General features: G+C 45.0%; 50 protein-coding genes and 1 pseudogene (1 of these 51 running past the window's edge). 33 read left to right on the top strand and 18 right to left on the bottom strand.

Annotated features, from left to right (window positions below):
- The 3 genes from H8S84_RS19655 to H8S84_RS19665 form a co-directional block, all read left to right on the top strand.
- Positions 1-306 (top strand): YncE family protein (locus tag H8S84_RS19655; protein ID WP_394368008.1); only part of this gene is annotated, 306 nt, incomplete at its 5' end.
- A gap of 38 nt (positions 307-344) precedes the next feature.
- Positions 345-1,055, top strand: coding sequence for a hypothetical protein (locus H8S84_RS19660; protein WP_187069125.1), 711 nt, complete (start codon positions 345-347; stop codon positions 1,053-1,055).
- A 114-nt stretch (positions 1,056-1,169) separates the two neighbouring features.
- Entirely contained in the window at positions 1,170-1,634 is a 465-nt protein-coding gene (locus H8S84_RS19665) for a YybH family protein (RefSeq protein ID WP_187069127.1), read from the top strand.
- A gap of 222 nt (positions 1,635-1,856) precedes the next feature.
- Here the strand turns inward: H8S84_RS19665 and H8S84_RS20030 are convergent, their stop codons facing one another.
- Entirely contained in the window at positions 1,857-2,171 is a 315-nt protein-coding gene (locus tag H8S84_RS20030; protein WP_222621719.1) for a four-helix bundle copper-binding protein, read from the bottom strand.
- Positions 2,172-2,627: 456 nt separating this feature from the next.
- Between H8S84_RS20030 and H8S84_RS19670 the strand changes: the two genes are divergently transcribed.
- The 4 genes from H8S84_RS19670 (at position 2,628) to H8S84_RS19685 (ending at position 7,761) form a co-directional block, all read left to right on the top strand.
- Positions 2,628-3,101, top strand: a complete 474-nt coding sequence (locus H8S84_RS19670) for a DUF2946 family protein (protein WP_187069128.1) — start codon at positions 2,628-2,630, stop codon at positions 3,099-3,101.
- A gap of 191 nt (positions 3,102-3,292) precedes the next feature.
- Positions 3,293-3,889, top strand: a complete 597-nt coding sequence (locus H8S84_RS19675; RefSeq protein WP_187069129.1) for a helix-turn-helix domain-containing protein — start codon at positions 3,293-3,295, stop codon at positions 3,887-3,889.
- Between the two features lie 348 nt (positions 3,890-4,237).
- Positions 4,238-6,337 (top strand): copper-translocating P-type ATPase, encoded by a 2,100-nt coding sequence (locus H8S84_RS19680; RefSeq protein ID WP_187069130.1) that lies wholly within the window; start codon positions 4,238-4,240, stop codon positions 6,335-6,337.
- 59 nt (positions 6,338-6,396) lie between these two features.
- Positions 6,397-7,761, top strand: a complete 1,365-nt coding sequence (locus tag H8S84_RS19685; RefSeq protein WP_187069131.1) for a TonB-dependent receptor — start codon at positions 6,397-6,399, stop codon at positions 7,759-7,761.
- A 108-nt stretch (positions 7,762-7,869) separates the two neighbouring features.
- Here H8S84_RS19685 and H8S84_RS19690 read toward each other — a convergent pair whose 3' ends face one another.
- Both H8S84_RS19690 and H8S84_RS19695 read right to left on the bottom strand, forming a co-directional pair.
- Positions 7,870-8,508: a DUF2911 domain-containing protein gene (locus H8S84_RS19690; RefSeq protein WP_187069132.1), complete on the bottom strand. Its 639-nt coding sequence runs from the start codon at positions 8,506-8,508 to the stop codon at positions 7,870-7,872.
- A 179-nt stretch (positions 8,509-8,687) separates the two neighbouring features.
- Positions 8,688-8,999 carry a four-helix bundle copper-binding protein gene (locus H8S84_RS19695; RefSeq protein ID WP_187069133.1) on the bottom strand — a complete coding sequence of 104 codons (312 nt, stop codon included), beginning with the start codon at positions 8,997-8,999 and terminating at the stop codon, positions 8,688-8,690.
- 460 nt (positions 9,000-9,459) lie between these two features.
- Between H8S84_RS19695 and H8S84_RS19700 the strand changes: the two genes are divergently transcribed.
- Positions 9,460-10,260 (top strand): potassium channel family protein, encoded by an 801-nt coding sequence (locus H8S84_RS19700; protein WP_317175460.1) that lies wholly within the window; start codon positions 9,460-9,462, stop codon positions 10,258-10,260.
- Between the two features lie 23 nt (positions 10,261-10,283).
- Here the strand turns inward: H8S84_RS19700 and H8S84_RS19705 are convergent, their stop codons facing one another.
- The 6 genes from H8S84_RS19705 to H8S84_RS19730 all read right to left on the bottom strand — a co-directional run bounded on the left by H8S84_RS19705 (position 10,284) and on the right by H8S84_RS19730 (position 16,717).
- Positions 10,284-11,612 (bottom strand): amylo-alpha-1,6-glucosidase, encoded by a 1,329-nt coding sequence (locus tag H8S84_RS19705; RefSeq protein ID WP_230407274.1) that lies wholly within the window; start codon positions 11,610-11,612, stop codon positions 10,284-10,286.
- Positions 11,596-13,146 carry a vitamin K epoxide reductase family protein gene (locus H8S84_RS19710; RefSeq protein ID WP_187069135.1) on the bottom strand — a complete coding sequence of 517 codons (1,551 nt, stop codon included), beginning with the start codon at positions 13,144-13,146 and terminating at the stop codon, positions 11,596-11,598. Before H8S84_RS19710 ends, H8S84_RS19705 begins: the two co-directional genes overlap by 17 nt.
- Positions 13,147-13,705: 559 nt before the next feature.
- A complete protein-coding gene (locus H8S84_RS19715; protein WP_187069136.1) occupies positions 13,706-14,032 on the bottom strand; it encodes a GIY-YIG nuclease family protein in 327 nt (108 codons plus the stop codon).
- Positions 14,033-14,317, bottom strand: coding sequence for a hypothetical protein (locus H8S84_RS19720; RefSeq protein ID WP_187069137.1), 285 nt, complete (start codon positions 14,315-14,317; stop codon positions 14,033-14,035). It lies immediately after the preceding gene.
- A gap of 62 nt (positions 14,318-14,379) precedes the next feature.
- A complete protein-coding gene (locus tag H8S84_RS19725) occupies positions 14,380-15,138 on the bottom strand; it encodes a ParA family protein (RefSeq protein WP_187069138.1) in 759 nt (252 codons plus the stop codon).
- A 511-nt stretch (positions 15,139-15,649) separates the two neighbouring features.
- Complete coding sequence (locus H8S84_RS19730) at positions 15,650-16,717, bottom strand: replication initiation protein (protein ID WP_187069139.1); 1,068 nt, start codon at positions 16,715-16,717, stop codon at positions 15,650-15,652.
- A 1,405-nt stretch (positions 16,718-18,122) separates the two neighbouring features.
- On the opposite strand from H8S84_RS19730, the gene H8S84_RS20395 reads away from it, so the two are divergent.
- The 9 genes from H8S84_RS20395 (at position 18,123) to H8S84_RS19770 (ending at position 29,541) form a co-directional block, all read left to right on the top strand.
- Positions 18,123-18,440: a DUF6660 family protein gene (locus H8S84_RS20395; protein ID WP_394368009.1), complete on the top strand. Its 318-nt coding sequence runs from the start codon at positions 18,123-18,125 to the stop codon at positions 18,438-18,440.
- Between the two features lie 110 nt (positions 18,441-18,550).
- Positions 18,551-22,942, top strand: a complete 4,392-nt coding sequence (locus H8S84_RS19735) for a CusA/CzcA family heavy metal efflux RND transporter (RefSeq protein ID WP_187069140.1) — start codon at positions 18,551-18,553, stop codon at positions 22,940-22,942.
- Positions 22,943-22,968: 26 nt separating this feature from the next.
- Entirely contained in the window at positions 22,969-24,159 is a 1,191-nt protein-coding gene (locus tag H8S84_RS19740) for an efflux RND transporter periplasmic adaptor subunit (protein ID WP_187069141.1), read from the top strand.
- The gene (locus H8S84_RS20175) at positions 24,149-24,292 is read left to right on the top strand and encodes a DUF3703 domain-containing protein (RefSeq protein WP_262890251.1); all 144 of its coding nucleotides are present in this window, start codon (positions 24,149-24,151) and stop codon (positions 24,290-24,292) included. Before H8S84_RS19740 ends, H8S84_RS20175 begins: the two co-directional genes overlap by 11 nt.
- Before the next feature lie 17 nt (positions 24,293-24,309).
- Positions 24,310-26,337: a heavy metal translocating P-type ATPase gene (locus tag H8S84_RS19750; protein WP_187069143.1), complete on the top strand. Its 2,028-nt coding sequence runs from the start codon at positions 24,310-24,312 to the stop codon at positions 26,335-26,337.
- A gap of 177 nt (positions 26,338-26,514) precedes the next feature.
- Positions 26,515-27,549, top strand: coding sequence for a sodium:calcium antiporter (locus H8S84_RS19755; protein WP_187069144.1), 1,035 nt, complete (start codon positions 26,515-26,517; stop codon positions 27,547-27,549).
- A 181-nt stretch (positions 27,550-27,730) separates the two neighbouring features.
- A complete protein-coding gene (locus H8S84_RS19760; protein WP_187069145.1) occupies positions 27,731-28,375 on the top strand; it encodes a hypothetical protein in 645 nt (214 codons plus the stop codon).
- 122 nt (positions 28,376-28,497) lie between these two features.
- The gene (locus H8S84_RS19765; protein WP_187069146.1) at positions 28,498-29,286 is read left to right on the top strand and encodes a hypothetical protein; all 789 of its coding nucleotides are present in this window, start codon (positions 28,498-28,500) and stop codon (positions 29,284-29,286) included.
- A 24-nt stretch (positions 29,287-29,310) separates the two neighbouring features.
- A complete protein-coding gene (locus H8S84_RS19770) occupies positions 29,311-29,541 on the top strand; it encodes a hypothetical protein (protein WP_187069147.1) in 231 nt (76 codons plus the stop codon).
- Between the two features lie 71 nt (positions 29,542-29,612).
- Here the strand turns inward: H8S84_RS19770 and H8S84_RS19775 are convergent, their stop codons facing one another.
- On the bottom strand, positions 29,613-29,837 hold the full coding sequence (locus H8S84_RS19775) for a hypothetical protein (protein ID WP_187069148.1): 225 nt from the start codon (positions 29,835-29,837) through the stop codon (positions 29,613-29,615).
- Between the two features lie 570 nt (positions 29,838-30,407).
- Here H8S84_RS19775 and H8S84_RS19780 point away from each other — a divergent pair.
- Positions 30,408-30,836: a hypothetical protein gene (locus H8S84_RS19780; protein WP_187069149.1), complete on the top strand. Its 429-nt coding sequence runs from the start codon at positions 30,408-30,410 to the stop codon at positions 30,834-30,836.
- A 172-nt stretch (positions 30,837-31,008) separates the two neighbouring features.
- Here H8S84_RS19780 and H8S84_RS19785 read toward each other — a convergent pair whose 3' ends face one another.
- Together H8S84_RS19785 and H8S84_RS19790 are read right to left on the bottom strand one after the other, a co-directional pair.
- Positions 31,009-31,395, bottom strand: a complete 387-nt coding sequence (locus H8S84_RS19785) for a hypothetical protein (RefSeq protein ID WP_187069150.1) — start codon at positions 31,393-31,395, stop codon at positions 31,009-31,011.
- Positions 31,396-31,705: 310 nt separating this feature from the next.
- On the bottom strand, positions 31,706-31,951 hold the full coding sequence (locus H8S84_RS19790; protein WP_187069151.1) for a hypothetical protein: 246 nt from the start codon (positions 31,949-31,951) through the stop codon (positions 31,706-31,708).
- 348 nt (positions 31,952-32,299) lie between these two features.
- On the opposite strand from H8S84_RS19790, the gene H8S84_RS19795 reads away from it, so the two are divergent.
- Both H8S84_RS19795 and H8S84_RS19800 read left to right on the top strand, forming a co-directional pair.
- Positions 32,300-32,545 (top strand): type II toxin-antitoxin system HicA family toxin, encoded by a 246-nt coding sequence (locus H8S84_RS19795; RefSeq protein ID WP_187069152.1) that lies wholly within the window; start codon positions 32,300-32,302, stop codon positions 32,543-32,545.
- Positions 32,546-32,599: 54 nt separating this feature from the next.
- Complete coding sequence (locus H8S84_RS19800; RefSeq protein WP_187069153.1) at positions 32,600-32,944, top strand: type II toxin-antitoxin system HicB family antitoxin; 345 nt, start codon at positions 32,600-32,602, stop codon at positions 32,942-32,944.
- A 38-nt stretch (positions 32,945-32,982) separates the two neighbouring features.
- Here the strand turns inward: H8S84_RS19800 and H8S84_RS19805 are convergent.
- Positions 32,983-33,831: pseudogene (locus H8S84_RS19805) on the bottom strand (integrase core domain-containing protein).
- Positions 33,832-34,063: 232 nt separating this feature from the next.
- Here H8S84_RS19805 and H8S84_RS19810 point away from each other — a divergent pair.
- Positions 34,064-34,639 carry a recombinase family protein gene (locus tag H8S84_RS19810; protein WP_187069154.1) on the top strand — a complete coding sequence of 192 codons (576 nt, stop codon included), beginning with the start codon at positions 34,064-34,066 and terminating at the stop codon, positions 34,637-34,639.
- A gap of 221 nt (positions 34,640-34,860) precedes the next feature.
- Complete coding sequence (locus H8S84_RS19815; RefSeq protein ID WP_187069155.1) at positions 34,861-35,232, top strand: hypothetical protein; 372 nt, start codon at positions 34,861-34,863, stop codon at positions 35,230-35,232.
- 174 nt (positions 35,233-35,406) lie between these two features.
- On the opposite strand, the gene H8S84_RS19820 is transcribed toward H8S84_RS19815, so the two are convergent.
- Positions 35,407-35,829, bottom strand: a complete 423-nt coding sequence (locus tag H8S84_RS19820; RefSeq protein ID WP_187069156.1) for a hypothetical protein — start codon at positions 35,827-35,829, stop codon at positions 35,407-35,409.
- 598 nt (positions 35,830-36,427) lie between these two features.
- On the opposite strand from H8S84_RS19820, the gene H8S84_RS20255 reads away from it, so the two are divergent.
- Positions 36,428-36,547: a DUF1016 N-terminal domain-containing protein gene (locus H8S84_RS20255; protein ID WP_317175461.1), complete on the top strand. Its 120-nt coding sequence runs from the start codon at positions 36,428-36,430 to the stop codon at positions 36,545-36,547.
- A gap of 716 nt (positions 36,548-37,263) precedes the next feature.
- On the opposite strand, the gene H8S84_RS19830 is transcribed toward H8S84_RS20255, so the two are convergent.
- The 3 genes from H8S84_RS19830 to H8S84_RS19840 are packed head-to-tail and all read right to left on the bottom strand — an operon-like array spanning position 37,264 to position 44,954.
- Entirely contained in the window at positions 37,264-40,638 is a 3,375-nt protein-coding gene (locus tag H8S84_RS19830) for a DEAD/DEAH box helicase (protein WP_187069157.1), read from the bottom strand.
- On the bottom strand, positions 40,635-41,474 hold the full coding sequence (locus H8S84_RS19835) for a Hachiman antiphage defense system protein HamA (RefSeq protein ID WP_187069158.1): 840 nt from the start codon (positions 41,472-41,474) through the stop codon (positions 40,635-40,637). Before H8S84_RS19835 ends, H8S84_RS19830 begins: the two co-directional genes overlap by 4 nt.
- 9 nt (positions 41,475-41,483) lie before the next feature.
- A complete protein-coding gene (locus H8S84_RS19840; protein WP_187069159.1) occupies positions 41,484-44,954 on the bottom strand; it encodes a class I SAM-dependent DNA methyltransferase in 3,471 nt (1,156 codons plus the stop codon).
- 1,411 nt (positions 44,955-46,365) lie between these two features.
- On the opposite strand from H8S84_RS19840, the gene H8S84_RS19845 reads away from it, so the two are divergent.
- From H8S84_RS19845 to H8S84_RS19855, 3 genes are all read left to right on the top strand, one after another.
- A complete protein-coding gene (locus H8S84_RS19845) occupies positions 46,366-47,994 on the top strand; it encodes an RNA-binding domain-containing protein (RefSeq protein WP_187069160.1) in 1,629 nt (542 codons plus the stop codon).
- A gap of 141 nt (positions 47,995-48,135) precedes the next feature.
- Positions 48,136-50,049: a Piwi domain-containing protein gene (locus H8S84_RS19850; protein WP_187069161.1), complete on the top strand. Its 1,914-nt coding sequence runs from the start codon at positions 48,136-48,138 to the stop codon at positions 50,047-50,049.
- A gap of 11 nt (positions 50,050-50,060) precedes the next feature.
- Complete coding sequence (locus tag H8S84_RS19855) at positions 50,061-51,113, top strand: SIR2 family protein (protein ID WP_187069162.1); 1,053 nt, start codon at positions 50,061-50,063, stop codon at positions 51,111-51,113.
- A 199-nt stretch (positions 51,114-51,312) separates the two neighbouring features.
- Here H8S84_RS19855 and H8S84_RS19860 read toward each other — a convergent pair whose 3' ends face one another.
- Positions 51,313-51,600, bottom strand: coding sequence for a helix-turn-helix domain-containing protein (locus tag H8S84_RS19860; RefSeq protein ID WP_199111660.1), 288 nt, complete (start codon positions 51,598-51,600; stop codon positions 51,313-51,315).
- A 78-nt stretch (positions 51,601-51,678) separates the two neighbouring features.
- Here H8S84_RS19860 and H8S84_RS19865 point away from each other — a divergent pair, with 78 nt between their 5' ends.
- The 7 genes from H8S84_RS19865 to H8S84_RS20265 all read left to right on the top strand — a co-directional run.
- Positions 51,679-52,503 carry a hypothetical protein gene (locus H8S84_RS19865; RefSeq protein ID WP_187069164.1) on the top strand — a complete coding sequence of 275 codons (825 nt, stop codon included), beginning with the start codon at positions 51,679-51,681 and terminating at the stop codon, positions 52,501-52,503.
- Positions 52,504-52,748: 245 nt separating this feature from the next.
- On the top strand, positions 52,749-53,132 hold the full coding sequence (locus H8S84_RS19870) for an ArsR/SmtB family transcription factor (protein ID WP_187069165.1): 384 nt from the start codon (positions 52,749-52,751) through the stop codon (positions 53,130-53,132).
- Entirely contained in the window at positions 53,129-53,767 is a 639-nt protein-coding gene (gene merTP / locus H8S84_RS19875) for a mercuric transport protein MerTP (protein WP_187069166.1), read from the top strand. Before H8S84_RS19870 ends, merTP begins: the two co-directional genes overlap by 4 nt.
- A gap of 1 nt (position 53,768) precedes the next feature.
- A complete protein-coding gene (locus H8S84_RS20180; RefSeq protein WP_230407276.1) occupies positions 53,769-53,981 on the top strand; it encodes a GDCCVxC domain-containing (seleno)protein in 213 nt (70 codons plus the stop codon).
- 270 nt (positions 53,982-54,251) lie between these two features.
- A complete protein-coding gene (locus tag H8S84_RS19880; RefSeq protein WP_187069167.1) occupies positions 54,252-54,680 on the top strand; it encodes an HYC_CC_PP family protein in 429 nt (142 codons plus the stop codon).
- A gap of 154 nt (positions 54,681-54,834) precedes the next feature.
- Positions 54,835-56,121 (top strand): efflux RND transporter permease subunit, encoded by a 1,287-nt coding sequence (locus H8S84_RS20260; protein WP_187069168.1) that lies wholly within the window; start codon positions 54,835-54,837, stop codon positions 56,119-56,121.
- Between the two features lie 23 nt (positions 56,122-56,144).
- Positions 56,145-57,671 carry the 5' portion of an efflux RND transporter permease subunit gene (locus tag H8S84_RS20265; RefSeq protein WP_187069169.1) on the top strand. It continues 372 nt past the right edge of the window, so the window shows 1,527 of its 1,899 coding nt (coding positions 1-1,527); its start codon is at positions 56,145-56,147; its stop codon lies off the right edge, out of view.

Below are 57,671 nucleotides of genomic sequence, written 5' to 3' on the forward strand. Positions count from 1 at the left end.
ACACTTGCCTTAGGCTTTAAGCCAGGGTATGTTGCCTACCAGGACAACACGAAGGAACTCTGGGTAAGCAATGCCACTGATGGTGAAGTAGTGATCTATCAACGGGGAGCTACTGGCTGGCTGAAAAAAGCAGCAGTACCAACCGGTGCTGATGCACATGCTATTGCCTTCAGTGCAGACAAAAGCCTGGCTTATATTACCAACCAGGGTGCCCATACCGTGACAGTTCTGGATGCAACAACCTATGTCAGGATCAAAGAACTTGCCATTGGCCGCATGCCGAATGGAATTATCACCAATCAATAATCTTCTAATTAATTAAACTAATCTATCTTTTTTCACCCATGACACGCAAACATTATATTCTGAAACCCTTTATCGGCGTAGTGGCTTTTTACTTACTTGCCGCCACTCCTGCCCTGGCGCACGGAGGCGAGAAGCACGATAAGAAAAAAGCGGAGGAAGCAAAAGTTGTAACCGTTGACACAGCCCATGCCTCGCACCCGGCCAGTGATACTGTAGTAGCACAGCAGCCAATACCTGCTGCCAGTGTCCACACACAGGCCCATGAGCAAAACCCAAGCTCAGTGCATGCTTCGCTCAGCGATTTCCCGAACACCCATCCGCTAATTGTTCACTTTCCGATCATGTTGCTCATGGTGGCAGCAGCAGTGCTGCTGGCCAATATTGTTTTTCTTCGAAAGGAGCTTAATTGGGTGGCCACGGTAGCCACACTCATTGGGTTTGGCACCGCGTACCTGGCTGCTAATTACAACCACCCGCATACGTCCGGGCTATCCGACCATGCCCAGCTCGTGCTTGACCAGCACGACCTATATGCTGAGTGGACCGTGTATCTGGGTGCTGTAGGCGTTGTCGTACAATTGCTTAGTCAGTTCTTATTCAAGGGCAAGCGCTGGAGTGTGGCTATGGCGGCGCTTATCTTAACGGGTTCGGCATATGCTGTTTCCATGGCCGGTCATTACGGAGCGCAACTCGTGCACATTGAAGGGGTAGGACCTCAAGGAAAATTCCTGGAAGAACATCAACATTAAGTTCACTCCCGAAGAAGGACCTCCGCTGAGCGCGCTTCATTTTAAAAATCAATTTCTTATGACGCGCTTATGCTTATAAAATCATCTTGCTTAGCCTTTACCCTAAATTAATCCATGAAAAAATTTTTAGCTATCCTATTTGCTGTCTGCCTGCTATCCCTGCAACAGCTGTACGCACAACCTACAGTCGAACGTGATATACAGCAGGTAAAATTAGTACTGAGCAACTATAAAGCGGCTGTAGAGGCTTTGGACGCCTCTAAAACGCTGCACCTTTTTGCTCCCGATTCTAAAGTGTTTGAGTCAGGTGGCGAGGAAGGCACCTATGCCAATTACCTTGATCACCACCTGGCACCTGAACTCAAGGCATTTAAATCTTTTAGCTACAGTGACTACAAAGTTGAGGTACAAGTAGATGGCCCTTACGCCTTTGCCACAGAGACCTACACCTACACGATTGTACTAGCTAAGGACGGAAGTGCGATTAAAAAGAAAGGCGTGGCCACTTCCGCCTTAAGGAAGAATAATGGAACATGGCAGATAATGAGCTTGCACAGTTCCTCAAGAAATACAAAATAATTGCATCATAGCTAAACCCGACTGATAGATGACTGCTTGGCTGTGCATCAATCACGGTAACCTTTAGACCCATAGATGAGAAAGCCCAGCTGACGTTATCATTAGCTGGGCTTTCTCATCTATGGGATCTGAATCCAGTATTAGAAGATTAGCAGAATACTACAAAGCATAATACCCTGACCATTCTACTCGAATAATCAGGGTGTTTGCTATTTTACATGATTATCCTTGCTGGCAGGCTTGTTCGCAACGTCGGCATGCCTCAGCACACATCCTGCAATGTTCCATATGCGAATGTTTAGCACACTCTTCGCCACATTCCCGGCATACCCTAGCACATACATCTAGCACTTCTCTTGCTAACGTAGAGTCGCGGGAAACATATTCGGCTGCCATCTTACAAATGGCCGCACAATCTAGATCAAGCCGTATGCAGCGCTCCATCATTTTCACATCATCTTCTTGTAAACAGGAAACGGCACAGAAGTTACAGGCTGCAGCACATTCGGCAAGTGTTCTTATTAAGTCTTTGTTCATAGCTTATGGTTTACAGTTAGGTTTAGTTTATGTTTACCTAGTCTTAAAAGGACTAGTTTTATATATTTAGAAAGCATGTTTATATATTTATTGTTTATAAAATGGGGAGCTTCATCTATGACAGCCTATAGGGTTGCTTCACAGCAATAGTTTAGCAATTCTTTCCGCTTTAAAACTTACACTACCTTCTTTTATTTAATGTAGCGATCCGAGCAGTACCTAATCTAGTCTAACTTTTTGTGTATCCTGTTGCATATATAGCATCTCTTGAGGTAAATCTTAACTTGCAGATTAACGTTACACAGGACGCAACCTTAATAGAAACACATTGGTACGTATCACCGTTAGACCCAAGGCGCTAGATCTTGTGTGCTATAGCTAGGCACAAACAGCTATTTCCATATTTAACATTTTTCTATCTTTACATAAATCCATCCTAGCTAGTGCTTTAGGCTAATGAGCAGCAAAAAAAACGTAAAGCGTAGAGGTATTCCGGGGCTGCTGCTGATTGCAGTTTTCCTAAACCTATTCCTTATCCAGTTAGCGTGCAACCTGCCGCATCTGGTAGAACGCTTGTCGCCTACGTTTGCTGCACAAGGGCACCACCACAGTGCTGCGCCTGATACGCAGGCTTCTGCTCACAAGCATGCAGAGGAGCACGCTCATGCACCCTCAGATCATTCTCACTCAGGCTCCGAAGATGTTGACTGCTGCGAAAAGAAAGCATATGCTCCGTTCGTTAAGGCATCTGCGGCCGCGGACCTTCTTTTGCTTGATAAAGTCCCTGTCGTCTGCTCCAATGTTTTTTACCAAACTATTCTTGGGGGTGCGCTGAGCCGTTTTGCTTTTGAAGTGTCCCCCGCCCCTCCGGACGATCCTGTCCCAAAGATTCCAGACATCAGGATCTTTCTGCACTCTCTTACGATTTGAATGAACATCCAGTCTTGCACCTGCTTCAGGCGATAGCCATGCGCTAATGTCAATGAGGCAGGCGGCTACGTGCGCCTGAGTCTACCCCTTTTATGGGAGTTACTAGGCGGCTGGCCAGTTACTGTATCATTCACTTCTGCACTTCCAGGTCTATTTACTTCTCTAGGAAGCGCAGGCATCATTTACTAACGATGCACGAAGAAAGTTCGCACCAACAGGTGCTTCGCATAAAGAATATGGTATGCCCCCGTTGCATTACAGCCGTACAGCATGAGCTGGAAAAGCTAGGCCTGCGTGTGCTGGAAGTGGTGCTCGGTTCCGCAACAGTGGAAGCATCACAAGACCTAGATATTTCCGCTATAGAAGCAGCCTTGGTAAGTCAGGGATTTGAGCTGATCTTGGACAAGCAAGAAGACTTGGTAGAAAGTATAAAGATTGCCGTGATAGATCTGATCCGATCAGAAAAAATAGCTACGCTAGCCACCAATGTTTCAACCTACTTGGCTTATGCGCTTGGCAAGGATTATTCTACGATCAGTACTGCTTTTAAAGCCTCAGAGGGAGTTGCTTTAAGCAGGTTTGTCGTGCTACAAAAGGTAGAGCGTGCCAAAGAACTTCTCTCCTATGATGAATTATCAAAGGCGGAGATTGCCACGCGTCTTGGCTATAAAAGCCTGCAGCACCTTTCCAGCCAGTTCAAAGAAGTCACTGGATTTACACTCCTGCAATATAAAAAGAACAACAATCCCCAGCGTAATTCCATTGACAACCTGCTTGGGCCTTCCTGATGGTCACATATCTGTAATTTTATTCAATGAATTTATAAAACCTATTTGTTTCCCGTGCTGTAGAGCTAGCAAGGTTTATCAGGTAAATTAAGTTAAGCCACGATTCAGGAGGTAATATTTGTTTAAGGGCGTAGGTGCCGTTCAGGTTCTTCCTAGGCCTATTGTAAAATACAGATGCTGTGTTTGGCTTTCACTGTCGAATCTTTCTATGCACAACACAGACTAGATCTATGGCAGCACCAGCACTTGTTGAGCTAACCTTGTCAAACGGAACAACATCCGTAAAAGTGTAAAGGAAGAAAACATATGGTAGCCTTTCTGAATCATGATATGTAAAGAGAACAGCATATGGACCACGCACACCACCACAAAGGGGCACATCAAACAGCAAAGGATCAGAAAGAACAGCTAACTGAACGGTTAGAAGAGAAGACCCTGCATGGCCACGAACATGCCATGCATAAAGACACGACCGGCCATCCTCCCCATGGCGAGCATGGCCACGATCACCACCGCATGATGATTGATGACTTCAGAAAGCGGTTCTGGGTGTCGCTGATGCTATCTATACCTGTGATCATCCTGAGCCCGATGGTGCAGCACATCCTAGGTTTTTCGTTGGAGATACCCTACAGCATGTACATCGCTTTTATACTCTCTTCTATCATCTATTTTTATGGTGGCTGGCCTTTCCTTACTGGCCTTGTAGAAGAAATTAAAAAAGCCGCACCAGGTATGATGACTTTGATCGGCGTGGCCATCACTGTCGCTTATCTTTATAGTACAGCCATTGTATTTGGGCTGTCAGGTATGGATTTCTTTTGGGAGCTGGCCACCCTGATTGTGATCATGCTGCTCGGGCACTGGATCGAAATGAAATCTGTACTGGGTGCTTCTAAAGCCTTGGAGTTGCTCGTAAGCATGATGCCTGCTGAGGCCATGCTGATCCGGAACGGAGAAACAGTCCGTGTGCCGATTGAAGACTTGAAAAAAGGGGACTTAATCCTGATTAAGCCCGGCGAGAAAGTTCCTGCTGATGGGGAGGTAGAAAATGGCGAAAGCTACCTGAATGAGAGCATGCTGACGGGTGAGAGCAAACCGGTACAGAAAAGAAAAGAAGACAATGTGATCGGAGGATCCATTAACGGAAACGGCTCGCTGCAGGTACGTGTGGTTAGCACTGGCAAAGACAGTTACCTGAACAAGGTGATCAACCTGGTGCAGGAAGCACAAAAAACAAAATCGGACACACAGCGCCTGGCCGATAAAGCTGCCAAATGGCTTACCTACGTGGCGCTGGTAGCAGGCTTTGGCACCTTTGCAGTATGGCTGTTGGTAGGCGCTGAGCTGGACTTTGCCCTAGAGCGGATGGTAACGGTGATGGTGATCTCCTGCCCGCATGCACTGGGTCTGGCCATTCCGTTGGTAGTAGCCATCTCCACAGCGGTTTCTGCCAACAACGGGCTTCTGATACGCAACCGTACTGCTTTTGAGAATTCCCGCCTCATCACCACCATCATCTTTGATAAGACAGGCACCCTGACACAGGGCTCTCATGAAGTGGCGCAGGTTGTTTCCTTCGACCAGCGCTACCCTGAGCAGGAGTTATTGCGCCTGGCTTCGGGTGTGGAACAGAACTCTGAGCACTACATCTCGCAGGGTATTCTGCGCAAAGTAAAAGCGGATGGCATTACCGTTCCTGCATCAGACAACTTTAACTATTTGCCTGGCAAAGGCCTCGAAGGCACTGTAGAAGGCAGAGATGTTAAAGTGGTAGGTCCAAACTATATGAAAGAATATGCCATTCAAGTACCGGAAAGCAAGGCTGAAGAAGGTGTAGAAACGGTAGTTTATGTGATGGTAGACCAGCAGGTGGTTGGTTATATTTCCATGCGCGACCAGATTCGTCCGGAGTCTGCAGGCGCTATAAAAGTATTGAAGGAGAACGGCATCAAAAATCTGCTATTGACCGGCGATAACGAGCGCGTAGCCAAAAGTGTGAGCGATAAACTAGGCATGGATGGCTACCTGGCCAACGTGCTGCCGCACCAGAAACAGGAGAAGATAAAAGAACTGCAGGCACAGGGAGAGTTCGTAGCCATGACAGGCGACGGCGTGAATGATGCCCCTGCTCTGGCACAGGCAGACGTAGGCATCGCTGTGGGCTCTGGCACAGATGTAGCCGCCGAAACAGCCGACATCATCCTGGTGAACAGCAACCCGCAGGACATTGCCTCGCTCATCATGTTTGGCAAGGCTACTTATCGGAAAATGATTCAGAACCTGATCTGGGCCACGGGTTACAACGTGGTGGCCCTGCCACTGGCGGCCGGTGTGCTCTACCAGCAAGGAATTATGGTTTCTCCAGCCATAGGTGCGGCATTGATGAGTTTGAGCACTGTAATAGTCGCCATCAATGCCCAGCTTCTGCGCAGGCAGATAAAGTAGACGAAGGTATGGTATCCGAAAGGATGGCAAAAATAGATTTTAACAATTAACACATAACTATGAAAACTACAGTACCATTATACATGCTTGTGTTATTCCTTGCTGGTATAACGCCTGCCTTAGGCCAACACGAACAGCATCAACAAAAGCAGGATACTACAAAACATAACCAGCACCAGATGCAAGATGGCATGCAGCACGGAAATATGCAGATGCCTATGTCCCATGCCTTCTCACGTAACCTGCCCATGAGCCGCAACGCTTCCGGCACGGGGTGGCTGCCAGATGAGTCGCCTATGTACGGCAACATGTACCACCAGGGAGACTGGATGTTCATGCTCCACTACAACCTGTTTCTGCGCTACAACAAGCAGGATGTGTTTGAACAGGGCAACCGGGGCGACGGCCAGTTTGATGCACCCAACTGGTTGATGTTGATGGGTCAGCGGTTTGTCGGTGAAAGGGGCCTGTTCCGTTTTAGTGCCATGGTCTCGCTCGATCCGCTCACGGTAGGTGGCAGTGGCTATCCCCTGCTTTTCCAGACAGGTGAAACCTATCAAGGCTCACCGCTCATTGACCGCCAGCACCCGCACGACTTGTTCAGTGAGCTCTCTGTTGGGTACACGCACATGTTTTCTGAAGACGCAGACGTGTTCCTGTACCTGGGCTACCCGGGGGAGCCCGCCCTGAGCAATGTGGCTTTTATGCACCGGCCATCTGCCCTCAACAACCCGGACTCTCCATTAGGACACCACTGGCAGGATGCTACCCACATCACCTTCGGAGTAGCTACACTCGGTTTCAGATACCGCAACTTTAAACTGGAAGGATCTTCCTTTACCGGTCGTGAGCCAGACGAGGAACGCTATGACTTTGACAAGCCACGCTTCGATTCACGAGCGGTGCGGCTTACGTATAACCCAACTTCACAATGGAGTTTACAGGCCTCCACTGCTTATGTAAAAAGTCCTGAGTCTAATGAGCCTGATGAAGACGTTTACCGCTCCACTGCCTCAGTGCTTTATGGCAAGGAACTTTCGGGCAATAACCGCTTTCTGACTACCACTCTTAACTGGGGCTATAACTATGTAGACCAGGACCACAAAGAGCATTCTGTTTTGCTGGAATCTACGCTGCAAAGCGATAAGTTTGCTGTTTACGGACGGTATGAGTGGCTGCAGAAATCAGCAGAGGAGTTAGGCTTTGAGCATGACTTTTTCGAACATGACGCTATTTTCGGTATCAACGCCCTAACAGTAGGCGCCAACAGGCAACTGTTTGAGTTTGGTTCGGTGAATACTTCCCTTGGTGCCCAGTTAAGCGTATTTAGGGGGGCAAGTGAGTTGCACCCTTATTACGGCTCCTTACCTGTAAGTGCGCAGGTGTACCTTCGTATCTTCCCGACAGTAATGATGCCTAAGTAAACATTAGTAGCAAGCTGAGCTTTCAAGCAGTTAGAAAGTCTCGATTTTAACAAGCTAGTGTAACTTTGCTCTAAAGTAGTATTCCTGTGTGATATAAGCACCTAAATCTTACCTGCCAACTGCAGCTACAGGTACTGTTACCTTCAGTTTATCCCAGGTTATGACGATGGCACCTTCGCTTCCCTGCCCTGAAACGATCTCGTAACGCAGGCGCTCTTGGTGCTGGTTTGTTTCTTCTGGTTTTACTTTTATGCGCAGTACATCATCTGTCTCCGTATAATCGTCTGCCAGGTGCTGCTCCCAGTTCTTGTTTACAATAATTGTCCATTCGTCCTTGCCCGGTATGGTAAAGAACGCATACTTTCCTGCAGGCAATGGCTTCCCTCCTACAGTGATAGCCTTGTCAGTTGTCAGGCTGGTGGCAGAGTGAGCACCAGTTACCCAAACCTGGTCATAAGCCACAAGTCCTCCCCAGATCATTCTTCCTCGAACTGCAGGCGAGTGATAGTTGAGCATCAGGTGAGCATTCCCGATCTGCCCATGTGCTTCGGCCTTTAAGCTCCCTTTTAGTGTATCTGGCTCCGATTGCGCCTTTACGATCAACGCTCCATCTTCCTTGGCATTGTTGTGTGCCTGATGCTGTTCATTTGTAGCAGGTATCTCTTGCTCCTGGCTTGGCTGAGAGCAGTAAGACAAAGTACCTGATAGAACGAGTACGATAAATGTTACTGATTTGTAAGAAAGCATTTGAATAAGTTAAGGGTTTAGTAAAGTGAAGTGGCGTTTACGAGCTTCCAATCGTGCTCAAAGATACTCAATTTAGCTTTTGGAGAACCATGCCCAGACAGAACAAATCCTGACAAACACACAGTCTGTCAGGATTTGGAGTCTTATAAATATCTTGTAAATAGAACCGTCTGTAAAGTTTACGCCTGCTGGCAAGCCTGCTCGCATCTACGGCAAGCCTCTGCACAAGCCTGGCAGTGGTCATGCTCGTGCTTAGCACATTCGTCTCCACACTCACGGCACACTCTGGCGCACAAGTCGAGCACTTCTTTAGCCATTGTGGAGTCTCTGGCCACATATTCCTGCGCCATTTTACAAATAGCGGCGCAATCCATGTCCAGGCGAATACATCGCTCCATCATTTTAACATTATCTTCCTGTAAACAGGCAACAGCGCAGTGGTTACAGGCAGCTGCGCATTCGGCGAGTATTCTTATTAAGTCTTTGTTCATAGTAATGGTTTGTTTGTTTAACATATGTTTTGTCTATCTTTTTACCCGGTACATGGAAAGTATGTTTTACAGATTTATATATAAGTGTTACATATTTTTGGCCTTCGTTGCTCTACACCAGTGCGTAATCAATTTGTTTTAGAGTAAAACGAATTGGCTCAAAGATGACACAAGTCTGGGTGTTTTAACCTGATTTATTTGGATACGTTTAGCGTATCAGTGAAACGTAACACTCCGCTTTATGAACACACTCTTCCTGGTGCTGGGCCTGCTTGTTTACTTGCTAACGGCCATGGACATCGTCAAAACCACCTTCTCCTCCAACGGCGGCGGCAAGATCACGGACGCCGTTTCCAAGAGCGTGTGGAAATCCTTCTTCACTTTGGCTGGTAAAAACGGAAGGTCAAAGCTTCTTCCCTATGCCGGTCCAGCTGTCTTGGTCACTGCTCTGATGACCTGGGTGGTTGGGCTGTGGGCCGGACTCTTCCTGGTGCTACTTTCTGATGCAGAATCAATCATCAAGAGCAGCGATCAGTCGGTGGCCAGCCCCCTGGAAAAACTATACTATGCCGGCTTCACGCTCTCCACGCTGGGGGTGGGCGACTATGTTGCTTCCAGCAACGTATGGCGCATTGCCACCAGCATCGGCGCCTTCTCGGGTCTGGTGTTCATCACAGCTTCCATCACGTATTTTGTGCCGGTGCTCTCTGCCGTGGGGCTGCAGAGCAAGCTGAGCCTGTACATCAGCGGAATGGGCAAGACGCCTCAGCAAATCCTTACAAAAGGCTGGGACGGGAGGAACTTCTCATCTTTTTTTGACACGACCTCAGATTTGTGCCAGATGCTGATGCAGCACACTCTGAACCACCACTCTTATCCCGTTATCCATTACTTCCACAACAGTCAGCCCAAGCTAGCCATCGCACGTGCCTTTGTGCTGTTGGATGAGACCCAGACTATATTGAGGCGTGGTTTGAAGGAAGAAATAGATTTGGATGAATTGAAACTAGATATGCTGCAAACAGCCCTGGATGCCTACCTGGACATGGTCAAGGGTAGTTACCTGAAAAACCCTTCGCCAAATGAGACCGCCCCTGTGCCTGATCTCGAAAATCTTGAGGCTAAGGGAATTTCCTTGAAGAATTCCAAAGAGCTAAGAGAGATCTTTACCCAGCAACTGCACGAGCGGCGCAAACTTCTGACGGCCTTGTTGGAGATGGACGGGTGGACCTGGCAGGACGTGTACCCTAGAGCAAGTTGAGCAGGAGGAGCGAAGCACCAATCCTAACTGCACGATCCTCTTTCACATTCATTTTGCCTTTTGATCATGTCCACAACCAGCCCCGACCATGTAAAGTCTTCTGCTCCATAGCCTGCTCCTGTCAAGGGATGGTAGTACTCTCTAAAACCACTTCTGCGTATGAGCTGCTTTACACTTTGTAATAGCATTGCGGCTTCTTCTGTATAGTTTTTCTCTAACAGGTGCTCCTGCATAAACCAGTTAAACACAACCCAGGTGGGGCCACGCCAGATGTAGAGCGACTCATGCGGATTAAAAGCCGGCTCATCCACGGCTAGCGAAGGAATGGGGAAATCTACATTAAACCCGTCTCTGCTTAGCAAATGGCGCTCCAGCACACATTGGCATATGCCTTTGGGTACATTTTTAAGCACAACCGGAAAAAAGATGGTACCTGTCCGTACTTTCAGCTTTTGAAAATGGTGGCCGTACAAGTCGTAAAAAGCAGCGTCCTTTTTATCAAACATATAGTGCATAATGCTCTGCTCGGTTCGCGCTGCTTGATCATCAAAGCGCGCGGCAGTAGCATCACCGGCAAGCTTGCACAGTGCCGACATGGCCCGCAGGTTCTGCGCATAAATTGTGTTGAACCCCACATCTTTAACTATAAACTTATTTCCTTTGTAAATGGCAGGCAGGTTATAGTTCTTCAGAAAGTTAAAGGTATCTACCTGCAGCACTTTCCAGAACAGCAGCGGTCCTGCCTTGCCCCTGTCGTAGCCCAGCACCGGGTCATAGCTGGCTTTCCAGTCCATCCCAGACTCAAAGGGCGAGATAATGGATAGCAGCCCTTCCCCTTCAAAATCACGATTCTTAGATAGCCATCGAAATAACTGCTTCAGCTTTGGCAGCATCTCCTTTACGAAAGCCAGGTCTTTATCCGCTTCATAAATGCGTATCACGGCCTGCGCAGCAAGGGGCGGCTGCACCAGCGCCGACATGTGCGGTTTGTACAGCTGCAGCACTTCTTTTGGGCGTAACTGCAGCAGGTCGGTAACACGGCCCGGCCACAGGCGTTTCCAGTAACTCATGTGGCCTACAAATCCGTCGGGTTGCTGCATCTGGAACAGGCTGCGCATGTGCTTTTTGGCCATATCTACTTCGCCAAGAGCCGTTAGCGTAAATACATGAAAACAGGTATCCCAGAAAAACTGAAACGGATATGTATCCGGCGACGGTTTGGTAAAATGATAGGTAAAGCCATCGCGCGTGCCACTGATCATGTTACGATGTAACAGGTCCCGCACCTGCGCTCTCAGCGCTTCATCCGAAATTACATCCTGCTGCTGCATTTGCTTACCTGATGTACGCATCCCAGCCAGCAAAGCGTTGTTTAACAGGACCCAGCGGGAAGGCCAGTGCGGCTACGGCTAAACCTAATACTACGCCTGTAATGTGCAGCTCTGTTGGTCCGCCAAAAAACCATGGCGCCACCGCCACTGCTAGGCCAAGCAATACATTCAGATAACGGCCAATGCGCAAAGGCTCTCCCATACAGATAACAGATACTACCACAACCAACGAACCGGCCAGGTGAAACACGTCTGCTACGGTATCTTTAATGGGTACTTCAAAAACACCCGGCGCAAAAACCATAGCTACACCAACTATAGTTGCCAGGCTTAAGGTCCATGGAAAGCTCATACCCCAGATAGATGCCGCATATACTTTGCCCGGTTCCTGCGGAAACTTCATCAGCTCCGGTGCATGCTCTTCTTTTTCGCCTCCTTCTACGGTGCCGCCTTTCCAGAACACTTTCCAGAAACTTTCTCCCTGGTTTACTTTTTTTTTCATGAACTGCCCCATGGCTATCACTTCGTCAACTTCCAGCGGAATCATAGGCAGCATAATGGCAGCAGCCAGCAGGCAGAACGTGCACCAGGCACCCACCATCACCGGTTGTGAGATTACCAACAGGATATGCACCAGGCCTAAAGGAATTACCAGAATCCCGAAAACGGCAACCATCCAGGGCATGGTGCGCCAGCGAGCAGGGCTGCCCATCCACCCCATCAAAAACTCGAACGTATAAGCAATGGCTCCCAGCCCTGCATCCGATATTGGCAGCGAGTGCGACATATTAGAGTTAAGTACCTGTTGGCTCTGATTTCCGAAAAAGGGGTCCCACACCGAATCAATATAGCCCAGTTGGAAAGCAGCCAGGTAACGCGACACGATCCAGCCCAGAAAGCCCAGCACCATCATGATCCAGCGTTGCGGCCAGGAGCTGGGGTTATAGCTCCAGCCCGGCGGCACCTTCGGCCCCATCTTCATGTACATGATCATGTTAGGCATTCCCGGTATCAGAATGGTAAGGGCAATAATCAGTGCCCCGACCAGCGTATCGTTCAGGTAAGCCACAGCTGAAGGTGACCAGAATAGGATGGGCGCCATAGTTAGCCAGATACCCACAAAACAGCAGATCCAGAGGCTGACAGGGCGATTTGGTGTAAGGCCGCGCCAACCGAAGAAAATAAGCAAAGCGCCACTGATGATGTCACTCCACTTCATAAAAGCAATGCGCTGCTCTAAGGTAAGCCATACGCTCCGGCCTCCTGATGGCTGCACCGTACCAATACCGTAGTCAAAGGTAAAAGGCGATACAAGTACCCACAGGCCAAGTATGACAATCATCCAATAGATCCAGAGTGTTTGCATGTGGTGCATGTGCAGCATCTTCTCGCGCATCTCAGGGTCCATCTTCATATCATGGTCTTTGTCGCTGTCATTGCCTTCGTGCATTTTCTGGTCGTGGTCGCGCATGTTTTTTTCAGCCATTGGCCGGGTTACACCGCGCATGCCCATGCCACCACCCTGTTTCCCCATTTTACTATTGCTATCTGTCATTTCTGTGGAGTTTAAATTTAATTTATTCTCTCTCTTATCAAATAAAGGAAGTGCTAATATCACTTTAAACAGAAAGGGTGCTGGGAGGAAGGAGCAGCAGTTAAGTATGGGTAAGCCCAATACTGCTTACTAGTTATATTTAATAGCAGGTATCACTAGATTGGCTAAACAGTCAAAATTGAAAATCAGGATAAAACATTCCTACCTGTTTTACAAAAATGCTCAGGGTAAGGTTACTATAGGGGAAAAATATATACTACAAATTCTCTCTTTCTGCCGTGATTATAGAGGTGCTGACACTTAAAAATTTCACTTTCGCGGCATCATAGAAGTGTCTGCGAATCTGCCGGGACCCTAAGGCATTTATAAAAGCTGTCTTAACACCTGCTCTGTTAAATGTGCACAAGTCACAGGCTATCTAATTTACATAACCCTACTTATAAGCCAGAATTAAAACAGACTAGGTCCGCTGCCTGGTTCGAAATAGAGAGAAAACAAAAGAGGCGCTATCTTTTCAGTAACGCCTCACAAAGCTATAGATACGGCCTCTCCCCTACCCTTACGCAGCGAAGAGTTCCAATTGCCCTTCCAGGCAATAGCGGTTGTTGAACTTTGGTTTGAGCATCCGGATGAAATGCTTTTCCAAACGTAGCACCTCTTCTTTGCTCTTGTATTCCTGAAGATAGATCAGAGAAGTATCAGTGCATTTAGCTCTATGCTTGGCCATGCGCCAGAAGATGTTACTTGTCTCTCCTACATACATGCAGTCACTTCCTTCAAAGATGAGATAAAGAAAATATGTGTTGTTATCACGAACGTACCGCAGGTGCTTGAATGCCTTTAGCACCTCTTTCCTACTATAGGTTGTGAGGCTTTCTAAAATCATCTATTTTTTTAAATATGGTTTCCCCTTAAAGTATTCCTTTAAGATATATTCAACAAAGTCTGATTTGCTTCTATACATTTCATGCAATGTACCTTTGTCAATATAATCTTCCAATACTTCATCAACAAAAAAAGTAATTCGTTTCCTATTTGATTCCTTCTTTTTTTTCGATGGAATAGTTATAGTTTTTTCTTCTTTTGATGTATCTATAGTTGTCTCAGAAGGCTTTGATCCATGTAGCTTCCCTAAAACATTATCAAATCTCTTCGTCTCTTTATTTGCCATGATTCTTGACTAAACTCTATTTAGTTAATAAAAGTAATAAGTTGTTAATGTTAAATAAAGTATTAACTATTAATAATTTCTTCAGTTAATTCTTTATAATCTTTTGCCCCATTAGAGTCTGGAGCATAAGAGAATACATCTTGGTTCATGACTAAACATTCATGCAGAGCTACATTTGTTCGTATAGCAGTCTTCATCACCTTATCTCCTAACTGTTGCTGTGCTTCCCGTACGATTGTTTTCCCTAGTATAGTTTGTGCATTTTTAGAGTGGTTCGTAAAGAACAAACCTCCAAGCTCTAATTTAGGATTTAGTTCCTCTTCGACTATTATATCAATTGTTTCAAGCATCTTATCTAATCCATTCCAGGCAAAAGGCTCAGCAACCATAGGTATGTAAACCTTATCTGAAGCTATTAAAGCATTTACTGTATAGATACCCAAAGAAGGTGGGCAATCAATGATTACAAAATCATATTTTTCTTTAACCTTTTTCAAAATTGACCTAAGTTTTGCTGCACCAGCTACTGAATGTGCTACGGCATTTTCTCTAGAAATAAGAGAATGTCCTGAATAAGCGATGTCTACTCCATTTACGCATTTGATTACGTCTGTAATTTTACAGTTATCAAGAAGAGCATCAGATATGTTTAGATCTTCCTTGGGCGATATTCCAACTGACGTTGTTAGGTTAGCTTGTGCATCCAGATCTACTAAAAGAACTTTCTTACCCATCTCCTTTAATGCAAATCCTATACTCTGTGTACTTGTAGTTTTGGCTACTCCACCTTTTGCGTTTACTATAGAAAGAACTTTTGCCATGACATTCATGAAGTATTAAAAGTTAATAATTTAAATAATAACGTAATTATATTAACATTATTTAATATTAGCAAATTATTCAAAATTGTTAATTTATTAATTTTATTAACTATTAATAAGCCTGTTCATGTATAGATGATATTAAGCAAAGTAGAGTAGATTAATATTTACTGTATAACCATATCATGCATTTGGCCCATGGAGGATCTTGATATTTACTCAAGATCCTCCATGGGCCAAATTTGCCAACTAGTTTATCATATTTGTTAAGTATAGCAGTATCTAATACTAGAACTATGATGGGTAATACTACTATTCATAAATAGTGGTTAGAAGGAAGTAGAGGAACAACACCCCCCATTATATCTACTGCCAAAAATACATTTTAACTACGGCTAAATTATTAAGGTTATTAACAATATTAACATTACACACTTTATTAAAAATCAAGCCCTTGCAAACAGTTGTTAAATTATTAACAATGAATAAAACACTGCATGATACTTTATAACTAACGCTTATTCTTTTCTATTTTATTTTCTAGATGTTTAGAAAACCATTCACTTTCAGAAGTAAAGCTCAAGGTCCCTTTATTTGTTGAAAACCAATTGTTAGCTTTTGTAATAACAACTGGATCTAAGAGCCGAATATATCTATCAATCAACTCGTCTGAGAAAGAGTATTTCTCCTTCATAATACGAATTGCATTTCTTGTCACTTTATCTATTGCTGGGTTAGTAATAGGGGAGAAGAAAAGCTCTTGTTGAGTTAAAGTAGATTCTAACTTACTTGACCTCCCAGATTCAGGTGAATGTATTCTAATAGTTTTAATTAATGAAAAAGTAATAGAATCTGCATTCCGACCTCTTTTGTTAATCTTGTAATCAAAAGCCATGTCTGTATCCTTTAGATCTTCTTTGGCAGCATCTAAAATCCTACGCTTAAATTCAGCAAAAAGAGGATACTTTATAACTTGTACATTCTCTCCCTCAGGTAAGCCTTGTTTTCTAGCTTCCTCATCATTCAATTCTATATCAAGACCTAACATCAAGCGAAGCTCTCTATAAGCAATAGTAGTAGGCTTTTCTTTAAATTGACCTTGCTTTATTAGCATGTAGATCCTATAAGCTTGAATTGTTTTAAGGCCCAGAAGCTGTTCAAGTTCTGCTTGGGTATAATTCCCCTTTAAATCAAGCAAGTAAGGAGCAAGGTCATTGTTAATTTTAGTTACAATGTATTTACTATCTTGAGTGTAAGTAACAGTCGGGAATATAACCATGCTGGCAAAAGTTCTATTCTTATCAGCATCCAAACTCTCAATTTTGAATTTTATCTCCTGTAAATCAGACGCTAACTTAGCTACTTGTTTAAAGTTCTTACCGCCTTTAGATGTATAAAGAGCAGCAATAGGTATTTTTACATGAGTGAGTTCTTTATCATCCTTATGAATATGGCTTAATGCATAAATAAATGCTCGTAGCTGAACAGTTGGAATGTCAAAATGACTATTAATTAAATTGTTATGTTGCGTAACTATCTTGTTCGGCTGCTTAACATGTGTATTTAATAATTCGCTCATGAGTTTTCATATCTTTTCTTAAATATATGTATAAAATATTCTTCTTGTACATATAATTTCAAAGATTTTAAACCACTAAATATCTATTTGGTGGGATTTTGTACACACAATGGGAATCTGTACATGTAAAAGTGGGAAAGTGTACATACAAAAGTGGGAAAGTGTACATGTAAAAGTGGGAAAGTGTACATGTAAAAGTGGGAATCTGTACATGTAAAAGTGGGAATCTGTACATGTATTAACTCGCAACAGCCTTGTAATTAAGCATATATGCCATTCTTAATAATTAATAAGTAAAAGAATAAAGAATAAAAAAAATAGATTTTTTATTCTTTATAAGGTTAAAAACATTTAAAAAAAGCCCTTAAGGACGTTATTTTGATGCTTTCCAAAAAATAAAGAGATCGCCTTTTGTGGGATTCTGTACATATATACATCTATAGACTTAGTCATTTGATGTCTCAACCATTTAGAATAGTGGGATTTTGTACATTAATGATGTCATGTTAGAGAAACTTTTGATTTTATGACGTGTGGTTAAAGTCTTGATAATCAAACAATTGCAATTTACAGTGAATAATGGAAAAAGGCCTGTGGGGTATCAAATAAAACCTGTACATATATCCAAAATGCCTTCTATATAAAGGGTGGGATTTTGTACACATATAGTTGATTTTACCCCATTTTTACTAAATAATGGTAATATTTAGTAAAAATGTATCTTTTTTAGATTTTCAAATGTAATTATTCTGATATTCCTAAAATCATTGATCTATAATGTTTACAGGTATCAAATAAAACATATGTTTTATTTGATACCGTTAGGTAAATAAATCCTGCTTTATAAATAGCACTTTGCCTTGAAAGTTCAACAATTAGCTTACTTCATGATTTCACTTATCATAACACCTGTTATAGGCTGATCTCTCTATAACCCTTGTTATACAGAGTATTTAAGGATAATGAGTTTAATTCACCAACAAAACTAAGTACACGTAAAGCCAGATGACTTATTTGCTGGATTACCAAAGTGAGAAGACTGCAGCTGCTGTGCCTCAGCTGGCCCTACACCTAAATACTCAAATCAAAATTCAACAACTACTTAGGATGATTAGCTTAACGTTTTGCTGTCTAAAAGCAGTAATAGGAGAGGAGCGCCAATGGGAAATAATTTTTAGGTTTATTTAAAATCTAAGCCAATGCAATAAGGTTATAAATACAACTTATAGCCAACGGCAACAGGTTATCAATTCCTTAATCATTCTTATCTTAAACTATAACGTTCGAAAGTTGCTTTATCTAGCCCTGTGCCGAATAATTTATAAAGCACCATATCACAGGTTAAAGTAACAGCAGCACGTTAAATAGAGTACACCTATAAAAATTGTTTTATACCTTTGCAGTAATGAAGTACCCGATCATCATTTGGGGGATAATTATTTTTCTACTGGCCTGCCTGCCTTGCACGGACAGCGGGACTGTTTATGCCCAAGGTACTGATACAGAATTAAAAGCTGATATAAGCCACTCAGACGCTGATCAGGAAGCGGACTTATGTTCCCCTTTATGTGAATGCAACTGCTGCGGAGGCATTACCTTAGCAATTCAATTTCAAAAAGTAACACAACCGCTAGTGCTTCCGCAAAGCACATATCACCCAACCTATGTAGTCCGTGGCCCTGTGGCTCCGGTCATACCCTTCTGGCACCCGCCTAAAGCTTAACCGATTTCTTCTTAGAGTAAGAAAACACGCTTTGTTGCATCTATATGCAACTTGGAAGGCGTGCGCATACAGGTATTGTATGTGGTTGTTTAAGTTTAATCAACACACAAGTGCTAGACAGAATCATTCATTTTTCTATCTATAACAAGCTAATTATCGGCCTTTTTACGCTGGTGCTTGTTGTATGGGGCAGCTATTCCCTCACGCAGCTGCCTATTGATGCCGTACCTGACATCACTAATAACCAGGTTCAGGTTATTACCACCAGCCCTTCGCTGGCAGCCCAAGAAGTAGAACGGTTGATCAGCTTCCCGGTAGAGCAAACGATGTCTACGATTCCAAACATCGAAGAAGTACGCTCTATTTCCCGCTTTGGCCTCTCTGTAGTAACTATTGTCTTCAAAGAACGGGTAGATGTGTACTGGGCCAGGCAACAGGTAGCAGAACGCTTGGTAGAAGCTGCCGAAAACATTCCCCCGGGTGTAGGCAGTCCCGAAATGTCTCCTATTTCAACAGGTCTTGGGGAGATTTATCAGTATGTAGTACATGCCAAGCCTGGCTATGAAAAACAATACAGCCCCGTCGAGCTGCGTACCATTCAGGACTGGATTGTGCGGCGGCAGTTGCTCGGCACGCCTGGAGTGGCAGAAGTAAACAGCTTTGGCGGCTACCTAAAACAATATGAAATCGCAGTAGACCCTGACCGGCTAAAAGCGCACAACCTGAGTATATCGGATGTGCTGGAAGCACTCGAACGCAACAACGGTAACACTGGTGGAGCCTATGTTGACAAGAAACCGAATGCATACTTTGTCCGCAGCGAAGGCCTGATCGAGAGTCTGGAAGAAGTAGGTAAAGTAGTCGTTCAAAATACATCCGATGGCACGCCCGTTCTGATCTCGGATATAGCGCAGGTGCAGTTTGGTACGGCTAACCGGTATGGCGCTTTAACGGACGCAAAAGGCGAAGCTGTGGGTGGTATTGTAATGCTGCTCAAAGGCGAGAATACCAACCAGGTAGTTGAACGTGTGAAGCAAAAGATGGCCCAGATCACCAAGTCACTGCCGGAAGGGATAGCAGTAGAAGCCTTTCTGGATCGAAGTGAGCTGATAGGCCGTGCGATTGGCACGGTAGAACGAAACCTGATCGAAGGGGCGCTGATCGTGATCTTTGTGCTGGTACTCTTCCTGGGTAACTTCCGCGCAGGGCTAGTCGTGGCCTCTGTCATCCCGCTTTCAATGCTCTTTGCCATTATTATGATGAACCTGTTTGGAGTAACAGGTAACCTGATGAGCCTGGGAGCTATTGACTTTGGGATCATCGTAGACGGAGCCGTGATCATTGTAGAAGCTACCATGCACCATCTGGGTTTAAGAGGTGGGCAGAAGCTGAACCAGGCCCAGATGGATGAGGAAGTATACGAATCCGCCCGTAAGATCCGCACCTCCGCTGCCTTTGGGGAAATCATCATTCTAATCGTTTATTTACCCATCCTTGTGCTGGTGGGCATTGAAGGCAAGATGTTCCGCCCGATGGCCCTGACCGTGTCGTTTGCTATTCTCGGTGCGTTTATACTTTCGCTGACCTATATACCAATGATGTCTGCCTTGGTACTCAGCAAAAACACAGCACATAAGCGCAACATCTCAGATAAGATGATGGACTTTTTCCAGCGGATGTATAATCCGGTCATTCGGGGAGCGCTTAAGTTTAAAGCATTGGTATTACTGCTAGCGGTGGGGTTGTTTGCCCTAGCCTTGGTTATCTTCTCGCGCATGGGCAGCGAATTTATCCCAACGTTGGAAGAAGGCGATTTTGCACTGGAGACCAGGTTACTGACCGGCAGCTCCTTGTCAGAAACGATTGAAAAAGTATCGCTGGCATCCCGTATTCTGAAAGAGCAGTTTCCGGAAGTAAAAGAAGTCATCAGCAAGATCGGTGCGGCAGAAATCCCCACAGACCCGATGCCGATGGAGGCGGCTGACGTAACCATACTGCTGAAGGACAAAGATGAATGGACCAGCGCAAAGACCAGGGAAGAATTAGCCAGTAAAATGACCGAAGCCCTGGAAGTTATTCCGGGTGTTACCTTTGGTGTATCCCAACCCATACAACTGCGGTCCAACGAGTTAATTTCTGGGGTGCGGCAGGATGTAGGCATCAAGATCTTTGGAGAAGACATGGCCGAATTAACCCGGCTCTCGCAGGAAGTTGGCCGTGTGGTGGCTTCCGTCGAAGGAGCAGAAGATCTGTATGTTGAGCAGGTGTCGGGGCTTCCCCAGATTGTCGTCGACATCAACCGTGACCAGATCGCCAAGTTCGGGCTGGACGTGGAAACAGTCAACCAGACGATCAATGCTGCATTTGCCGGTCAAAGCGCTGGAATGGTGTATGAAGGGGACCGACGCTTTGATCTGGTAGTGCGCCTTCTGCAGGACGAACGGCAGGACATCGACGATGTGCGAGCGCTTTACATTACGACTTCAACCGGAATGCAAGTGCCGCTTACGCAGGTAGCTAACATACAATACCAGCAAGGGCCAAACCAGATCCAGCGCGAAGATGCCCAACGGCGGATCATCGTAGGCTTTAATGTCCGGGGCCGTGATATTGCCAGCGTGGTGGAGGAAGTACAGGAAAAGATTGACCGCGCCGTGCTGCTGCCTGTGGGATACTTTGTTACCTATGGCGGCCAGTTTGAGAACCTGGAGCAAGCCAACCAGCGGCTTTCGGTTGCTGTTCCAGCCGCCCTGGCCCTGATATTTCTGCTGCTTTTCCTGACGTTCCGCTCTGTGCGACATTCACTACTGATCTTTACCGCTATTCCGTTGTCTGCTATCGGTGGTGTATTAGCCTTATGGCTGCGCGGGATGCCGTTCAGCATTTCTGCCGGAGTCGGGTTTATCGCGTTGTTTGGTGTAGCCGTGTTGAATGGCATCGTCTTGATCGCAGAATTTAACAGGCAGCGCAAAGAGTATCCAGGCATAAGTTTACGGGAGGTAGTGTTGAATGGTACTGCAATCCGGTTGCGACCAGTGTTAATGACAGCAACCGTGGCTTCCTTAGGCTTTCTGCCTATGGCGCTATCGAATACTGCTGGAGCTGAAGTACAGAAACCATTGGCGACCGTGGTGATCGGTGGGCTTATAACATCCACGTTGCTAACGCTGGTGGTGTTACCCGTACTCTATATCCTGCTGGAAAACTATTACCTGCAACGCAAGCAAAGAAGATCGGGCGGTAGTAATTTCTCTACTTCTTCTCTCGCTCTATTCCTGATTCTTGCCACCTTCGGCCTTACGGTAGGCGCGACACCAGCTGCACATGCACAAGGACCTGTGAAACAGTATACCTTACGAGAAGCAGAGGCACGCGCACTCAAACAAAACCCGGCAGTAGGCGCAGCAAGGGTAGAAGCGAAGAGAAGTCAAGCGCTACAAGGAGCTTCCTGGGACATAAACAAAACGCAAGTACAGTTTTCAACCGGTAAACTGGCTTCTGGTACCTATGATAACGAAGTTTCCATCTCGCAGTCCTTCTCACTGCCTACGTTGTATAGCAGGCAAGCCAAGCTGGCCAATGAACTGACCGAGGTCAGCAACATTAACTTAACGCAACGCGAGCGGGAAGTTATTCGTGATGTGCGGCTCAACTATTATGGTCTGGTGTATGCCCTGTCCCGCTTACGCCTGCTTACCTACCAGGATAGTTTGTATGTGCAGTTTGCCAAAGCAGCACAGCTCAGGCTACGTACAGGAGAAACCAACCTGCTGGAGAAAGTAACCGCCGAGGCGCAGCTGTCTGAGGTGCGCAACAACGCTTTTCAGGCTGAAACAGATGTTGCCGTTTTCCAGGAAAGACTACAGGCGCTGCTGGCAACCGATACCCTTGTCGCAACATCAGATACGGTGCTCAACCGGCTACCTTTACCAACTATAACCGAAGAGCAATTAGAACAAAACCCTAGGCTACGCCTGGCCAAACAGCAAGTAACTGTACGGCAGGCAGAGACGAAGGTGGAAGGCGCAAAATTGCTCCCAGACCTGCAGCTAGGGTACACGAACCGCACCTTAGGGGGCCAACATACCAGCGATGGAGCAGAAGCCTTTGAAGCACCACAGGAAGTCATGGTTGGCGTAGCTATCCCACTTTGGGTAAAGCCACAGAAGCGTCGTATACAGGCTGCTAAATTGCAGGCAGAGGTGGCAGAGCTAAACTTAAGACAAACTCGGAATGAGTTAAAGGCAGATGCCCAAGTGGCCCTACAGCAAGCTTTAAAGTTGCAGAGCAGCCTGGCTTATTACGAAAAGACTGCCTTGCCTCAGGCGCAGCTTATTATTACCCAGGCCACGAAAGCTTACCGTGCTGGAGAGATAAGCTACCAGGATTATATTCTGAACTTGAACAGGGGGCTGACCATCCGGAACAACTACCTGGAGACGCTTTATACTTACGATAAAGCTATCATCGAATTACAGTACATCCTGGAAAATCAACTATAACAAATTTATAAGAGAAATCATCCGACATGAAAAGGATCATCCATATCACATATTTTACCTGCTTTCTGATTTTTACTTCCTGTGGTAATACGGCTGAACCGGCACAGGAAGAGGCAGAAGCACATGAAGAAGAAAGCGCTGACAAAGCAGAACTTACCGCAGAGCAGTACCAGGTAGCAGGTATTACCTTAGGCAAACCTGAAATGCGGAACCTGAGCAATATGCTCACCTTAACAGGCAAGTTAGATCTCCCTCCACAAAACATGGCCTCCGTAACTGCGCCGCTTGGCGGGTTTATCCGGAAAACAGAAGTAATGGAAGGCCGCTACGTGAAGAAAGGGGAATTGCTGGCTACCATTGAAAACCCGGAGTTTGTGACCCTGCAGGAAGATTACCTGGAAGCCAGAAGTCGCCTCGAATACCTGGAACTGGAGTACAAGCGGCAAAAGGAGCTACATGAAGAACAAGTCACCGCAGCTAAAACCTACCAGCAAACCGTGGCCGAATACAAAAGCATGCAGACGCGGGTACAGGCGCTGCAGGAACGTTTAGCCATCATCGGCATTAGCAATGGTTCGCTGCGAAGTGGTAAAATCAAACGTGTTTTGCCCCTTTTAGCCCCGCTGGAAGGCTACATTACCTTTGTGAATGCGGATGTGGGACAATACGTAGCGCCCACCGATGTGCTTTTCCGCATCGCGGACACTGACCACATGCACGTGGAGCTGACAGTATTTGAAAAAGACTTAGCCTCATTGGAAAAAGGGCAGAAAGTGCATTATTCACTTCCTGGCGAAACAGTGGTGAACCACCAGGCGACGATCTACCTGATCGGTAAAGAGATTAGCCCCGAACGAACGGTTCAGGTACATGCACATATGGAGGATGAAGATAAAAACCTGGTACCCGGTATGTACGTGCAGGCCCAGGTAGCACTAGACGACAAGCAGGTGCTTGCTTTACCGGAAGCAGCAGTGGTGCAGGAAAACAACAGCAGTTACATCTTTCTATACACTGGTCAGGAAACCGAAGGAGAAGATGTGATGAAGCAATTTCGCATGGTACCTGTAGAGCGTGGCATTGAAGAAGGTGGCTTTGTACAGATAGCCCTTCCGGCAGGTATCGATACGGCAGCCACTAACTTTGTCACCAAAGGAGCACACTCGCTACTAGCTAAAATGCGAAATGCCGAAGAAGCAGGCGGACATGGCCATTAAACTCAAAGGAAATGGATACAAATCCTGGGCTGGGATGATCCCGCTCGGCAACACAGGTGGAGCAAACGTACCACTACGAAAGCCCTTACCAATTCCAGATGATTTGCAGCAAATTATAGATGCTGCCCATTAACAATAAACACAAAAATTATGGATAAGAACGCTGAAACAACTAAAAACATAGAAGAAGATTTTAAACCACTGGAGATCACTTCTCCCCGGACCGCTGAAGCTCCTGGACCCAATGTAGGCGCAGAGTGTTGCGGGGCAGATGGTAAAACAAAGATGCAAGGGGCCGTAGACCATGCGCATGCGGAAGAAGAAGCCAAGTCTTCCTATATGCCAACCATACTGAGCCTGGCTCTCCTGCTGGGCGGCATTCTACTGGACTACCTGGATACTCCTTGGTTTACCGGTTATATCAGATTCATAACTTTTGGTATTGCCTATGTGCTGGTTGGCTGGCGGGTGGTGTGGCATGCCATTAGAAGCTTGCGTTCGAGTTTCTTCAACGAGTTTTTCCTGATGACCATGGCCACGCTTGGTGCCTTCTATATTGGAGAGTATGCAGAAGGGGTGGCCGTGATGTTATTCTATGTGATTGGTGAGCATTTCCAGGAAGCAGCCGTACTACGTTCCAGGTGCTCTATCAAAGCACTTATTGATAACCGGCCGGATGAAGTGGGCGTGGTTACTGAAAATGGCGTGGTTATTAAAAAAGCGAAAGAAGTACAAATTGGCGAAGTCGTGCAGGTGAAAGCCGGTGAAAAAATAGCGCTGGATGGGGAGTTACTGACTGAACGCGCTTCGTTTAATACTGCTGCCCTGACAGGGGAATCTAAACCGGATACGAAGGCTAAAGGCGAAGTAGTGCTGGCAGGGATGATCAACCTGGACCAGGTGATCGAACTAAAGGTGACTTCTGCCTATGAAAACAGCGCCTTGTCAAAGATCCTGAAACTGGTAGAAGAAGCGGGTAGCCGCAAGGCCAAAACCCAGCAGTTCATTACCAAGTTTGCTAAGGTCTACACACCCATCGTCTTTTTCCTGGCCATAGGCCTTACGTTTATTCCTTACTTTGTTATGGAAAGCTATGACTTTAACGTGTGGCTGTACCGGGCGCTGATCTTCTTAGTTATTTCTTGTCCGTGTGCGCTGGTGATTTCTATACCATTAGGTTATTTCGGTGGGATTGGGGCTGCTTCGCGTAACGGCTTGCTGTTCAAAGGTTCTAATTTCCTGGACCTGATGACACAAGTTGACACCGTGGTAATGGATAAAACAGGAACACTCACTGAAGGCGTTTTCCAGGTGCAGAAAATCGAGTCGGTATCACCTGATAAGGCATGGTTCTTATCGGCTGTAGCCGCATTGGAGAGTAAATCTACACATCCAATAGCCCAAGCTATTGTGGCTGAAGCTGGCCAAACCTATCAACAACATTCCGTAAGCCAGGTTGAAGAAATATCCGGCCATGGCTTGAAAGGCACAGTAGATGGCAAAGAGCTGCTGGTTGGGAATGGAAGGTTGCTGGATAAGTTTGAGGTAAGTTATGATCCGAGCATAAAAGAGATTGTGGAGACGATTGTATTGGTCGCGGTGGACGGTGTGTATGCGGGTTACATTACCATTGCGGACAAAACGAAAGCAGATGCGCCACTTGCCGTGCAACGAATGCGAGAGCTAGGTGTGAAGAAACTAGTGATGCTTTCAGGAGATAAAGACTCCATTGTGCAAAAGGTAGCCAAAGAATTGCAGTTGGATGAAGCCTACGGAGGGCTATTGCCCCAGGATAAGGTAGCCCATGTAGAAAAACTAAAAGCAGAAGGCAGAACAGTTGCCTTTGTAGGAGATGGTATTAACGATGCACCTGTGATCACCCTGGCTGATGTTGGGATGGCCATGGGTGGTCTTGGCTCTGATGCAGCCATAGAAACGGCTGATGTAGTGATTCAAACAGACCATCCTGCCAGAATTGCGACTGCAATCAAGATTGGCAAGAAGACCAAACAGATCGTGTGGCAAAATATTGGCCTAGCTTTTGGCGTAAAAGCCATTGTATTGATCTTAGGGGCCGGTGGCTTGGCTACCATGTGGGAAGCGGTATTTGCGGACGTAGGCGTAGCTTTTCTGGCTATCTTGAATGCCGTGCGTATACAGCGGACCAAGTTTGATTAAACTGCATATGATCAAGCGTTGAGCCTATAGCGCCTGTTTCTAGGGGACTGCTGGTATTTCAGGAACCCTTGACCACAACAGGCGTACAAAAAACCGCACCTGGTAACTTAACGCTAATACAATGGCTATTAGAAGTAGTCTTAATTGCTTTACATACCAGCAGAAAGGAGGTACTGTATGAGTACCTGGCTCTGGGCGCTTGTGCTGATTGCTGCCGTTTGGGCGGCACACTGGGGAGCAGAACATCTGGCAAAGCCCCTGAAAAAGCTCAGAAAACAGTGGGGCTTCTCAGTGGCTGCGGGTGGCGCTTTAGTTGGCTTGGCAGCTGCCAGCCCTGAGATTGGCATCAACGTGGCCAGCTCTGTTACAGGCGTAGCTGACATTGGTCTGGGGGCTATGTTCGGTTCCAACGTAATTGCTATCCCCTTCATGGTCATCACTGCCTACATTGCTACCCGCCATCTTAAGAAGGAGAATGCTGACAAGAACCATGAGCAGCACGTCAAGGAGCATTTGGTGAAGGTGGACCCCACCGCTGTCACAGTGCAGGCGATTCCCTATCTTGTAATAGTAGCTATCGTGGCTATCCTCACCGTGCCGGCACAATGGCGGGGATTGCAGCCAATAGACGGCTGGATCATGCTAGGGGTGTACCTGGTATATCTGGCGCAGGCCCTTATGCGTGGTAAGCGCGAAGGAGAAAAGGTAGAGTGGAAAAAGAAAGAGATCTATTTGGCCGTAGCTGGCCTTGCCGCCCTGGGGCTGGGTGCTTTCTTCACAGTAAAGGCTACTGAAAACATCGTCTCTGTTCTGGGTATCTCTAGAATTGTGGGTGGCTTGTTCCTTACGGCTCCCATGGCCGCTTTGCCAGAAGTGTTCGCTACCTGGAGTGTAGCCAGATCGGGGCAGATCACCTCTGCCGTAACCAGTGTGATCGGAGACCATGCCGTTACGCTGACGGTCGCTTTTCTTCCCCTTGCCTTAGTCACTGTACCTGTTGAAGACCTGACCCTGTATGTAACAGTTTTGAGCTTTGCCGGACTGGTGGGCATTCTCTATGCCGCCTTCATCCACTGGGGAGGACCTGGTAAAGAGCACGGCTTTAACCGCTGGCAGGTGTTCACTTTAGGGGCTGTCGTGCTGGTGTATGTAGGGGTCATGCTGTTCGGGGTTCTTCAGGTGTTTGGCGGATCATCAGGCGAAGGATTATAAAGCATTCAATTTGGATGAGAAAGACTACCTCGAAGACGGGGATTTGTATAGAGCAATAGCCGAGTTGGATTACAAATATGAAGGTGACTGAAAAAAAGTTTGTAAATCTTTACAAGGAGAGTGGTGGGAACTCTAAAAACATAGGGAAGCAACTAGACCGTTTATACAAGTTTCAATTTACATGAGCCTGAAAGAAGTTAAGAACGTGTTGTGCATCTCAGCTACACCGCCGGATATATTTGCGCAGTATGGCTTTAGAACGGTTAAAGTAGAACCAGCTACCAGTAACACTATAACGATAACGCCAAAGGTCTATAAAGGCAAGATACAGCACGAACTATCCAGCCTGTTACCTACCCTAAACTATAAAGAGAAACAGTACCTGATCAGGCTTAACAACCTGAATTTGATTGAGCGGGTGCTGAAAAGTTTTAAGGACTTGGAGCCGGAACAAATAGCATTGTTATCTTCTGAGACAAAGGCAGGCGATGTGTACCAGGAAATAACAAAAAGCAAAACCATACCACAGCAGGTAAGGCTGGTTTTTACTACGTCGCTAATTGATTGTGGGGTTGATGTTTACAATACGGATCTTGAAATCATTATTGCAGAACACCAAAACGAGCACCTTAGCACACAGGACACACTGCAGTTTTTAGCCCGCCCGCGCAAGGTTAGCAACCTGAAAGCAACCGTTTACAAACTGGAGCGCCCTGGCAAAGGCATAAGCCGCGAACAACTGTATAAAGATGCGTACGAGCTGGCAACTTACGAATGTAACTGGTTAAATCAGATGAACGCCAAGCACACCGCCGGGACCCGTTAGTAGCAAACCGTACTACCTTTTCTGATACGGCGCATTATTGCAAGTATAACCACCAAAGCGAACAGTACGAGCCAAACGAGCTGCTGATTCATTACCAGGTAGAACAAACCCTGATCCGGTACATGGCCACCGAAACTTACTTTGCTCAACTTGAACAGGAACAGCATATTATTATAGAACAGCCAGAACACCTGACGATAGCCAGAACGCCGGAAATGGAAGCCCTGGACAAAGCCGCCAAAGCTGTAAAGGAAACAATGCAGGAACAGGCGTTGCTGCTATTGGAAACCCACCACCCGGCTGACGTATTCAGTGCTTTATACCATAGCGTGAAAGACTTGGACACCCGCGCCGAAATCGTAAAGACCGGCTATGATACCTTGTTGCAGGATACTGCCAAAGAAGTACAGGAAACCTACCAGCCAATACTCACAGACCGCGCCGCGCTGCTGATCTTCAATACCTATCTGAAACTACAGCGTAGGGACATGGCAGCGGATGACATAGTATCTTTGATGCGAGAACACAACAGCCCGCGTAAGTTGGGGGACCTGCTGACCAGGTTGGATGTATGGCATAACCTGAGACATTATAACCAGTTGGCAATCAAAGACAAGCGCGATGCTGACAGGCTTTTACAGCACTACAGGAAGCTTAAAAGCAGGGTAACTGAATTAGATTCTATTAATAATAAAAGAGCTAATCGGGTTACCTCAGAAGAGATAACGGCACTAATCAATAAAGACCGCCCTAAAGCCATAAAGCTCACGAAAGATAAAGCTATGCAGTTGTTCCGGATCTTCTTTGAAGTAGATACGATAGCAGCTAAGGTAAACGGTAAACGGGTTAAATACTTTGGGATCACAGCAGATAATGTAGCCCCGCTATTTTGTGAAAGTGTAGCGGCGTAAGGCAATCAAACGTAGGTTTGCAGTATGGCTGCTTACCTTCATTCTGCTTTTTACCGCAACGGCGAAGACCTGGAATTTTACGATAAAGAATTTCAGCAGCTGGCGTATCATATCGCCACGGGTCCGCATCATTTCGAATACACCCTGGATAACTTAGGCTGGCGCCTGACCTTCACCACACCTGAATACAGCCTAAAGGTAACCATAGAGTACGGCGGCATCTTTAAAGGCGATGGCACGATTGTAACCAGGTAAAGGATTGAGTTAGTTTTCTTGCATATAAAAATAAGCTGGCAGCACTCCCACTACCAGCCCTTTATGTTGTGTTAGCTTCCATTATTAGTTTGATGAATGGTTACAGTACTACCAGGTTCAGCTACAATTATAATCGGCTGCTTTTGCTCTTGTGACGTTATCGTTTGTTCTGTTTTCACAGCTTCTACAGGTTTGTCTTTCCCTTGTGCTAAGTAGGCTCCACCCAACCCTAACATGGTTGCAACAATGTACCCCACTATTTCATTAAAAATCAGTTTTCGTAAATTTCTTATCATATCGTTTTTCTCCCTTCTGGCAAGTATTCTTTGGCATAGGGCTTACCACCCATCCGGTACCAGTGGCACCTGTTTTATATAGTTAATTTTATGTGCTCCCATCAAAAGCCATTTGTTATAACAAGGAATGAAGCCCAACGTTACTTTCTGATGTGAACTATCTTATATAGTAACTTCTGTAAGCTCCCTTATGTATTAGCGGCTCTTATAATTGAAGAACTGAGAAGCACATACACCGGTTAAAATGTATGTATCTATGAATAGTACTTACATAAGACAAAAAGCCGTTTGACTTGGGGAAAAACCGTGATTATTTAAGAAATAATTTTTGAGGACGTTTCTGTTGTCCTCAAGAAAACATGTTCTCAAAAGCCCAAAAGCATGTTTCCTGCTTTGAGGAGCACCTTTAGATGAGGTTGTTTTAAGGTTGTTAATCGTTGAGGAGGAAGCTGAGGACGAGGTTGCTTTAAGGTTGCCGGGTGGTGAGGTAATAACTGACTCCCTTAACAGTATAAATTCTACCAGCAGCACACGGTGTGCTGCCTGGACACAACCTAAATCAACTTCATCATGCGTATCAACTTTAGAACAATCGCTTTCCTTAGAGCCGCCTTCACTAATGACTTAAAAGAATTCGGTCAAAGCCTGGACAACTTTGCAGGCCGCAGTGAATCGTACCTCAAGTGGAAACTTAGCTACATGGAAGACCTAAGCCTGTGGCAGGCGCTTTTGGATCTGGAAGAGGAAATGCTATGGTATGAGGAGCAAAATCAGTGCAGGCTCAACATGCCAATCGAATACCGCCTGATGCGGAAAGAATATAAAACAAGAACAGGTCGTAACTGGAGTGAGGACAGCTACGATATTTCCTGCGCATACGACTGGCTGCTGGAGCGACTATCTAACTATACAGAAGGCTACCGACCACCTTACATGTGTGTCTGCGGCTATACGGCCAAAGAAGACTGGGTATGGGAGAATGCGAACCTGGAGGAGTAAACTATAACCCATATCATATTATCATATTCCTGAAACCCTATTGTAAATCTTAAACTTCTTTATTCTTCATCATGAATATTCTTTATAAAATGGGTGGAGATGGTTAAGAAAGGTTTTAAAAAGAGGAGCGTAACAGCTCCTTTTTTTTATGCCCATACACTCAGTTAATTAACTAATAGCCGCGCCTTCTCCTTTCGGCTTCATCTTCTTTTATTAACTTTTCAGCTCTAAGGACCAACTCTTGGTCCTTTGGTTTAAGCAACGGGAAAATATCTCTCATAGCTTTTTCTCTGTCAATTGCTAAGTAGCTCTTATCAGGGCGTATGGTATAGCTTTCCCATTCTTTGAATCTCCCTGCTCCAGCTAAAGCCATTAGGAATGCATGTCTGGCATTATCTAAAATCTCTGCAGTCACTTGTGACTTCTTTAGGTCATCAAGGAATTTCTGTTGCTCATATCGCGCTCTGGCAGGAACAGACATGTAAGAACAGTCATCCTCATTCCATTCTACAAAATCATCGTCATCATCTGTATAGTTGTAGTTATTTTCCTCTTCCATGGATTTCAAGTATTTTATGTGTATACCAAAATACAAATTAAGTTGTATTACCAGTATATTAACCGTTAAAATTTACTAAGGGGCAAATTAAAGTATTACCCCTTGTTAGTTAGGAATTGTACTTATGCGTGTTCTCGGCGCTGTTTAACATAAAAGTAGTTATGAAGCAAACCGCTCTGATTTGCTCCAGATGCTGCTGATTTTCGGCCTTGTTTCTGGTACTTTTCAGTGAGGGACAAATTCCTCCGGTCTATTATTTGCGGCTATAAGTTGCTGCAGTAACCTCTTATAGCTTCCAACCATGCAACCACTACCGGCCTTTACTGATTATGTAAACTGCTGCTGACTTACACCATTCAAGCACCTCGTAAAACTCTTTTAAAGCTGCCAGGCCTGAGAATACCTGAGCAACGAAAGGGAGCCCTTTAAACCACGCGATGGTTTGATTAAACCAGTTGCCTTTCTGAGGTCCGTTCAGGCAAGCGCAAGCGCCCACAACCGCTGCTGCTGCAGAGGCTGTTTTGTGGGGCTTGTTATTACGCTTCCGTCTGGACATAGTACACCGCTTAAAATTGTAAGCAGTGTCTCTCTATTATTCCCGTAAAGCGTTACGGCAAATTTAAATTAGACCTTTGACGTAAAAAAGGACAGGGTCTGCTTAGTTCTGGTACAGTTCTAAACTATGGCCTTAAGTTGCTTATAATCATGGAGTAATTCTATACACAGAGATAGCTTACACCCCTATAAGCCAAAATGGTGTGTTGGTTGGAAGCTTTGCAGGTAAAAAAGTAAATAATACTACCAAGTTTGATAAGCTGTGTTACAAGGAAGTGAAAAAAATTTTTATATATTTGCAACTATAAATTAGTTGCACTTGTATAAGGAAGGGAGGCCAATTGGTAAAATGGCGAGAAAAGAAAAATTAATAGCTAGACTGTGCAGTTACCCCACGGACTTTACGTGGTCTGAATTAGTAAGTGTGCTGAATGGAGCTGGGTACCAAGAGCACACAGGGGGTAAAACGGGAGGCAGTCGCAGGAAGTTTATAAATGGAGCCGGCCATATAATAAACTTACATAAACCACACCCAGGGAATATTTTAAAACGTTACCAGTTGGAGATAGTAATAAATTCACTGGGGCTCTGCTAAAGCAGGAAGAAGATAGAAATTAACTGTTATAACGAGAAATTAAGAACGGCAAAAATGAGCAACACTATTAAGTACAAGGACTATATCGGCTCAGTCGAGTATAGCGCCGAGGACAAAGTGTTTTTTGGCAAGATTGAGTTTATAAATGATGTGGTTACGTTTGAGGCAACCAATGTAGACGAATTAGAGCAGGCCTTTCAAGAGTCTGTAGATGATTATCTAGAAATGTGTCAAGAAGTAGGGAAAGAACCTGAAAAAGCCTTCAAAGGGACCTTTAATATTCGGATGCATCCGGATTTGCATAAGAAAGCAGCGAGAGTGTCGCTGGAGCAGGGTAAAAACCTTAACCAGTTGGTAGTCGAAGCTGTAAGCCAGTATGTAGTAGAACATGCTCACTAACATTGTTAATGACCCGTCCTAAAATAAGTTGACAGGTTTTACGATGATTTTATAGGATCTGTGGGCAGTAGCTCACAGGTTTTTTCATGCACCTGCAGTGGAGTGAGCATCTGCAGACTCAGGTGGGGCCTTCGGGTGTTGTAGCTTTCCACAGCCTGTTTTACGAGTAGCTCGAGTTCGTGTCTGGTATTGCAGGGGTAGAGCAGGAATTCTTCTTTGAGTATGCCGTTCATGCGTTCTGCCAATGCATTCTGATAGCAGTCATAGCCATCAGTCATCGAAGGCCGGATGCCGTGCTTTCTCAGGATGTACTGGTAATGCTGAGAGCAGGTAATGCAGCTTGCGCGTGCCCACACGGGGCAAGTGCCGGCGTACCGTTTGCACCAGTTCCCTGACAGGGGCCAGTTGGGCTGTGCGCCGCTTTTGCCGTGCCCTTGACTGGTAGAGCGACTGCCTGCTGCACCCGAACAAAGAAGAGAGACGCGACAGGCTCACGCCTTTCTCTTGCTGGAAGATCCACATTGTCCGGGCAATAACTTTTTTGAAAAACCAGTACCTAACTGACGGTCTATCTCCTGCACGGCTTTTTCCAGCACCTGGTTTCGAAGACGCTCATCAGAGAGCTCGCGCTCCAGGCGTTTGATCGTTTGGGCGGGTGTTTCGGCTTTCATCATGCGTGTGTGTATATCAGGGTAACGCCAATCCAGCCGGCCATGTTTCCGAAGCCACACCAACACCGTAGAGCGCCCTTGGATACCGTAATGGCGCTGAGCCTGCTTATAGCTCAGTTCGCCTTCTTCAACCTGCTGCACAACAGCCAGTTTAAAGCCTAAGGGGTAGTCCCGACGCGTACGCCTGCTGTGCCCTGCTTCTTCTTTTCCTTTCATAAGTCTAAATAGTGTCAACTTATTTCAGGACGACTCAGTGTAAACTGTCAACTTTTTTCAGGACGAGGCAAGAACAGGTCAACCTGAATTTCCATCTCAAAAAACCTCCGTTTTATGAGATGAAATAGCTGAGGCAACATTAACTTCTTATCCTTTAATATTCTTTCTCAAATTGCCGTCTCACAAATCAAATGCTTTTCTGTATATTTGAGACGAGTTATTGAGACAAAACATGAAGATAGGCTACGCCCGGGTCTCGACCCAAGATCAAAAATTAGAATTGCAGCTTGACGCTCTTGCCCAGTACGGGTGCAACCAGATCTACAAAGAAAAGAAATCAGGTAAAAGCAAAGATCGTCCTGAACTGGAAAAGATGATCGCGCAGCTACGAGCAGGGGATACCGTGGTAGTTTGGAAGCTGGATCGGTTGGGCCGCTCACTTCGGGATCTGATTGACTTAGTGGCAGAGTTTAAGCAAAGGGGAGTGGACTTTGTGAGTTTGCAAGATGGCATCAACACGGCTACGGCAACGGGCCGCTTTACTTTTAACATCTTTGCATCGCTAGCAGAGTTTGAGCGCGAGATTATTCGCGAACGTACCAAAGCTGGACTTGATGCTGCCAAAGCTCGCGGACGAAAGGGGGGAAGGCCTCAAGGGTTATCTAGTTCAGCATTAGAGAAAGCTAAATCAGCCCGTATACTTTTTGACTCTGGCACCAAGACAGTGGAAGAGATTGCCAAGATCCTGCATATTTCGAGGGCAACTTGTTACCGCTACTTGTCTCATGTAACTCCTGTTGTAGAGTAGATGCGGATAAAGTAAGATTAAATTACTTCATATCGAAATGACAGAAATTTTCTTAAAGTAAAGTTGATTCTGTTATTTCAGATTCCGATCAATAAAAGATCTTATACCTTTAGTGTAATCTAGAAATAAAGCCATCTCACAACTAGGTTAATGAGTTTGCTATGTTCACTTATTGCCCTGCACGTTGGCATTATTTAATGTATAATCTTATAAGCTATAACATGACAAAAATCTACTACACCATCTTATTTGCCTTGTTCCTTGTTGGATGTAATCAAAGTGTATCTCAGACAGAAAAGGACTACATCAAGAATTTAGAGGAAAAGAATAGCGCGTTAGAGAAAGAATTACAGGCATTAAAAAATGCGTCAGAATCTCAAGAACAGGCCAGCAAAAATTCTAACACTTTCTTTACGATAGGTTCAACGGAGGATGAAGTACTAGAAGCTATGGGTGAACCGACAGCATACCTTAAGACTGCGCCCGAAGCAAAGAAATTCATTTATGGAATAAGCACAGTATACTTCTATCAAGGCAAGGTTATCAGCTATGATAATCTGGACCAGAATTTAAAAGTTAAAGTATCTAAGTAATTAATTAAGGTAAGGCTAGTGCTGATTTGATTAGGCTGAGGATTATTGAAGTTCTGGATCTTGATTAAGTTAATATCTTTCGAATTCATCTCATGAAACCCTCGTTTTTACGAGACGAATAAAAATCTAATGTGTATCACCAAATTATTGCCACAGCAGCAGATGCCGAAGGCATTACCAAGGTATATAGTCCGGATCCTGGCTTTTTTCTCGGATGTGTTGGATGCGCTTACGAATTCCTACAATGTTCATGTCTACCTTTGATTTTTCTTCCTGCAGAAAATACCGTTCACGATCCGTTAGCTTTGTCTTGTCGGCATTGAAATCTGCTAAGTAAAGATCTTTTAGACTTTTGTAATAATATTCATGCTCTTGCATGCGGAGCATATGAAAGTCGACCACTTCTTCAAGTGTTCTTGGGTGTTCGCCACTAAGGTGTTTTTTGCCAAAGGTATCGTCTGGGTCTAACTGCTTCCGTTTCACGCGGTAAGGGTTGTAGTACACCAAGCGTAAGTCTCTGCCTGCTCCAACAAGCATCGGCTCCAAGCCTTTTCTTCCTTCTACTTCCAACGAATTTCCAGCTAAGACCTTGGGCATGTCCGCTTCCCGTTTTGCTTTATTGGCATATACCCTACACTTATCCGAGCAGTAAATAGCACGGGGTTTATTGGCCCAAAAGTCTTGGTTACAATAGGGGCAGACTTTCTCATATACAATCGAGTTTGCAGGAAACTCTTCGCGGCTATATTTAGGCATAGGGGTGGAGGCTTTTCTTAAAACTTATCAAGTTACGTAATTATTACAGATTAATTATATAGTATTTATGGAATTATTTCAGAATATCAGTATTTGGCATCTAGAGGCTCTTTTAAATTTAGCTGCTATTCATATGATGAGTAGAACCAGCTTAGAGTCAAGGTACTAATATATAACAAATACATTGCTAAAGTAATACTGTATTAATTTAAAGTATTACTTTAAGTAAAATAAGCCTACGTTGTTTTATCGAAGCTGATAACCTGAGCTTCAATTGTCCCAATTTTGCAGTACACCTTTACAAATGAACAGGAGTACCTATTGCTTTGAAGAACTTATCAACTTCACGCCTGTTCTACCTTTAATTGGCATGTGGCTACGGTGTTAAAGATGGAAACGCACAACTAACTGGGAGCTGATCGAGCAGCTAAAACAAGAAATCAAGGCAGCGCGCGTGCAGGTTGTTCTTACTGTAAATGCCCAGACGCTGGAGCTATACTGGAAGATCGGCCATGCCATTCTGCAACAGCAGCACCAGGAAGGGTGGGGGCAAAAGTAATCGACTGGCTAGCGACTGATTCAAGAACTTCTTTTCCGGATATGAAAGGCATGTCGGCACGTAACTTATAGTATATGCGCGCCTTTGCCGAAGCCTGGCCTGATTTTGTGCAAGGTCTAGTTGCACAAAATAGCTCATTACCTGCAAGTCCAGAAACTGGTTCAGTTGTGCAAGCACCTCTTGCACAAATATGCTTGGTATCACCACATCACAGTCTCAGATAAACTTAAATGTTAAGAAGAACAATATTTAACATTTAGCAGGCTGCATTAATAGCTAGAGTCGCAACGCGCTAGTGCATCAAATCGAAGTGCTCTGCCTGTCTTATATCAGTTAATGATTATAGGTTGTCTTTATTATTAATAAGTAGAACCTAGCAGCACAGATAATCATAACCTTTTGTAATCGTGGATTTGTAAAACTTTATCGGAATTAAAAGAGTAAGCGAATGCCTTTACTTGTTCATTCATTTTACCAGGTTTTTATTTGTGATTCGCAAAAGTTAAAATGGGAGGGAGATATTCTAGAAAGGCATCGCTACTTTGGAAATACTAGCAAGAATATTTTTGGCTTTTTTATAGCTCACATTTAGCCCGTGGGCCATCCATTACTCTGGCGAAAGAGACATAATTAACATCAATAGTACAGACAGCTCACACCCATGGACTATGTGAGACGCAAAATTATTTAGCAAAGGCGAAGGGTAAGTAACTGTATTATATGAAATATGGATTGTCACTATGCATTCTCCACAATCCGCATTCAGGGTCATATTTGAAAAATACACCGGGAATATTGCTAACGCTCTTAAAATCTATAGCTGTTGAAGATATTTCTTCAAAGAAGGACTTATCAGGGCTAACTAAGTATTGCCTTCCGTTAATAAGGCGTGCCAAAAGCATATTTGTTATTTTATGAACCTTATCATACTCAAATGGAGGTATCTTGAGCATTGTATTGGTTTCTTTATTGTAGATATTAATAAGCATTTCAAGCCATTCTTTGCTTGGCTGAGAAATCAGAGCTCTGTATACTTCCCTATTTTTAATTAACTCAAATTTATACTCATTAATGCTCTTTTGCCATATTTCATCTTCAAAGTGTTTTCCAATCTCCACTGCAGCTACCCTTGAACGTATGCCTGCTTGGTATATTTTCACAGATTTCATATCAGGTAGTCCAGCTTCTGCAAGGATGGATAATTCTTCCAGTACTTCTGCCTCATTGTCTAGCTCCCTGAGACGCAATTTCTTAGCAATCCCATTCAGTATCCAGGGAATCTTGTAAGTATATAAGTTCTTTATAATTGAACCAGAATTTTTCAATGGCAATATCCGGCTTAGAGATGTGCCATTTAGCCATAATTCTCTGATAGTGTCCGTATCGGGGCTAATTATATTTTTACCTTCTTCAAGTATTATTGGTAGATCAAACAGTAATTCCTCGATTGACTTTTGCAGTTGTGCAAAGCTTTTGGCAGTCCATCCTATTTCATAAAAATGTTCTATTATATCAATGATTTGATGGAGACGATCCTCTATAAGAAGATCACTACTTAATGGAAGGCCAGAATCAATGATAGACTTCCATTTGTATTTGCTTGTGCCAACTTGTTCTACAATTCCCTGTACTCTGGCTTTTATGAATTTTAAAACTTCATCACCTGTGATCGTGCCACCATTTGATGCTTGGATGAAGGCTAAAGAACCTCTAAAGTATTCTTCTATCCATGTGTAATCGTAGTTTTCATCTTCTATCGTTTCATTATTAATAAAATGGAGTGACAGAAGCGCATCATCGATCCAGTTGAGGGTGCCATCCTTGTTACTTGCGTCTTCAGTAAGTGTAAGTAGCTTGTTTTCTGCTATAAGCTGAATTAACAATTCGAATGGCACGCCTTGATCGGAAGCAATTTTCTTCAGCTCGCCTAGTATAAGAAGGATTCCACTTTGAGCCTTATCAATTTTTGATTTATCAAAATACTGTTGAACTTCATCTCTTTTGCACTTGATCTTGAACCTCTCTCTTGATGTAATGTTTTTACTGGCATCAATTGCCACCAGTATTTTTCCTTCATAATCAACAAATGCTCTTCCTGCCCTGCCTGCGATATTCCAGAAATCTCTCTTAGTGACTTGTGATCTGTTTTGTGTAAGTGTTGAAAAGATCACTGTCGCTACGCCTAAATTCACTCCTTGACCTAATGTAGAAGTAGAAATTATAACTTGTGGTTGATCATTACGCATGAGCCTTTCCAAGGGCAGCCTTACATCAGAATGCAAATCAGAATTATGGCAGAGAATCCCTTTTCGTGCATATTTGAGCCACAAGTTAGCATCAGAGTCACCGTAGGCTTCTATACATGCTAATAAAAAGACTTTCCAATCTTGTTCATTCTTCCATAAATGGTCAGCCACCTCATTACCCAAGCAGTTATAGTAAGCTTTAGCCATTGTAAACACCGAAGCCTTTTTACCCACAAAAATTAATACTTTGCCAAAGGTCCTTAACTTTAATGCAGTAGAGGCAACTGCCTCATTCTTGTTTTTAGGATAGGATTTGTTAGTGGACGCCTGCTTTTCTTTAATGATGAAGTTCTTGTTAAAGGCTTGCCTTTCAGTATCGCTGCTTTTCCATTCAATATTTACGGATGCACCGTTCCAGTCTAAAATGCCTAATCTCTCATTAGAAGGTCTCCAGGAGTCCTTAAATACACTCTCTTCAGTAGAAGTCAGCCATTCAGCAAGCTCCCCCGAGTTTGGTAGAACAGCAGAAAGCAGTAAGAATTTGCCTTGATTCCTATTTAAAGAGTACCGTAATTCTTCATAAAATATCTCATTTATAATAAGCCTTTTGTCTTCTCCTAATAAATGCCCTTCATCAACTATTATCAGCTTTATTTGCTTTAAAATATCATTATTGCCCCGTAGAATAGCCTTTGCCTTTTCAGGTGTAGCAACTATAATGTGAGATTCTTGGATTACTCTTTCATCTAACTTGCTGTAAAAATTACCTCCATATAACTGCGAAGTTGCATAATCTAAATTGCTGAAGATATTGCCTAATGTATTTTCAACTTCGTATGCCAGTGAAACAAAAGGGGCTATATACAATACCTTGCAATCTGGGTATTGTGTTAATGTATCTAGAATGGCTAACTCAGCGATTCTTGTTTTTCCGCTACTTGTAGGGATGCTGATGACGCAACCATTGCTATCAGCGTCAATCACTTTGGGCAGAGCTTTTCTTTGTGTGATAAAAAGCTCATATACCCCTTGAGGTGCAAGATTTGTTAGTGAGTGTATATACTTTCTGACAACATTGTTGCCAAGGTCGAAATACTTGTCTAATGTGTTCCATAAAGAGGCTTCTTGATAACTGTCAGAAATGAGTAAAAGCAATCTAATGATCCACCAAATGCCTGGGTCATTTTTTATTTCTGCAATAACTTTAAGGGTGGTCAGGAGTTCTTTTGCCCTAAAAAGGGATTCCTTACTTCCATTGTAAGCATAGTCAATCAAGCGATCTAGCGCCCTTGCGATGGTTAGTTCATAAACCTTGGAGTCACTTTCAGTTTCGTTTAGATGTGAAGCGATAAATTCATCCTTATAAGTTTCATCAACAAGCAACATGTCAATCTCAATCGATAATCTTTTGTAATCACGTCGAAGGAAAAGGTATAAGAATTTAGAAATTATGGTGTCAGAGCCAAGTTTATTCGTTAAAATGAATGCTTTTGAGTACTGAAAGCTAATATAATACGCAAGAGCAGAGATTAACCCATAGTAATTACTCACCAATTGCTTACTAGCTAAATAGTTGTTTGCTTGCTCAAGTATGGTAGCACCCTTCTCTAAGGGTGCTGATGCATTTTCAAGCTCATTATTTTCCGCTAGTGAACAGCCTAAGCTTAAATAATAGAATCCAAGCATATTAAGACCATCATCCGAAATAGTATAAGGCGGGAAATTATCGGAGTTTTCAGATGTATTTAATAAAATATATCTTGAGTTAGCTTGTGCAATTAAATTTTGGACCAACCTATCATTCTCAATCTGAGAGAGCTTTGCATGGGCAGCATCTGACTTCATATGGCTAAGGGGGTAGATAATAGCTCTTCAGCCCTTTCAAAGGCTTTATTGATCAGTTCTTCAGGGTTATCTACACCGACTGAAATTAATATAAAATCAGGATTATCACTTGATAGGTGCTTCTCAACCACATCATGCGTATCAGTGTCACTAAGTAGGAACCCAGTATACATTAAATTGCCCTTACCTTTTATTTCGTCGATAAAATACTTGTCAAGTGCATCTGCCATTGCTTCAGTTGAAGGGTCTCTCGCCAACTCATCGATGAGAAACGAGTAGGAGATTGGTAGCTTTTCTTTACCTAGTGATAAGCCTATTACATCTATAACATTCTTACTAGGTTTCTTCCGAAATTTGGCCTCACCCAGATAGAGTTTAACATACTCTTCTTCTTTTAATTTTATTAAATCCACCATCAGGGTGTCATCCCCCTTTATAGCCTGATCAACGTTAGGATTATATTTTAGCTTGAATGCTTTAATAAGCTTCTTATCTAGGCAGGCTTCTATATATTCTGTTAGAAGTATTTCGGTCGCGTTTCCTTTCTTTACTTTATCTTCCTTTGGGAGCTTTCTATTCTGTTCAGCATACTTTGGGAATCCCAGTGTGCTATACATTTCTTTTAACTTTCTCAATCGAAAATCAGTGTAATGATGATGAACTAGCTTATTTGCTAGCCAGTCGATCAATGCTTGATCTGATGAAGGTATAAGTGCTGTTAGCGATCGATGACATTTACTTGAAGTTCTAGCTACATCATTACATGCAAGCCATCGCTCATAAGGATGAGGGTAGGAGGGGTGATTCCCTATCAGGTTGATTTGACTTTTAGCCATTGCTTTAGATTATCTTATATACTGTGCCTGCCCTGTTTTTCTTAATAAGCCTAACCCATGTAGTGTTTGAAGCAAACTATCGATCTGCTGCAGACGCTGCGGTTGCTGCTGTTTTGACGCAGGTTTGAACTGGTGCAGCAGGTCGTCTGCGGTGGCCGGGCGCTCGTGTAGTTGCAGAGCTCGTTGCACAGCCTGTGCCTGCTCTGTAAGCGTTTTAGGCCAGGCTAGGGTTTCTTTGGCGGTGGCTTTTATAGTTTTGGCTTTTGCTTCTATACCCATGTCGGTTTGCTGGGTGCCTTGCGGGTTCTGGTACGCGGGGCGGAGCCAGCGGATGTGGCCGCGAGCTTCTTCGGCGGCGCGCTCTTTGTTTAGCGCAACCAGGCGTTCGAGTATCTCTTCTTCGGGCAGGTTGGTGGGCCAACTATAGGCGGCGGCTACGGCGGCATCTAATTCGGTGTGCAGTTGCAACAGTATACTTACCAGCCCTTGTTCGTGGGTTTTCTGCTCTTTGGCATTCAGCGGCTCTCCCGACCGAAGTTTCTCGAGCACGTTATACATGTCGGTTATAGTTAGGGTGGGGTGCTGCGCCTGCCGCTGCTTGCGGTGCGCGTCCAGCTGCTCGGCTATACTTCGGATCTGCTCCTGCTGCGTTTCGGTGGCGGCAGGGAAGGGAAAGGTTTCGAAGCAAGTAGTTTTTACATAAACCGGAGTATTTCCACCTAAATCTGCTCCAGCTGCTAAAGCCCAAGTAACATGGTATTTGCTTGACATCACTCCAAGGAAGTATGGATCTTCCAAAGCTATAGCTAATAATTTATTGTCAGCAAGTACAGATTTATCAATAAAAGTAAAGAAGCGATGTTTAGAAGTCTCTACTGTAGCTAAGTATCTTTCAAGACCTTTTAGAGCTGGTCTAAAGTTACCCCTTGCTTCTCCATGAATCCACCAATTTTTCCTATATGATTCTCTATTATTCTGATCTCTTTCCGGTTTTACTCTCTCATATACCCATTGATAAACTTCGGGAAATTTTGTTCTTACTTCATCTATAGTTAAACCAAATAGATCAATAACCATAACTTCACGTGGTTTGCTGGTTAAGTCTCTTCCGTTTCTATAATTTCTAATGAAGTTTTCTATTTCAGGTATTCTTCCATACCCTAATTCTTCAGCTTTACTTTTCTCAACTATAAATCCTGCGCCTATAAGTTGAACACCACGACTGCATAAATTTTCATTTGCCTTTAAAGTCTTAGCTGAAACTATAGCTGCACCGATAGTAAAATCAGGATGAACTTTACCTTGTTTCTCTTTAAAACTAACCTGCACTTCAAGTCCATCAGTTTTGCTTTCTGAAACTATAGATAAGAGCCTACCTATAGTTTCTCCTTTTTCAGCTACACTCATAGCAATTTCTACAGCTGCACCATCAGCACTATCTACCCAAGGATGATCAGGAATGGCAAGTGTGATGGATAGCGGTGGTTTTGCCTGCATCTGTGCTTCTATCACGCGGCGGTTAAAGGTCTGTTTTATACTATTGGTAGTAATAAACCCGAAACGTTCTGCCTTGTCAGCACGAACAAGTTCAGCAGCTTTATGCCACCAGAACATCACGAAATCTGCACTCTCCGGCACAGCGCCTTTGTATACTTTTCGGAGTGCTTCGGTATAGCCATCTCCCAAGGCTTCGCGCATACGGGCAGGGCCAATAAACGGCGGGTTGCCAACTATAAAATCGGCTTCGGGCCAGGTGGCGGGTTTGGGGTCAAGGTAATCGTAAACTATAGTTCGGGCGGTTTCGTCGGGTACTTCCTGGCCGGTAACCGGGTGCGGCTTGGTGCTGTGGCCGTCCCAGCGGGTAACAGGCTGGCCATTGCTGTCGAGGCGTGGTTTGCGGTCGGTGTAGCTCAGCACTGCGTCCTGCTGCTTTATGTTGCCGTACTCGCGAAGTATAGGGTTGCTCAGGCGGGTGGCCGAGCCGTGTGCCCGAAAGTGCCACTGCAAATATCCGATCCAGAGCACCACGTCGGCAATGGCTGCAGCGCGCGGGTTTACTTCCAGGCCCAGCAGCTGCGCCGGCGTTACGGTAAAGCCGCCTGTCATGTCCATCTTTAACTGGCGCGGGAAATGCTCCAGGTACTCCAGTACTTCGCCTTCCAGCCTTTTGAGGTGCTCCAGGGTGACGTACAAAAAGTTGCCGCTTCCGCAGGCCGGGTCCAGCACGCGCACCGAGCACAAACGTCTATGAAAGCTCTCGATCTCTTTGCGTGCTCCGGCTTCGTCGCCGCTGTCTTCCAGTATAGCAGATGCGGTGCGGGCAGCTTCCCACTCTTCGCGCAGCGGCTCAATTACGGTTGGCATTACCAGGCGCTCCACGTAGGCGCGGGGCGTGTAGTGGGCACCTAGTTTGTGGCGCTCGCGCGGCTGCAACGCCCGCTCTAGCAACGTACCAAAAATAGCAGGCTCCACATCCGTCCAACTTGCATCAGCAGCATCGATCAGCAGATCCAGCTGCGCTTCGGAGATAGGTAAGGCTTCCGGGTTTTTAAACAGGTAGCCGTTAAACTGTGGTATTTCTCTGTGCAGCGCCGGTGCAAAGCCTCCTTTATCCATGTTCTCCCAAAGGGCTTTCAGCGCACTCGGGAAATACTGAATGTTCTGACGGTACAGCTTCAAGAGCTCTTTAAAAGAATCTTTTGGTAACAGCTCCACATCTTCGGCAAACATGGTAAACAAACAGCGCATCAGAAAACCCGACACCTGCTCCGGTGTATAGCCGGTGTTCTCCAACGAGGCTGCCAGTTTTGCCAGCCGTTCGGCCAGCGCACGTGTTACGCGGGCGGCACGTCGGCTCGGGTCCAGCTCCAGCGGGTCGGTAAAGAGCAAACGCAGGCGCTCGCGCACGTCGGGCTGGGCCAGTTCTTCTAAGGTTACTCTATAGTTCTGCGGGTCCGGAAACGGCACATAGGTCTTTCCCTGCCGCGCAAAGTCAGCATACAGATCAATGCAATAGCCCACATCCACCACCGCCAGGAACGGCGGCCAGCCTTCGGTAGTCGGCAAAGAGCGGGCGTAGCGCAAGGCCTGTTCCTTGGCCTTTTTCATTTCGCGGTCCCAGGTGCGGGTGTCGCGGGTGGCGGTGCCGGTTTTGGTCTTTGCCCGTTCTCCGCCCAGTAGTTCGGCTTCGGTTATACTTGCCTTGTCGGCGCCCTGCTTGGCTTCGAGCACAAAGCAGTCTTTTTTATATAGATCAATAAAGTTGGTGCTCGTCTTGCCTTCGCCATCGTCAAACACTACGGGCCGCTCAAAAGTATAGTAGGCTTCGTGCACCTTGTCGGTGGCCGGCTGCGGTTTCTCCACGCCCAATAACTCGCACAGCTCGGACAGAAACAGTTGGTAGTTGGCGCGTTCCGAAGCGCCGGAAGCTTTCCAGCGGGTGATGAAGTTTTGGATGGCTAGGGTAGGGGCAAGGCTCATGCGGGTATTGTAGTTTGCTTTCCGGTGGACTGATCTTTTACAGGATGCAGTATAGGAAAAAAGCGGGAGAAAATATAGAGCTTGCTGCATACAAGGAGTCCCTTTGCGGCGGCAAGTACCGGAAAAGTAAACGGATATGTTGACCGGAAGGCGCACTCCGTCAACCTATCTGTTGACCGGATGCGGTTCGAGCAGCCCGCCTTTTGTCGGATAAAGGAGGCTTATGTCGGATAAATGTCGGATAAAACGTGCGCCCGACTACGGTTGGCACATAGGCATTTTGTCAAGTTTTTCTGTTGTTAAACTTGACAAAATGCCTTGATCTATATTTCCGCGCTGAAGCGTAGCCGGATTGCTGCTTACCATCACAAGCGTAATGTAAACTGTGGTTTACAAAGAAGCAGGTTTTTGTAAACCACAGTTTACATTACGGGCGAAGTAACCCTGCTAGCAAGGCTGATTCTTGATGTAGCTGCGGCCGCAAACACGGATTCCGTCCTGGCATTGCGGTTGACGGAACTTCCGGCGCATTCCGCACTGACCGGAAAAGTCTGGTTTGCGGTGTCGCGGCGCTGCATACGCGCCCTTACGGACTAAAATGCAGGCGCGACAGTTTACGGCGGTGTCACGACATATTGTGGTGCCGCCGCGACAGACGCAAACGGCACAGCGGTAACCGGTATTTTCAAGCGGTAACCTGCCTGCTGCATGCGGACTCCATTGAAGCATGCATTGCTTTGGCACACAGCGATTTAGGAAATTTGCTGATTAGTTAGTCCGCAAGTACGGAATTGCGAGGTGATCTGCCGCCGCTGCAGAAACGGTTACCGCTTTTTGCTCCGCATTTGCTGTAACCGGCAGCAATTGTTGCACATATTACAAAATGCTGCAAATGTTACCAGTTACTGCTTTTTGTAGCGCTTGGCGCACAGTGATTTACATGCTTTAACTCCGGTGCGCACTGACAGCGGCGGACTTTGTCCGCAACGGACGTGCCGGCCGTAAACATGTACATTTTCCCACCGCGCCACCGCCTTTTCCGCTCCATGATCTTACCGGCCAAGCATCACGCAAACTGCGGATGCGGCGCCATCCGTCCGACGCTCGCGCTCAGGCGATCAAGAAAAAGGGGGCTGGGGCAAACATTTTTTTGATAACTTCATTTTCATCGCTTTTTTGTCGTCCCCAGATCTCCTGCTCGCGCTGTCTGATTATAGTGATAGTAACACTTTAAATGAAAATGACCCTGTAAATGACCCTGTAAATGACCCTGTAAATAAAGCAGGGTGATGCTACAGAAATTAGGCGCCTTCCTTGACGGTAGCAGCGGCGGCTAGCGAAACTACTGCCTACTCTGAAATGCGCATCTTCAATAGTTGCTCATCCGGTCCGTTGGTGTTACTTTTACCTTATGCCGCTACACGTAAACATAGAAGACCTGCTGCACCACCGCTCCGTAGAGTCAGACCGCATTGAGTTCAAGGAAGGCTGGAACCCCGATGCCATTTACCGATCCGTCTGCGCCTTTGCCAATGACTTTGACAATGCCGGCGGCGGCTACATCATTGTGGGAATCGTGGAGCAGGACGGCGTGGCAAAGCGCCCGGTGAAAGGGCTGGCTTCTGCCGAAATTGCCGAAATACAGAAGAAGATGATCGGGTTCAACAACCTGATCAGGCCAATCTATAACCCCAAGGTATTCATAGAGGAAGTGGATGGGCAGCAGATCCTTATTATCTGGGTTCCCGGCGGCTCTAGCCGCCCCTACGAAGTGCCCGAGCAGGTTACCGCCAACCAGAAGAGGTATGCCTACTATGTGCGCCGATACGCAAGCTCCGTCAGGGCAGACCAGGAGACGCAGCAGGAGCTTATCAGCCTGGCCAACCAGGTTCCCTTCGATGACCGCGCCAACACGCAGGCGAGCCTAGACGACATCTCTATGGTGCTTGTGGAAGATCATCTAAGGAAGGTCGGCAGCAGGCTACATAATTTGACAGGGATGATGGATAAGGTCGATGTTTTGGAGCAAATGCTACTTATTGAAGGCCCTCCGGAGCATCGTTTCCCCAGAAATGTGGCCCTGATGATGTTTAACGAGCAGCCTGACAGATTCTTCCCAGCCACCTGGGTGGATGTGGTTTCTTTCCCGAAAGGGGAGGGCTATCCGGAGTTCACGGAGTTCCCTAGGATAACAGGGCCTGTGCCGTCGATGATCCGCAGGACGCTGGACCTGCTCAAAACGAATTTCCTTCAGGAAAAGGTCATCAAGCAGCAGGGCAGGGCTGAGTCGGTCCGTATCTCAAACTACCCCTACGCCGCCCTGGAAGAGGCAATCGCCAATGCGCTTTATCACCGGGACTATCAGGTACGGGAGCAGGTCGAGATACGCATCACACCGACATCCATCGTCATCCTGAATTACGGTGGTCCGGACCGCTCTATCCGGCAGGAAGACTTGGACACTGGCAAGATCAGGCCGCGGCGCTACCGGAACCGCCGACTGGGCGATTTCCTGAAAGAACTTGACCTGACAGAGGGCAGGGCGACGGGCATACCGACCATCAAACGAACGCTTGATGCCAACGGCTCCCCTGAGCCGTCCTTCAGGACTGACGACAGCCGTTCTTTCTTTGAGGTTGAGATCTTTTGCCATCAGGCTTTCTTAGGTGCAAGCTTAGTCGTTAACGACCAAGGCAGCGACCAAGCTAACGACCAAGCTAAGCACAAACATAAAATTGTGGAAGCTTTCAGATATGTTACTGGTGCAGATGCAAATTCAGATTTGGAGAGCATGGTAAATGAAATAGGAGAGGAGTTAATGAAGGTGCTAGAGTTTGCAACCAAGCCAGTAAAGCGAAAAGAGATACTGGAGCAAGGATTGGGATTAGCCAACCACACAGACAACGCAAGAAGGTACTTTGATCCATTGCTTGAGCTAGGCCTACTGGACCGGACAATCAAGGATAAGTTGAGCAGTCCACAGCAACAGTACTACACAACCGAAAAAGGGAAGGCCTTGATGGAGTATACCTCTAGGTAGTGTGAATAAAAGTGTACCTTATAAAGTCAATGCTTAGCAATGCTATGGGGAAAGGCAACTATTTAGAGGCACAATTATCTGCTTAACCCTTACAAAGGATTAAAACAAGTAGAAATATATCTTCAATAAGAACTGAAATTGATGGCAGAGATTAAGCTAAACTTTTTACCGATAGAGCAGCGTGACTTCTCATTCCGAGTTTATAGAAAACTGAGAACAGATACAGTTGTCAATGATGACACGCTCTACACATATTCACTGCCAACTGATAAAAATGCTTCGAGAGATAGAACCGGATATTTGATCTCGTTTCATCAAAGAGAAGGTTTTGAACCTTACGATGTGTTCTTTTTAGAATCTCGCGATTTAACGAAGAAGCTCTTAACAGTAAAACTAATTGATCAACTCCGAAAGAGTTCATCTTTACCGTTTAATCTAGCGGAGTCTAAATATAATGGGGATAGAATTGAGTTTACATTAGATGAGCTCAGCCATGGCCGTAGAGTCATATTTTTAATGCCCTATTTTTTAGAGTCAAAGGGTAAATATGGGTTTCTTGTTGATTATAAGTTTATTAAAAATGCAGATGTGCCTTTTGATAAAGAAGTACAAAAGCTAAGCTTAAGTTTAGATAAAGCAGGTAACAGTAACAAGAACTATTACACTGACAAATACCGTCTTTTACAATCTTTTCTTCGAAGCGCTTACAATGACTTTCAGAGTTTCCCGATCACCGATGATTTGGAAATAACAGTAAGCCACGCGTTATGTGCCATGCAGTGCATGCAATTAGGAAAAAAGGAATACATGTTTCATCATAGCAGTACTTCTTACTCTCAATTTCAGGGTATAAGAAACTACGGCCCCTATAAACGAGTGAGCGCAAGCACGCAGTTTATCTTTATTTTCGAAGACAAATATAGGTCCTTTGCGAATGATCTATACTTGAGCCTAGTTGGGAAACTTAACCCCGGTACATTTCCAGGACTAGAAATCATGTTTAAGCTTGATTTTGGACTTGATAGTGTCAAACGTATACAGCTTGAAGATTACAGCAAACAGGCTTTGCTTAAAGCTGTAGAAAAAGTCAAAGACTTTAAGCGACAGAGCCCCGAAACAAAGTTTATAGGTATCTACATTGAAGATTACTCATCTGAAGACAAGGATGAAACAGCATCAGAGAATTACTACTTTTTGAAGTATCATTTTATAAAAGAGAATATTGCACTGCAGGTGGTAAATTACAGGAAACTTGGCGCTAAAAATGCCCTTAAGTGGTCGACATCTAATCTTGCGTTGCAGATATTCTCAAAGTTGGGAGGCATTCCTTGGCTAGTAAAGCCAAATAACAGCAACTGCTTGATACTGGGGATAGGCAGTTCACACAAAAGAGATCCTAAAACAAAAAAGACCACGAAATATTTTGCTTATACAGTTTGCTTGGACTCAAGCGGGCTCTACAAAAGTTTAGATATTTTGGCTGAAGCTGTTGAAGAAGAATCTTACTTAGAGCAGTTGAAGAAAAATCTAGTCATCCTTTTACAGTCTGGTAAATTCGATAGCTATAAAACTTGCGTATTACATCTCCCTTTCAAAATTAAACGGTCTGAAATAAAGGCCTTAACTCAGGCTGTAGAGCAAGTTAAACAGATGAACTTTGTAGCCATAAAAATTAACTTGGATAACAAATTCTTTGGTTATAGCAGCCATAATACCTTAGTTCCCTATGAGAGTAGCTACGTGCAGCTTTCTAAGAGAGAGTTTCTCATATGGTTCGAAGGACTTCTCTACGGTAAAGAGGTGGTTGATAAGAGATTGTCCAACCCGGTTCACTTAGAGTTTCTGAATCTTACGGATAATAATGAGCCCAATAGTCGGGATTACCTTCAGGATGTACTGAATTTATCGGGTGCAAATTGGAGAGGTTTCAACTCTAGATCAGTTCCAATATCAATCTATTATTCTAAAATCATTACAGAATACACAAAGGCTTTCGAGGAGCTAGAGGAGTATGACGAAGGGGCCATCTCAAATGACAGACCTTGGTTCTTGTAAAAACTGTGACTATGGAGATCAAAGGTGAGCATCTGCTCTTTTTATTTGGCGCTGGTGCCAGCGTAGACGCCAATATTCCTATTTCTAATCACATGGTAACCCATATAGAGAAATTGATTGATGAAAAGGAAGAGTGGCAACAGTATAAGGATCTATACTACTATCTAAAAAGTAGTATTCATTACTCTGACGGTATATTTGGTAGATTCGGAGAGACCTTCAATGTAGAGAAACTGCTTGTTGTAATTACAGAGATAGAGAAACGAGACAAGAATATCATGTATCCCTTCATAGGGGCATGGAATATCCGTCTGTTAGACTTAGCTGGCAGCAATTTTGGCAATATCACAAAGCTAAAAAACCTGATAAGGAAGCAACTGAATGAGTGGGTGAGAATCAAGAATTATGACAATGCCAGCTATTATGAAGCGTTTGACAGTCTACAAGGGGAAATAGGCGAACTCATTAAAGTCTTTACTTTGAATTATGATCTGTGTTTTGAAAGAGTAGTAGGTCGAACTCGGAACGTAGAGGTAGGGTTCAATAAAGGAACCAGAGATTGGCACTTTTCAAATTTTGAGAATACGGAGGGCAAGCACTTCTTCCTGTACAAGTTGCATGGATCAATTGATTGGTACACAGAGAATGAGAAGCTCTATATAAGTGATGACCCTGTGGATGATCCGGAACTAATTTTTGGGATACAGCATAAAATGACATCTGTTGATCCCTACTTTTACTATTCATCTGAACTTAGAAGGGCCTGCATTAATGATGCAAAGCTGATTGTGACAATTGGGTATTCGTTCGCAGATGAGTATGTCAATGTAATTTTATCACAGGCACTGAAGCAAAAAAGCCATGTTAGATTGCTTTGTGTAGGACCTGTATGGAACGATGACAAAGAAGCGGAAAGAAAATCTATCGCATTAAAATTATCTTTACCTGAAAATACCAATCAGATTATAGTGGAAAGTGAGAAAGCCAAGCCATTTATGGGTAATATTTTAAATAAGGATTATTTAGCTAGTTATATGGCAGAACCTGATAATGTACCTTTCTGACATATCTTCAATTCTATTTAACATAAGAATAATTATAAGACTTCTTATTATACTTTAATTGAGCGCCTTTTTATCTATTAAGATTTAAGAAGGTCAAAATCATGTCAACAAAGTATATATGCCTGTTATTGGTATTTGTGCAAGCACCACTTGCATTAAAAGCTATGGGCTATCGTTCAAGGTAAGCTTTGATGATCAGTTAGAGCATCGATGCATCACCTGCAGGTGCTACATCTTCAAACCCTTCGGAAAAGAACTCAGCTAGCGAGATTCCAAAGTAGCGACAAACAGCTTCTAAGGTAGAAAGTGTGATGTTGGCCCGTCCTGACTCGAGCCGTGCCAGGTGGATACCCGTATCATGAAAGAAGGCTTCAAGCGTCACCCCTTTATGCTCTCTGAGTCGCTTAAGGCGTACAGCCGTGGCCTTGATGAGCTGTTCGTTTCTAAGTCTTGCCATCCTGGGATGCAAGCTGTAAAAACGTGGCATTCTTTATAATGACATATATGTCATTATAAAGAAGTTGTGCTTATCTTTACAACATGATGCACCCTTAACAGCAAGGACATGATAACAGAGCAATCTCCAAGACTGACCTTTAAAAGAAAAAGCCGCAAGCGCATTGAGGAAATGTGCCGGCAGTACTGGACATTTATAAAAACCCAGCAACACGCAACATCTTTTACTTATACCTTAGAAGCGCTGGCCAACGAGAATCGCTGCGATGTTACCAGTGTGGAGCACACTGTAGCACTGGCCTGTAAGGCTGAAATCTCATGTAGCCTCTGTCATAGCCTTATGCTTGTTGCTAATCGCCGGAAGTTGATTGCTTTGCGCGCAGCAGGCGAACATGCCGTAAACTGCGACGACTGTACTGACTACTTGCGTGTCAACTACAAGAGTTTGTTTGACCTGGAACAACAACCTGCCTATACGAGGCCAGTCATTAATGTTAACCACCCGAAGCACGCTTTTTTCGGCAAGCTGCTAAGTTATTTCCCAAGAGTATATCCGAACCTGGCGCCCTCTACCTTCATTCATCATCGTTCCCCTGTCTATCCTACCAAGGACGATGCATGGTTTGATTATTTTCTGAAGACCAGGGTAACTTTTACCATCTGTAATGCTAAAAATGAGCCAATAGCCATCATAGATTGGCCATCGGGTGAAGGGGAGAATTCCAAAGAAACGATGATGAATTATAAGCGGCGCCTGATGCTAAAGTCTGGTATTAAGTATTATGTCTTTCCAAATGACGAACATACCTTTTTAGCTGAGGCTGAAACACTAAGAATGCGTTGTTTTCTTTCAGTACTTCCTCATAGCTTGGAAGATATACTTTCAGCCACTCAAAAAAGAGAAATCCTATTTTACCAGCTGCCACAGAATTAATACTGTCACTCCGATTATCTCTATCCTGAAAACTGCGGGTGATCAATTACTGCTCTATATATAAGACAAACCGCAGGATTGTCTAGGTTATTACTGTCATGTAGTCAGTATTATTTAAGTTGAATATTCCAGTGATTAAACTTCATAGCATGAGCGATAGATTAGGGGTATTTAAGCATTTGCTTAAATACTTAAAATGAGCTACCTTTGAACAGTTTTGTCTTTAAAAGATAAATGTTCAGCATATGAAGCAAAAGAAACAAACAGCATGCATTAGAGTTTTTGCCAATGAAAAACAGCTCAACTCCTGTAAGCGCAGAATGGAAGAACTAAGAGATCCTTTGGGGTCTGTCGCCAGCGCTTTGAACCTGGCAGGAAACGAGGTTCGCCTTAAAATGCTGTTTTTACTGAAGGAAGAAGGCGAATTATGCCCCTGCGATCTAAGCGACATTCTCTCTATGTCCGTCCCAGCTGTTTCCCAGCACTTGCGCAAGCTCAAGGATGGTGATTTAGTCACCACGAAAAAGATAGCTCAAACAGTTTTCTATGCACTCACCCCCGAATCAGAGATATTACTCCAGCCACATTTTGACTTCTTTACAAACCAAACCGTTAAGAGCGCTTTATGAAAACCCAAGAAAACTCCCTGAAAAGCAGTGGTGCACCTACCGAAAAGATATGGCTTGGCACCAGTCTAGTTGCGGCTTTGGGTGCTTCCCTATGCTGTATTACGCCTCTAGTGGCGTTAGTTGCCGGTACTACCAGTAGTTTAGCTGTCTCCTTTTCCTGGCTGGAGCCGTTGCGCCCTTACCTTATTGGATTGACAACACTTGTGCTGGCCTTTGCGTGGTATCAAAAACTCATGCCGAGCAAACAAGTTGACTGTGATTGCAAAACGAACCTTAAATCAAATTTTATGCAAAGCAAAACCTTTTTATTCCTAGTGTCTCTTTTTGCCGCAGCCATGCTGGCATTTCCTTCCTATGCGCAAATATTTTACCCACAATTACAAGGACAGCAAACAACTGCTGATAAATCAAATGTGCAAATTGTGGAAATTAAAATTAAGGGCATGACCTGTGCTGGTTGTGAAGGTCATGTAAACAGTGAAGTAAATAAGCTAGCGGGTATTTTAAAGGTAGAAACTTCTTATGCCGATGGTAACACGCTGGTCAAGTTTGACAAGACCAAAACAGACGTAAAGCAGATTGAGAAAGCTGTAAGCGCCACAGGCTACAAAGTAACTCAAGTTAATCTGAAATAAAATGTCTGCTACTATACGAGTATCTACCATTACCTGCCCTAGTTGCGGGCACCAGAAAGAAGAGCAAATGCCTACAGACGCTTGCCAGTACTTCTATCAATGCCAACAATGTGACGTTATTTTGAAGCCCAAGCCGGGAGATTGTTGCGTGTTTTGCAGCTACGGCACCGTACCGTGCCCACCTATCCAAGAAGACAAAAGCTGCTGTAGATAAGCCTTCCCAAACGGCAATAAAGCCACCTTCGAACAGTAGGTTTTAATATAGCTTTCCTATTGGCTTTCGCTGATTTGTGCAAAAATAAAGACAATCAATAGGTGGAGGCAATCAGAAAGAACTTCCCTCTATTTACTGATTACAAGCATCTTATGAACGTCTGGCACGATAAAGAGAGAGCAACACTCCATAAATATGTAAAAGTTTTTTAGAATTCTGTAAAAATAATTACGCGTTTGCTCCTACCTTTGCCGTAGCGTAACTATAACCATGAAGCTACTTAAGCGGATCCTATTACTCACCCTAGCCCTGCTGGTGCTCGTCTCCTCGACAGGCATTTCGGTGGGCATGCACTTGTGCAGCGGGGAGTTAGAAGATCTTGCCTTCTTTGGGGCTAAAGCAGATTGCCCGATGGAGCAGGAAAAAGAAACGCTGCCACCCTGCCACCAGGTTCCTGCCTCAGCTGCTGCTGAATGCTGCGACGACCATACACTGGTTTTCGAGCATGATAATGCAACTCCCGATTCAAAACCGCTTTTACTTACCAAAACCCTGGACCTGAAATTTGTAGCCGCTTTTAAAGTCGTTATACTTCAGTTCTTCACTCTTGAGGCTGATCCTAAGCCTGCTTACGCTTTCTACGAAGCTCCCCCACTGGCTCGCGACATACCGGTGCTGGTGCAATCCTTCCTGCTATAACCTTTACTTTCCGGATGCTATCGTTTGGCTGGCGTAGCTGTGTCTTTTCCGGAGGCTAGCGGCTACTATGCCTATACTTTCTTCTTCGGCATCCCTTCTTACTTGTCATTTTACTGTGACACCTCATTATTTGTTAAGGTTTATTTAAACTTACATGATTGCGAAATTAATTTCCCTTTCGCTCCGTAACCGTTATATCGTGCTGCTCATTTCAGCGGCGCTCTTCGGCTGGGGCTTATATTCGGTACAGACAAACAAGGTAGATGCTATCCCAGATTTGTCTGAGAACCAGGTGATCGTTTTTACAGAATGGATGGGCCGCAGCCCGCAGATCATCGAAGACCAGATCACCTACCCGCTTGTAACCAACCTGCAGGGTTTGCCCGAGGTGAAATATGTGCGCGGCAGTTCCATGTTCGGAATGAGCTTTATCTATGTCATTTTCGAGGATGAGACCGATGTGTACTGGGCCCGAGAGCGGGTATTGGAGCGCCTTAGTTCAGTAGGCAATATGCTGCCCGAAGGCGTTGCCCCTACCCTTGGCCCCGACGGAACTGGCGTAGGTCACATCTTATGGTATACCCTGGATGCCCCCGGCATGGACCTGGGAGAGCAGCGCGCTATCCAGGACTGGTATGTAAAATTCGGTTTGCAAAACGTGAAAGGCGTGAGTGAAGTAGCCTCGTTTGGTGGCTTCCAGAAACAGTACCAGATCACGCTGGACCCAAATAAACTAACCTACTATAAACTCTCTGTTCCGCAGGTTATTCAATCCATCCGGGCTAACAACAACGAGGCTGGCGGTCGCAAATTCGAGCTTTCCGACATCGGGTACATAATTAAAACTACCGGTTATTTACAGTCGGCTGAAGAAATACAGAACATTGCAATTGCTACGAACAATACCATTCCGGTGCGGGTACGCGATGTGGCAACCGTGCAGATGACAGGTGAAAGCCGCCTGGGTATATTTGACCTGAACGGTGAAGGCGAAGCAGTGGGCGGTATAGTAGTAATGCGCTACGGCGAGAATGCGGACGAGGTGATCGACAATGTAAAACTGAAGATGACCGAAGTAGCTAAAGGCTTACCGGAAGGCGTGAAATTCAACATCGTGTACGACCGCAGCGGCCTCATCAACGAGTCTATAGATTCTATCAAAAAGACGCTGATAGAGGAAATGCTGGTGGCTTCTGTGATCGTATTCCTGTTCCTGTTCCACTGGCGAAGTGCTTTGGTTATTCTCATCCAGTTGCCGCTTTCTGTTGCCATCGGTTTTATACTGCTTAACGCATTCGGTATCTCCTCCAACATCATGTCGCTGACAGGTATTGCCCTTTCGATAGGTGTGATTGTGGATGATGCCATTGTGATGGTAGAGAATGCTTACCGGCACCTAGCAGATGCACAGAAGGGTAAAGAATGGATGGAAGAGGATTAGTATCAGTTATTCAAAATTGAAAAATGAAATTATCAAAAGAAGATAGAATCCGGATCATCGAAAAGGCAGCCAAGCAGGTAGGACCAAGTGTGTTCTGGAGCACCGTAATTGTGATCACGTCGTTCCTCCCGGTGTTCCTGCTCACCGGCCAGGAGGGGAAACTGTTCGGTCCGCTGGCCTGGACAAAGACCTTTATTCTTATCGTGGACGCCATCGTAGCCATCACCCTCACACCGGTACTGATTTCCTTCTTCCTGAAAGGGAAATTCAAGGAAGATAACGCCAACCCGATCAACCGGGTACTGGAACGACTGTACGGGCCACTGTTGAGGTGGTGCCTGGAGTGGCGTAAAACCACCATCGGCGTCAACATCCTGGCACTGCTGGTAGCCATACCCATGCTTTTCAGTTTGGGTACCGAATTCATGCCGCCACTGGATGAAGGTTCCATCCTGTTTATGCCCGTAACGCTACCGGATATTTCCAACGCCGAAGCCAAACGCATTCTACAGGTACAAGATAAAATCATCAAATCAGTGCCGGAAGTGGAAAGTGTATTAGGAAAAGCAGGTCGCGCCAGCACGGCCACCGATAACTCCCCTATCAGCATGATCGAAACCATCATCATGCTTAAACCGCAGTCCGAGTGGCGCGAGGGCATCACCAAACAGGACATTATAAGCGAGCTGGACAGTAAGCTACAAATACCAGGTGTAGTGAACGGCTGGACCCAACCTATTATCAACCGCATTAACATGCTGGCTACCGGTATCCGCACCGATGTGGGTGTGAAAGTATATGGTCAAAACCTGGATTCAATAGCTGCGGTGTCTGAAAGAGTACGCGGTGCTTTGCGCGATGTGCCGGGTGTGAACGACCTGTACGTAGAGCCTATTACAGGTGGCAAATACCTCGAGATTGACATTAACCGGGAAGCGTTGAGCCGCTACGGTTTAACCATAGATGATGTAAACCTGATTGTAGAATCAGCATTGGGTGGCACTCCTATTGGCAATACCATTGAAGGCCGTCAGCGCTTTTCGATCAACGTGCGCCTGGCGCAGGAGTATCGCAACAGCGTGGACCGCATTCAGCGCATTCCAATCCAGACAGCTGCAGCAGGAACTATCCCATTATCATCGGTAGCAGAAATTCGGTTTACCGATGGCCCGCCCATGATCAACTCGGAGAATGCGCAGCTGCGTGGGGCCGTACTCTTTAACGTACGTGACCGCGATTTAGGAAGTACGGTAAAGGAAGCGATCGAAAAGATAAACCAGGAAGTAACGGGTATACCGGAAGGCTATTACCTGGAATGGAGCGGCCAATGGGAAAATCAGGTACGCGCCAATCAAACCCTGCAGCTCATTATCCCACTGGTAGTGCTGATCATCTTCTTCATTTTATACTTCTCTTTTAACTCCTTAAAAGAAGCCTTCTTTAGTCTGATTACCATTCCCTTTGCCCTGATCGGCGGGGTGTTCATCGTCTACTTCTATGGCGTGAATTTGTCTGTAGCCGTGGCGGTAGGCTTTATTGCCTTGTTTGGC

The sequence above is a fragment of the Pontibacter cellulosilyticus genome, assembly GCF_014306105.1.
In the GTDB taxonomy this organism is placed as follows: Bacteria; Bacteroidota; Bacteroidia; order Cytophagales; family Hymenobacteraceae; genus Pontibacter; species Pontibacter cellulosilyticus.

Bases quoted from the DNA above. Each gene is read 5' to 3' on its own strand.
- H8S84_RS19820 (WP_187069156.1), bottom strand. From the start codon at position 35,829: ATGCCCAAGGTCTTAGCTGGAAATTCGTTGGAAGTAGAAGGAAGAAAA.
- H8S84_RS19780 (WP_187069149.1), top strand. From the start codon at position 30,408: ATGCGTATCAACTTTAGAACAATCGCTTTCCTTAGAGCCGCCTTCACT.
- H8S84_RS19785 (WP_187069150.1), bottom strand. From the start codon at position 31,395: ATGGAAGAGGAAAATAACTACAACTATACAGATGATGACGATGATTTT.
- H8S84_RS19830 (WP_187069157.1), bottom strand. From the start codon at position 40,638: ATGAAGTCAGATGCTGCCCATGCAAAGCTCTCTCAGATTGAGAATGAT.
- H8S84_RS19855 (WP_187069162.1), top strand. From the start codon at position 50,061: ATGGAGATCAAAGGTGAGCATCTGCTCTTTTTATTTGGCGCTGGTGCC.
- H8S84_RS19670 (WP_187069128.1), top strand. From the start codon at position 2,628: ATGAGCAGCAAAAAAAACGTAAAGCGTAGAGGTATTCCGGGGCTGCTG.
- H8S84_RS19880 (WP_187069167.1), top strand. From the start codon at position 54,252: ATGAAGCTACTTAAGCGGATCCTATTACTCACCCTAGCCCTGCTGGTG.
- H8S84_RS19740 (WP_187069141.1), top strand. From the start codon at position 22,969: ATGAAAAGGATCATCCATATCACATATTTTACCTGCTTTCTGATTTTT.
- H8S84_RS19815 (WP_187069155.1), top strand. From the start codon at position 34,861: ATGACAAAAATCTACTACACCATCTTATTTGCCTTGTTCCTTGTTGGA.
- H8S84_RS19690 (WP_187069132.1), bottom strand. From the start codon at position 8,508: ATGCTTTCTTACAAATCAGTAACATTTATCGTACTCGTTCTATCAGGT.
- H8S84_RS19685 (WP_187069131.1), top strand. From the start codon at position 6,397: ATGAAAACTACAGTACCATTATACATGCTTGTGTTATTCCTTGCTGGT.
- H8S84_RS20180 (WP_230407276.1), top strand. From the start codon at position 53,769: ATGTCTGCTACTATACGAGTATCTACCATTACCTGCCCTAGTTGCGGG.
- H8S84_RS20260 (WP_187069168.1), top strand. From the start codon at position 54,835: ATGATTGCGAAATTAATTTCCCTTTCGCTCCGTAACCGTTATATCGTG.
- H8S84_RS19865 (WP_187069164.1), top strand. From the start codon at position 51,679: ATGATAACAGAGCAATCTCCAAGACTGACCTTTAAAAGAAAAAGCCGC.
- H8S84_RS19665 (WP_187069127.1), top strand. From the start codon at position 1,170: ATGAAAAAATTTTTAGCTATCCTATTTGCTGTCTGCCTGCTATCCCTG.
- H8S84_RS19845 (WP_187069160.1), top strand. From the start codon at position 46,366: ATGCCGCTACACGTAAACATAGAAGACCTGCTGCACCACCGCTCCGTA.
- H8S84_RS19680 (WP_187069130.1), top strand. From the start codon at position 4,238: ATGGACCACGCACACCACCACAAAGGGGCACATCAAACAGCAAAGGAT.
- merTP (WP_187069166.1), top strand. From the start codon at position 53,129: ATGAAAACCCAAGAAAACTCCCTGAAAAGCAGTGGTGCACCTACCGAA.
- H8S84_RS19765 (WP_187069146.1), top strand. From the start codon at position 28,498: ATGGCCACCGAAACTTACTTTGCTCAACTTGAACAGGAACAGCATATT.
- H8S84_RS19860 (WP_199111660.1), bottom strand. From the start codon at position 51,600: ATGCCACGTTTTTACAGCTTGCATCCCAGGATGGCAAGACTTAGAAAC.
- H8S84_RS19710 (WP_187069135.1), bottom strand. From the start codon at position 13,146: ATGACAGATAGCAATAGTAAAATGGGGAAACAGGGTGGTGGCATGGGC.
- H8S84_RS19705 (WP_230407274.1), bottom strand. From the start codon at position 11,612: ATGCGTACATCAGGTAAGCAAATGCAGCAGCAGGATGTAATTTCGGAT.
- H8S84_RS19730 (WP_187069139.1), bottom strand. From the start codon at position 16,717: ATGAGCGAATTATTAAATACACATGTTAAGCAGCCGAACAAGATAGTT.
- H8S84_RS20175 (WP_262890251.1), top strand. From the start codon at position 24,149: ATGGCCATTAAACTCAAAGGAAATGGATACAAATCCTGGGCTGGGATG.
- H8S84_RS19760 (WP_187069145.1), top strand. From the start codon at position 27,731: ATGAGCCTGAAAGAAGTTAAGAACGTGTTGTGCATCTCAGCTACACCG.
- H8S84_RS19695 (WP_187069133.1), bottom strand. From the start codon at position 8,999: ATGAACAAAGACTTAATAAGAATACTCGCCGAATGCGCAGCTGCCTGT.
- H8S84_RS19725 (WP_187069138.1), bottom strand. From the start codon at position 15,138: ATGGCAAAAGTTCTTTCTATAGTAAACGCAAAAGGTGGAGTAGCCAAA.
- H8S84_RS19755 (WP_187069144.1), top strand. From the start codon at position 26,515: ATGAGTACCTGGCTCTGGGCGCTTGTGCTGATTGCTGCCGTTTGGGCG.
- H8S84_RS19770 (WP_187069147.1), top strand. From the start codon at position 29,311: ATGGCTGCTTACCTTCATTCTGCTTTTTACCGCAACGGCGAAGACCTG.
- H8S84_RS19715 (WP_187069136.1), bottom strand. From the start codon at position 14,032: ATGATTTTAGAAAGCCTCACAACCTATAGTAGGAAAGAGGTGCTAAAG.
- H8S84_RS19840 (WP_187069159.1), bottom strand. From the start codon at position 44,954: ATGAGCCTTGCCCCTACCCTAGCCATCCAAAACTTCATCACCCGCTGG.
- H8S84_RS19850 (WP_187069161.1), top strand. From the start codon at position 48,136: ATGGCAGAGATTAAGCTAAACTTTTTACCGATAGAGCAGCGTGACTTC.
- H8S84_RS19790 (WP_187069151.1), bottom strand. From the start codon at position 31,951: ATGTCCAGACGGAAGCGTAATAACAAGCCCCACAAAACAGCCTCTGCA.
- H8S84_RS19750 (WP_187069143.1), top strand. From the start codon at position 24,310: ATGGATAAGAACGCTGAAACAACTAAAAACATAGAAGAAGATTTTAAA.
- H8S84_RS19720 (WP_187069137.1), bottom strand. From the start codon at position 14,317: ATGGCAAATAAAGAGACGAAGAGATTTGATAATGTTTTAGGGAAGCTA.
- H8S84_RS19675 (WP_187069129.1), top strand. From the start codon at position 3,293: ATGCACGAAGAAAGTTCGCACCAACAGGTGCTTCGCATAAAGAATATG.
- H8S84_RS19835 (WP_187069158.1), bottom strand. From the start codon at position 41,474: ATGGCTAAAAGTCAAATCAACCTGATAGGGAATCACCCCTCCTACCCT.
- H8S84_RS19775 (WP_187069148.1), bottom strand. From the start codon at position 29,837: ATGATAAGAAATTTACGAAAACTGATTTTTAATGAAATAGTGGGGTAC.
- H8S84_RS19660 (WP_187069125.1), top strand. From the start codon at position 345: ATGACACGCAAACATTATATTCTGAAACCCTTTATCGGCGTAGTGGCT.
- H8S84_RS20030 (WP_222621719.1), bottom strand. From the start codon at position 2,171: ATGAACAAAGACTTAATAAGAACACTTGCCGAATGTGCTGCAGCCTGT.
- H8S84_RS19800 (WP_187069153.1), top strand. From the start codon at position 32,600: ATGAGCAACACTATTAAGTACAAGGACTATATCGGCTCAGTCGAGTAT.
- H8S84_RS19810 (WP_187069154.1), top strand. From the start codon at position 34,064: ATGAAGATAGGCTACGCCCGGGTCTCGACCCAAGATCAAAAATTAGAA.
- H8S84_RS20395 (WP_394368009.1), top strand. From the start codon at position 18,123: ATGAAGTACCCGATCATCATTTGGGGGATAATTATTTTTCTACTGGCC.
- H8S84_RS19795 (WP_187069152.1), top strand. From the start codon at position 32,300: ATGGCGAGAAAAGAAAAATTAATAGCTAGACTGTGCAGTTACCCCACG.
- H8S84_RS19870 (WP_187069165.1), top strand. From the start codon at position 52,749: ATGAAGCAAAAGAAACAAACAGCATGCATTAGAGTTTTTGCCAATGAA.